This window comes from Bacillus cereus group sp. MYBK245-2, assembly GCF_051916145.1.
GTDB classification, from domain to species: Bacteria; Bacillota; Bacilli; order Bacillales; family Bacillaceae_G; genus Bacillus_A; species Bacillus_A pacificus.
The window spans coordinates 1-57,671 of record NZ_JBQAGB010000004.1 but is presented as its reverse complement, the minus strand read 5'-3'; the positions used below and the strand labels follow the sequence as shown (position 1 = coordinate 57,671).

Here is a 57,671-nt window from a genome sequence, read left to right as displayed (position 1 = left end):
TATCATAAAGAAACTGGTGAAGTATACGTAGGTACAGAAGCACCAGCAGATATTGAAAATTGGAATCAAGATAACGACGTACTTGATACATGGTTCAGTTCAGCGTTATGGCCATTCTCAACACTTGGTTGGCCAAATGAAGATGCAGCGGACTTCAAACGTTACTATTCAACTGATGCACTAGTAACGGGTTATGACATCATCTTCTTCTGGGTATCTCGTATGATTTTCCAAGGTTTAGAGTTTACAGGCGAGCGTCCATTTAAAGATGTATTAATTCACGGTTTAGTTCGTGATGAGCAAGGACGTAAAATGAGTAAATCTCTTGGTAACGGTATTGACCCAATGGAAGTTATCGAGAAGTACGGTGCAGATGCAATGCGTTTCTTCTTATCAACAGGAAGTGCACCAGGTCAAGATTTACGCTTCAGCATGGAGAAAGTAGAATCTACTTGGAACTTCATTAATAAAATTTGGAATGCATCACGTTTCGTATTAATGAACATGGATGACATGAAATATGAAGAAATCGATTTAACTGGTGAAAAATCAGTTGCAGATAAGTGGATTTTAACTCGCTTAAATGAAACAATCGAAAGCGTAACACGTAACATGGATAAATATGAGTTCGGTGAAGCTGGTCGCTCATTATACAACTTCATCTGGGATGATTTCTGTGACTGGTACATTGAAATGGCGAAACTTCCTCTATACGGTGAAGATGAAGCAGCTAAGAAAACAACTCGTTCTATTTTAGCTTACGTATTAGATCAAACAATGCGTCTATTACACCCATTCATGCCATTCGTAACAGAGAAGATTTGGCAACATTTACCGCACGAAGGCGAATCTATTACAGTAGCAGCGTGGCCAACAGTACGCGAAGATTTACAAGATGCAGAAGCTGCAGCAGAAATGCACCTTCTAGTTGATATCATTCGTTCTGTTCGTAACATCCGTGCAGAAGTTAATACGCCAATGAGCAAAAAAGTTCAAATGCAAATTAAAGCAAAAGATGAGGCTGTACTTGCCCAGCTTACGAAAAATAGCTCTTACATTGAGCGTTTCTGTAACCCAAGCGAGTTAACAATTCAAACGGATTTACAAGCGCCAGAAAAAGCGATGACTGCAATCGTAACAGGTGCAGAGTTATTCTTACCGTTAGCTGATCTTATCAATCTTGATGAAGAGAGAGCGCGTCTTGAGAAAGAACTTGAGAAGTTCGATAAAGAAGTAGAACGTGTACAGAAGAAACTTTCAAACCAAGGTTTCGTAGCGAAAGCTCCTGCAGCAGTTATTGAAGGAGAGCGTGCGAAAGAGCAAGATTACCTAGAAAAACGCGAAGCAGTTCGCCAACGTCTAGCAGATCTTGAAAAGTAAAATATTTTTTAGAGGCTCACTATATTGGTGAGTCTCTTTTCTTTGCGTATAATAGGAATATGAAGGTTGTCTTTTGAAAGGGGAAAGCATACGTGATACATACATACGAAGAAGCGATAGGCTGGATTCATAGCCGGTTGAAATTTGGTATTAAACCGGGATTAGAAAGAATGAGATGGATGCTAGAAGAGCTCGGAAATCCAGAGCGTCACATAAAATGTGTTCACCTTGCTGGTACAAATGGAAAAGGTTCAACGTTAACATATATGCGCTACATGTTAGAAAATGCAAAATATAAGGTAGGAACATTTACCTCCCCTTATATTGAAACATTTAACGAGCGTATTAGTGTGAATGGAACACCAATTGCAGATGAAGAGATTACTGAACTTGTAAAGATGGTAAAGCCAGTCGTTGAAAAACTAGATGAGACGGATTTAGGGGAAGCGACTGAGTTTGAAATTATTACTGTTATGGCAATTTGTTACTTCGGTAAAGTTAATTTCTGTGATGTTGTTTTATTTGAAACAGGGCTTGGAGGGCGCTTTGATTCTACGAATGTGATTCATCCAGTTCTCACGATTATTACGAATATCGGTCACGATCATATGCATATTTTAGGTAATACATTAGGAGAAATTGCATATGAAAAGGCGGGAATTATTAAGTCTGGTGTTCCGGTTATTACTGGTGTGCAAGATGAGGAAGCGCTGCAAGTCATTCAAAAAGTTGCAAAGGAAAATCATGCAAATTTATACGAGATGGGCAACCATTTTACATCGTTACATAAACAGTCTAGCGAAGATGGAGAACATTTCGATTTCACTTGTCCTTTCGCCTCTTTTGAAGATGTGCGAATTTCAATGAAAGGCAGCCATCAAGTAGGAAACGCAGCACTTGCGCTTATGGCAGTCATGTATGTAAAAACATACTTATCATTTTTAATTGAGGAAGAAGAAATAAGAACGGGATTACAGGAAGCGTATTGGGTGGGGCGCTTTGAAAAACTGCAAAGTAATCCGGATATTATTATAGATGGTGCTCATAACCCAGAAGGTATTGAAAGTCTTGTGAAAACGGTAGAATCACATTACAAAGATAAAAATGTAATAGTTTTATTTACTGCCCTTGGTGATAAACAATTGCACAATATGGTAGGTCAATTAGAAAGCATCGCCGATGAAATTATTTTTACAACATTCGCCTTTGATCGTGCTATTTCTGCTGACAAACTTGCATCGTATGCAAAGGAAGAGTCAAAATTAGTTTTTGAAAATTGGAAAGAGGCAATTGATACGAAGGTTGAAATGCTTGGAGAAAATGATGTTTTTATCATAACAGGTTCTCTTTATTTCATTTCGGAAGTTCGAAAATATATTCGCGAAAAAAACTAGATAGTCTTTGCTATCTAGTTTTTTTGTTCTACAAATGAAGTCAAATGCATACATATAAGATAAATATATAGGGTTATTTGGCGAATTCCTCTGACAAATATCTCGTTTTTTTGTGAAATGAATATGATATGATGCGGACAACGATAAGAGGTGAGGTGTGAGTGTATGGACAAGCAATCACGAACGATCTCAGTGAAAGTGAATGGAACAGAAGCGAAGTATGAGGAGAAGAAGAAAGATGAATTTGACTGGATGGTAGTAGAAAGTGAAAGGCCAAAAAACGTTGTTCCGTTTCAAAAATCGAAAGTAGCGTCTACGGAAAAAAATCGAAAGAAGTGGAGCAATACGTTAATTGCAATCGTTGCAACTGCAATTATTATTGGTACGGCGTTTGGGATGGGGATGCTACAGTTACTGAAAGGACAAGGTGCGACAGGAGGAAGCGAAGTAACAGCTTCGAAGCAGATGCGAAAGGAAGAATCAAAGGTGGGCGGAACGGTAGAACAAACACCAGCACCAAAAGAGGAAAAGACAAAAGCACAGACAGGAACGTCATTAGATCCAATGAAATTATTTTTTGTTCAAGGAGGAATCTATTCTTCTGAAGAAAAGGGACAGGCCGCTCTTGAAGAGTGGAAAGGTAATGGAGGTGTAGCAGCCTTAAAACCGAGCGGTGATAAGTATGCATTAGTTGTTGGTATTGCTAGCGATGAACAAGGCATAAACCAATTAATGACGCAGTATAAAAATGATAATGTCTCCGTATTGAAAAAGGACTGGGATATAACAGATAAAGCGTTACTTAAAGATGATAAAGAAGTTGGGGCGTTTTTAACAAAAGTACAGCCATTATATACTCATTTAGCAAAATATGCTTCTAGCGTACAAGCTAGTGAAAAAAGTAATGCAAAAGATATAAGTGCAATCGAAAAAGAGTGGAAAGCGATTGAAAAAGAAGGGAAAAGTATGAAGCAGGAAGAAGCGAAGAAATTGTATATGTACACGTCAGTAGCTGTGCAAACAGTGAAGGACGGAAAAGGTGATAAGGAATCTTTAGCGAAATTAAATCAAGTTATCATTGATGGTATACTTTCATACGAAAAAATTGTTTCACAAAAGGTGAAATAATAGGATAATGAAATGACGAAGGAAGAAGTGTAGATGCTTCTTTCTTTTCTTTTGAATTTAGAGTAAAGTGCTTTCTCTATGACAGGAATATAATCGTGTTTTAGTAAGGAAGTATTATTTTGTTTAGAGAAAATAATATTTCTTTTATTTGTGGACAAACTATTCCTTTGATACGATTGATATAAATGATTCTGCTTCATGTGAGAAAGGAAGGAGAAAATATGAAAAAAATTATTTTAGCTTCAGGATCACCTCGCAGGAAGGAATTGCTTGAGTTAGCGGGTGTGCCATTTGAAATTGTTGTAAGTGAAGTAGAAGAAACGATTGGTGCGTATTCATCGCCTTCTGATATTGTTATGTCCCTTGCCCTGCAAAAAGCATCTGCGGTAGCAGAAAATAACAGTGATCATATTGTGTTAGGTGCAGACACAATTGTTACATATGAGTCGCGTATTCTTGGAAAGCCATCTAATGAGGCTGAGGCGAAAGAAATGTTGCAATTATTATCAGGGAAAACACATGAAGTGTATACTGGTGTTGCAATTATAGCAAAGGACAAAACAGTCACTTTTTACGAGCGTACAGAAGTTACGTTTTGGGAATTAACAGAAGAGGAAATTGATGCATACATTGCATCGAAAGAGCCTTTGGATAAAGCAGGAAGTTATGGGATTCAAGGTAAAGGATCTATTTTTGTTCAACATATTCAAGGAGACTACTATAGTGTAGTTGGGTTACCAATTTCACGTCTTGTTCGGGAATTAAAACAATTTAATATTGATGTAACACATGCGTAAAATTGCATGGGATTTTCTTTGAGAGAACAAATAAAGGGGTGGAGAAATGAACGGTATTCGTGATGTTGTCAAAGAAGAACAGCCACGGGAGCGTTTATTGTTAGAAGGGGCTGGAAGTTTATCCAATCGGGAGCTTCTTGCAGTGTTACTCAGAACAGGTTCTAAAGAAGAAACAGTTTTGAAGTTATCAGATAAAATTTTACATCATTTTGATGGTTTACGTATGTTGAAAGATGCAACGTTAGAAGAGCTTGTCAGTATACATGGTGTCGGGGTTGCGAAGGCAACTCAGCTTATAGCTGCTTTTGAACTCGGTAGAAGAATGGTGCGTTTAGAATATCAAAATAGATACAGCATTCGAAGCCCGGAAGATTGCGCCACATATATGATGGAAGAAATGCGCTTCCTGCAGCAGGAGCATTTTGTATGTCTATATTTGAACACAAAGAATCAAGTTATACATAGGCAGACGATTTTTATTGGAAGTTTAAACTCATCAATTGTACATCCAAGGGAAGTTTTTAAAGAAGCGTTTCGCCGTGCAGCAGCCTCTATCATATGTCTTCATAACCATCCCTCAGGAGATCCCGCGCCGAGCCGAGAAGATATTGAAGTAACAAAACGCTTAGTAGAATGCGGCCGAATTATCGGAATTGAAGTGCTCGATCATATTATAATAGGTGACCATAAATTCGTGAGTTTAAAGGAAAAAGGTCATATTTAAGACTATGCTTTTTACTTATTTTGTTTTATAATGTGATTTATGAGTTTTTTGTAGAAAATTATCTACAAAAAGGATAAAGATATAAAAAACGTACTGTTTTTATAATATAAAGTAAGAAAAAATGAGTCCGTGAAAACAAGAAAGGAAGATAAATAATATGTTTGGATTTGGTGGCTTTACTCGCGATCTTGGAATAGACTTAGGAACTGCGAACACGCTTGTATATGTAAAGGGAAAAGGTGTAGTTTTACGTGAACCTTCAGTAGTAGCGTTACAAACTGATACGAAACAAATCGTTGCTGTAGGTAGCGATGCAAAACAAATGATTGGTCGTACACCAGGAAACGTTGTGGCACTTCGCCCGATGAAAGACGGTGTAATTGCTGATTACGAAACAACAGCAACAATGATGAAATATTACATTCAACAAGCTCAAAAATCAAATGGATTCTTCTCACGTAAGCCTTATGTAATGGTATGTGTACCATCTGGTATTACAGCTGTAGAAAGACGTGCAGTAATTGATGCGACTCGTCAAGCTGGTGCTCGTGATGCTTATCCTATCGAAGAACCATTTGCAGCAGCAATTGGTGCAAACTTACCTGTTTGGGAACCAACTGGTAGCATGGTTGTTGATATCGGTGGCGGTACAACAGAAGTTGCAATCATTTCTTTAGGTGGTATTGTAACAAGTCAATCAGTTCGTGTTGCTGGTGATGATATGGATGATTCAATCATTCAGTACATTAAGAAAAGCTACAACTTAATGATCGGTGAAAGAACAGCTGAAGCATTAAAATTAGAAATCGGTTCTGCAGGCGAGCCAGAAGGTATCGAGCCTATGGAAATTCGCGGTCGTGATTTAGTAAGTGGTTTACCAAAAACAGTACTAATTCAACCAGAAGAAATTGCAGATGCATTAAAAGATACAGTAGATGCCATTGTAGAATCTGTTAAAAATACGTTAGAGAAAACTCCACCTGAATTAGCGGCAGATATTATGGACCGTGGTATCGTATTAACAGGTGGCGGAGCATTACTACGTAATTTAGATAAAGTAATTAGTGAAGAAACAAATATGCCAGTTCTTGTTGCAGAAGACCCATTAGATTGCGTAGCAATTGGAACGGGTAAAGCATTAGACAATATCGATCTTTTCAAAACTGCTGCTCGATAATATTGCAAAATAAAAATCAATGAAATTAAGAGGGTGTGAACGTGCCACAGTTTTTCTTAAACAAAAGATTAATTGTTTTGTTAGTTAGTATTATTCTTCTCGTGGCATTGATTGGAATCTCATTGAAAGAACGGAACAGTTTAACATGGCCAGAGCAGTTTGTTAAAGACACTGTCGGTGTTGTAGAACGTGTATTCCAAAAGCCAGCGAAATACGTAGCTGGATTCTTCGAAAATGTAGAGGATGTAAAGCGCACGTATGAAGAGAATAAAGAATTAAAAGCAAAATTAGACAATTATGCAGGTCTATCAGGGAAAGTAAAACAATTAGAAGATGATAAAAAGAAACTACAAGAGTTAACGGGTAAAGATAAGTTAAATAGCGGTTATACTGAAATTCCAGCGACTGTTGTTTCTCGTAATCCAGATAAATGGTACGATTTAGTTGGACTTGATAAAGGGGCACAGCAAGGAATTAAAAAAGATATGGCTGTATTAACTCCACAAGGTTTAGTTGGACGAGTGAAAAGTGTATCTCAGTTTACATCATCAGTAGAATTGTTAAGTTCTATGAGCCGAACAAATCGTGTTTCTGCTATCGTACAAGGTGATGAGAAAATCTTTGGATTGATTGAAGGGTACGACAAAGAAAAACACTTACTTCTGTTCACAAAGATTGGCTCTGATGCAAATGTAAAGACCGATCAACTAGTTGTAACATCTGGACTTGGTGATATTTTCCCGAAAGGTCTTGTAATTGGAACCATCGTTGATGTTCAGCCGGATCCATATGGTTTAACAAAAACAGCTTATGTAAAGCCAGCCGCTGATTTAAATGACGTAGAGCATGTTGTAGTTGCGAAACGTGAAACGCCTTCAGCGCCATTAGAATAGGAGGGGGAGAAGAGATGATGAAGATTTTAAAAAGAGCAGCTCTTCCTCTTTTGCTCCTTTTTGCTTTTTTATTTGAAAATATGTTTGCTACTATTGTTCCAACAGAGGTTTTTTGGAAAGACAGTATAGCATCACCTCATTTCTTTATCATTGTGTTATGTTTTATTACTGTGTACTATAGTCCGGTCCAAGGGATTTATTACGGACTATTATTTGGTTTCTTATTTGATACCGTATACACGGAACTTGTTGGTATATATATTTTTGCGTATCCGATTTTAGTTTATTTAGTTTATAGTGTGATGAAGGTACTACAATTGAATTTATTTATTGTTACTTCTATCGTACTAGCTAGCATAGTAGCATTAGAGTATTATGTGTATGGATTTTTAACTTTGTTAGGACGTACTCATATGTCGGCGTATGTCTTTTTCACAGATCGTCTCCTGTCTACTTTATTGCTAAATGCAATTTTCTTATTGATAGTTTGTTTCCCACTGAGACGATATTTAGTGCGTCTTTCAAAAGCGATGGAAGAAAAAGAAAAAAGGATTTTCTAATTTTATGTCGAATTGAATCGGTGGGGTGAACTTTAGTGGAAGAAAAAAAGCAACAAAATGTAACAATAAAAGGGACAAAAGACGGAATAACCCTTCATTTAGATGATTGTTGTTCATTCTCTGAATTATTGAAGGAATTGGATGAAAAGCTTTCTACACATTACTATGATGGTGATGGACGCTCTTTAATTGAAGTGCATGTGAAAGTAGGAAACCGTTATTTAACAGAAGTCCAACAAGAAGAGATTCGTACGTTAATTCGTAATAAAAAGAATCTCGTTGTGGATTCGATTGAAAGTGATGTTATAACGAAAGAGGAAGCAATAGCTTGGAAAGAAGAAACAGAAATCGTCCCTATTTCCAAAATTGTTCGCTCTGGACAAGTTTTACATGTAAAAGGAAATTTATTGTTAATTGGTGATGTTAATCCAGGCGGAACGGTTATCGCTGGGGGGAATATTTTTGTCGTAGGATCATTAAGAGGAATTGCACATGCGGGGTATTATGGGGATTCAGATGCTGTAATCGCTGCATCTGTTATGAACCCGATGCAACTTCGAATTAGTGATGTGGCAATGCGGGCTCCGGAAGAGAAAGAAGACGGAGCGGAGGCGGCAGAATGTGCGTATATTAATGAGAACAATCACATTGTTGTCGATCGACTGCAACTTCTCACTCATCTTAGACCTAATTTAACAAAGTTAGAAAGGGGAATTGTATAGCTGTGGGAGAGGCAATAGTAATTACATCTGGAAAAGGCGGTGTAGGTAAAACTACAACGTCTGCGAACATTGGGACAGCCCTAGCGTTATCTGGAAAGAAAGTGTGCTTAATTGACACAGATATCGGTCTTCGAAACTTAGACGTAGTAATGGGGCTGGAAAATCGTATTGTATTTGATCTTGTTGATGTCGTTGAAGGGCGTTGCCGTTTACCTCAGGCTCTTATTAAAGATAAACGTTTTGATGATCTTTATTTATTACCTGCAGCACAAACGAGTGATAAATCAGCGGTAACACCTGAACAAATGGATGAATTAATACAAGTATTACGTCAAGATTATGATTACATATTAATTGATTGTCCTGCGGGGATTGAGCAGGGATTTAAAAACGCGGTAGCTGGTGCGGATAAAGCAATTGTTGTTACGACGCCAGAAGTATCCTCAATGCGCGATGCGGATCGTATTATCGGGCTTTTAGAAAAAGAGGATATTGAACCACCGAAACTTGTTATTAATCGTGTGCGTAGTCATATGCTTCATGAACAGGATATGTTAGATGTTGATGAAATCGTACGTACATTGTCAATCGAGCTTCTTGGTGTTGTCGAAGATGATGATGAAGTTATTCGTGCTACAAATACAGGTGAGCCTGTAGCGTTGCAACCGAGCGGAAAAGCAGCGTTAGCTTATCGTAATATTGCAAGACGTTTGTTGGGTGAGAATGTCCCATTACAAGCATTTGAACAAGAAAAGGTATCGGTATTTACAAAGGTGAAAAACTTCTTTGGAATCCGTTAAAAGCACTTCGCATATTTGCGGAGTGCTTTCTTTTTTCTTCACACGAATATCTTCCATACCTAGCTCATACATATGTACAAACTGTATACAACTGTTTCTATGTACATTAGCTTAACGAAAGAAAGGAGACAGTATGAAGAATAGACGTGTAGAAGAAATTAAAAAACGGATTGCGAAGAGGAAGGCAGAGCAAGAAAGGATGGAGGAAGAGCAGTATTTTGCTGGAGGGAATTTTGATAGTGAAACAGTCTTTATTGAAGATGGAGAAAAGGAAATTCATCCTTTATTTCGAAAAGAAGTGTTTTTCTTCAAAGTATTGTTATCAGCAATATTAGTTCTTTCTGTCGCTATTTTATATAAGAATGCACCAGCTTCTTTCGACGGTGCTAAAGCTGTTACAGAAAAAGTGATGAAAGAAGAGTTTCAGTTTGCTACTGTAGCGAAATGGTACGAAAAACAGTTTGGAAAACCGCTCGTGTTCTATTCGCCTAATGAGAAAAAAGAAGAAACGATTCAGCAAAAAGATTATGCCATTCCTGCTTCCGGAAAGGTGATGCAAGGGTTTCAAAAAAATGGCCAAGGTGTATTTGTACAAACAGCTACAAATGCAACTGTTGAGTCAGTGAATGAAGGGCTAGTAGTTTTTGCGGGCAAGAAAGAGGAACTTGGTAATACAGTTCAAATTCAGCATGCAGATGGTACGGAGTCATGGTATGCAAATTTAAATGATATGTCAGTGAAATTATATGATTATGTTTCAAAGAAACAAAAAATTGGAACAGTGAATAATGATGCGAATAATAAAAATGGTAAGTTTTATTTCGCAATAAAAAAGGACGAAAAATTTATTGATCCGATTCAGGTGATTTCATTTGATTAAATATAGAGATGTTTTAACAAAGATTTCAGTACATCCGTTGTTTTGGGTTATTATTGTCATTGGTATTTTCACGGCACGTTTTAAAGAGTTACTACTGTTATTTTGTATCGTTCTCATCCATGAACTTGGGCATGCTTTTGCAGCGGCACACTATAATTGGCGTATTAAGAAGATTCAACTTTTGCCGTTTGGTGGTGTGGCTGAGCTTGAGGAACATGGGAATAAATCATTGAAAGAGGAACTAGTTGTTGTAATTGCAGGACCTATTCAACATCTTTGGATGATGGCGGTAGGCTATATGTTGTTTGAAGCTGGTTGGCTTCATGCGGAATTATATTATTTCTTTATGTGGAATAATATAATTATTTTAGCGTTTAATTTACTACCTATTTGGCCTCTTGATGGTGGAAAAGTATTGTTTAACGTACTATCATATCGTTTTCCTTATTTACAAGCACATGAAAAGATGATGAAATTATCATGTGTTTTTTTTAGTGTCATACTAGGAGGGCAGTTACTTTGGAATAGTAACAATATTATGATGTGGGTACTACTCATATTTTTAGCGGTGTCGTTATATCAAGAATGGAAGCAAAGACGGTATGCCTTTATGCGTTTTTTATTAGAACGTTATTATGGGAACAAAAGAGGAATTGAAAAGATTGCACCGATTGAGGTGCAATCAGAAGATCATTTATATAAGATATTCACAAAATTTCGTAGAGGCTATAAGCATTCTATTATCGTCCGCGGAAAATATAAAGAACATTACACATTGGATGAAAATGAATTGCTTTATGCGTATTTTACTGAAAAACGAACAACTTCATCTGTTGAAGAATTAATCGGTTAGTGTTGACGTTAGCACTAACCTTTTATTATTGTAAAAGCAAAGAAGATTATAAAGTGAGGAAAGTATTTTGAAAACGTTATATATGAACTACGCTGGATCGGAAAAACGCGTTGCAATTGAAGAGAAGAAGAAAATTGTTGAGTTTTTATGGAAACGAAATGAAGAACAAGAGATTGTTGGGCATATTTATGTTGGACGTATCGTAAGAACGATTGCTGGAATGAATGCAGCTTTTGTAAATATAGGTTTAGAAAAACATGCTTATCTTTCGTACGATGATGTACCATCTTCTTATCATATACATGAAGGACAAGCGGTGCTCGTACAAGTTGTAAAAGAGGCAATTGATACGAAAGGGCCAAAATTGACAGCAAATATAGAATTTACCGGGAAATATGTCGTTTATATGCCATATGATGAAATGCGTGCGGTTTCTCGGAAAATAAAAAACAATAAAAGAAGGCAACAATTACTCCAAATTGAAGTAGAAGGGAAAGGAGGTTATATTTTCCGCTCAGCTTCTGAAAAAGGAGAAATTGAAGAAATACAAGCTGAAATGCAAAGGTTACAGCAGTTATATGAAGAGTTAAAAAGAAAAGAGGGCCAAGGAAAGGCACCGTTACTAGTCCATCGACCAGCAACCTTTTTAGATCGTGTATTTCAAGAGAATCCAATTGAAACGATTGAAAAAGTAGTTGTAGATACAAGAAGTATAGTAAAAGAATTAGAAGAAAAAGTCGGTAAAGAAAAAATATCTTTTTATAATGAAAAGTCTTCAATGTTTAACCATTTTGGCATAGAGCGTGAGATTGAGAAAGCACTTCAAAAAATTGTTTGGCTCCCAAATGGTGCTTATTTAATTGTGGAACAAATGGAGACGATGACTGTAATTGATGTGAATACGGGTAAGTTTACTGGAAAACAGAATTTACAAGATACAGTCCTTCGTACAAATGAAGTAGCAGCTGAAGAGATAGCGCGTCAATTAAGACTCCGTGATATTGGTGGTATGATATTAATTGACTTTATTAATATGAAAAGAAGAGAAGATAAAGAAAAGATAAGAGAATGTCTCATCGCTGCTATGCAAAATGATCGAACATATACAAGAGTGCTCGGGTTCACAGAGTTAGGGATTTTAGAGATGACACGTAAACGTAAAAAACATTCTTTACGCGACGTATTACTTGAAGAGTGTGCACCGTGCAAAGCGACAGGCTATGTCATGTCGTATGAAACGATTGCGTATGAGCTAGAGAGAGAGCTAATTTCATATGGCAATATAGAAGATGAGGCAGTATTAATCTCTGCACCTAAAGAATTACAAAAACAATTTTTGCAAAAAGAATTACAAAAAAATATTCCATTTGAAATTTATTTCAAAGATGATATGATCGAAAAGTACGCTATTATCCGTTTTGGAAGTAAAAAAGAAATTATAGAACGGAAAAAATAGTTATTAGAACTTTCATTGACAATAGTCTATGATTCATGATAACATCTTTATGTTATAGTTTATAGCACCTAAACGGCTATATGCTACAACCGCACAAGACAGGTTCCTTAAAGGCATTTATGTCTACCTCGTTTTTGGCGAGTCTTAGTAATTAAGAGGAGGTGCAAGTATGTACGCAATTATCGAAACAGGTGGAAAACAAATCAAAGTTGAAGCTGGTCAAGAAATCTACATTGAAAAATTAGATGTTGAAGCTGGTGAAACTGTTACTTTTGACAAAGTTCTTTTCGTTGGTGGCGAAAACGTGAAAGTTGGTAGCCCAGTTGTAGAAGGTGCAACAGTTACTGCGAAAGTTGAAAAACACGGTCGCGCTAAGAAAATCATCGTTTTCAAATACAAAGCGAAAAAGAACAATCGTAAGAAACAAGGTCATCGTCAACCTTACACTAAGCTAGTTGTTGAAGCTATCAACGCTTAATTCTGGTTAACATGATTAAAATTACGATAAGTCGCACGAAATTAGGAAGTATCCAATCATTTAAAATGACTGGACATGCCGATTATGCGCCACATGGACAAGATCTTGTCTGTGCTGGAACTACAGCGGTTGTGTTTGGTTCCATAAATGCTGTGGAAGAACTTTGTAATGTGCAGGCAACTATTGAACTCGGAAGTGATGGTGGATTCTTAACGTATGAATTGCCTAATGATTTAGACGTTCATACAGCAGAAAAAGCACAGATACTTTTAGAAGGATTGGTTGTTTCGCTTAAGACGATCGAACTTGATTACGGAAAGTATATCCGTTTAATAGAAAAAGTGCAGGAGGTGTAACGTATGTTAAGATTAGATCTTCAGTTTTTCGCATCTAAGAAAGGTGTAGGTAGTACAAAGAACGGTCGTGACTCTCAGTCAAAACGTCTTGGTGCTAAACGCGCAGATGGTCAAACGGTTACAGGTGGTTCAATTCTTTACCGTCAACGCGGTACAAAAATTTATCCAGGTGTTAACGTTGGTCGTGGTGGCGATGACACTTTATACGCGAAAGTTGACGGCGTAGTACGCTTCGAGCGTCTTGGCCGTGACCGCAAACAAGTGAGCGTATATCCTGTTGCTCAAGAAGCATAAGAACTCACGGAAAACTCTAACCTGAGTGCAGGTTAGAGTTTTTCTATATTAAGGAGTATCTAAATGAATAAAAAATGGACAATTATAGATGCATTGCGCCATTCAAGACATGATTGGCTCAATCGTATGCAGATGGTGAAAGGAAACCTTTCCCTTGGAAAAGTGGAAGAAATTCATAGTCTCATCGATCGTTTTGTCCAAGAAGCGAGACAAGAATCCAATCTGATGGGGCTATCAATGCCTTTATTTTCAGAGTGGATTTTAACATATAATTGGAAACAGCAGCCGTGCTTATTGGAGTACGAAGTATTAGGGAATTTACATAACTTATCTCACTTAGATGAGACTGTATGTACATGGACGAATCAATTTTTCTCAATGCTTCAGCATAGTTTAGACGTATATGTTGAAAATTATGTTTGTATCACAATTGAATGTGACGCGGAGAATGCTCGTTTCTTTTTTGATTTTCGTGGTAAGCTAACGAGTGTAGAAGAACTACAGAATTGGCTTGCGAACCAAAACAATAAATGGTATTCCATTTCTTATACAGTAAGAGACGAAGAAGTCTCAGTTATATTACAACCAATTGAAAAAAGTGTGGTGAAATAATGTTTGTAGATCAGGTCAAGATATATGTAAAAGGCGGCGACGGTGGTAACGGAATGGTTGCGTATCGTCGTGAGAAGTATGTTCCAAAAGGTGGTCCAGCAGGTGGCGACGGTGGTAAAGGTGCAGATGTTGTTTTCGTTGTTGAAGAAGGCTTACGTACATTAATGGATTTCCGCTACCAACGTCATTTCAAAGCTGATCGCGGTCAGCACGGAATGAGTAAAGGGCAGCACGGTCGTAAAGCTGAAGATTTAATCGTTAAAGTTCCACCTGGAACGGTAGTAAAAGATGAAAAAACAGGCCAAATTCTTGCGGATTTAGTAACACATGGACAATCAGCTGTTATTGCAAGAGGTGGCCGTGGTGGTCGTGGTAACTCACGTTTTGCTACTCCAACGAACCCAGCGCCAGAAATCGCTGAGAACGGGGAACCAGGTCAAGAGCGTGATGTCATTCTAGAACTTAAAGTACTAGCAGACGTTGGACTTGTTGGATTCCCAAGTGTAGGTAAATCTACATTATTATCTGTCGTATCATCAGCACGTCCGAAAATTGCAGAGTATCACTTCACAACAATCGTTCCAAATCTTGGTGTTGTTGAAACTGGTGATAACCGCAGCTTCGTTATGGCTGACCTTCCTGGACTAATTGAAGGCGCACATGCTGGCGTCGGACTTGGTCATCAATTCCTGCGTCATATTGAGCGTACACGTGTAATCGTGCATGTAATTGATATGTCTGGTTTAGAAGGCCGTGATCCATATGAAGATTACGTAACGATTAATAATGAATTAAAAGAATACAATCTTCGCCTAACGGAGCGTCCGCAAGTTGTTGTTGCAAACAAAATGGATATGCCAGATGCAGAAGAAAACTTACAAGCATTTAAAGAGAAAGTGGGAGACGAAGTAAAAATCTTCCCAATCTCAGCTGTAACGAAACAAGGTGTTCGTGATTTACTATTTGAAGTAGCGAACTTATTAGAAACAACACCTGAATTCCCAATACATGAAGTAGCGGATGAGTCTGATACAAGTGTAATGTACAAACTTGAGACTGAAGGTGTTAAATTTGACATTACACGTGAAAGTGATGGCACGTTTGTTATCTCTGGTTATGATATCGAGAAAACATTCAAGATGACAGACTTCTCACGTGATGAATCTGTACGTCGTTTCGCTCGCCAAATGCGCGGAATGGGTATTGATGAAGCGCTTCGTGCACGTGGCGCAAAAGACGGAGATATTGTAAAAATTCTTGAATATGAATTTGAATTTATCGACTAAGACTGCCGAAATACGGCAGTCTTTTTTTATCTCACTTTAATGGGCAGTAAGACCCCTATCTCAAAATGTAGCGAAAGCAAAGAAGTTAGGTGGAGGGAAGAAAAACCCCCCACTGATTAAAGGTTCACTTTATATCGTAAAAGTCTGATTTATACAGGGAAAAATCCCCACTAATTAAATTTTCAATTTATAATAGAAAAAGAAGTGGTTTTATAAGAACTTTTTATGGGGAGAAAGTGAACATGTATAAAATATTAATCGTAGAAGATGATGAGAAAATCGCGGGGATATTAGAGGAACATTTAGAAAGGTATGGCTATCAGTCATTTAGAGCGAGTGATTTGCGGCATATAAAAGATGAGTTTGTAAAAGTAAATCCACATCTCGTGTTACTTGATATTAATTTACCGTATTTTGATGGTTTCTATTGGTGTCGTCAAATCCGCACTGTATCGAATGCACCAATTATTTTTGTTTCTGCAAGAACGGGGGAAATGGATCAAGTAATGGCAATTGAAAATGGCGGAGATGATTACATTACGAAGCCATTCCATTTAGACATTGTAATGGCTAAGGTGAAAAGTGCACTTCGTCGTGGGTATGGTGAGTATGCTTCTGCGGCAGAAAGCGATTGTTTAGGTGTAAATGGACTGTTGTTATTCCCATCTCAGCACGTTGTTGAGTGGCAAGGACAACAAACAGAACTGACAAAAAATGAATTTTACTTATTAGAGTGTTTAATGAAACAAGCAGATCAATATGTAACGCGCGAAGAATTGTTAGAAGCCCTCTGGGATGAGGTAGCTTTTGTTGATGATAATACATTAACCGTAAATGTAAAACGTGTAAGAAAGAAACTAGAGGAGCTAGGCATTAAAAATGCAATTGTAACGAAACGTGGATACGGTTATGCGCTTCTTACAGAGTGGGGAGAAGGACATGAAGGTTAAAGATTACCTCATGGACCGCTTTTCTTTAATTCTTTCTTACATTGTTAGCCTCTGTTTATTTGGGCTCGTTTTGCAGTTGCAAAGTCTTTTAGAAAAGCGATCTATTGATTGGAATACATGGTTATACGGACTTTTATTAGGGATAGTTGTGTTTACTGTATACCTTATTTACGATTACCGAAAACGGAGTGTATTTTTAAGGAGGATCGAAAAATATGTTACTAGCGGAAATACATTACATGATTCCTTACTTATTGATACTTCTTATACGGCAGAGCAAGAGATGGTCGTTGAATCGTTTACGCTATTAAGACAGCAATATATGAATGAAGTTCATAAACAACATGCAAAAGAACAACAGCAAATGATATTTATGAACCAATGGATTCATCAAATGAAAACACCGGTATCTGTTATTGAGTTACTATTACAGAAGTTTGGTAAAGAGCATCGTGAAGCAAGAGCGACAGTTGAAAGTATTCGTGAAGAAAATAATCGCATACTAAATGGTTTAGATTTAGCGTTACATATGGCAAGGTTAGAGCAGTTTGCGAAAGATTATAAAGTAGAAGTAGTAAATGTGATAGATATTATTAGAGGTATTATTAATGAAAATAGAAAGTCCTTCATTCAATCGTCTGTATTTCCGAAAGTGATGTTTGAGGAAGATACTTGTATGGTTGCCTCTGATAGAAAATGGCTTAGTATTGCTATAGGACAAATTGTTGTAAATGCAATTAAGTATACAAAAATTTCGGAAGCAGAGAAAAAGGAAATTCAATTTCAAATTGAAGAGAAAGATCAAAAGGTGTTATTACATATTAAGGACAATGGAATCGGTATTCCAGAGCAAGATGTAAAGCGTATATTTGATCCATTCTTTACAGGGGTAAATGGCCGGAAAACGAGAGAAGCGACTGGAATGGGTTTATATATTACGAAGGAAATTTGTGATAATTTACATCACGGTATGTATGTGCAATCGGCTGAAGGGGAAGGGACAACATTCACGTTCCAATTTGCAAAAGATGAAGAATATCATACATTAATGAGAAAAATGACAAAACTGTAAGATAACAAAACGTTTTGTAAGGGAAATCACTCGTTTCTTTTTCTTATTTTTCTTATAGTAAATGTAAGAAGAAAACACATAGGGGGATTAGAAATGAGTGTTCTTGAAGTAAAAGGATTAACGAAGGTGTACCAATCAAAAGGTTCAGTAGCGACGACTGCTTTAAACGATATAAATTTTAAAATAGAAGAAGGCGAATTTGTAGGGATTATGGGTCCTTCAGGGAGCGGGAAAACAACGCTTTTAAATTTATTAGCAACAATTGATAAGCAAACTTCAGGTCATGTGCTTGTAAATGGGGAAGAAATTAATCAAATGCGTGCTGCAAAATTAGCGGAGTTTCGCCGTACACATTTAGGATTCATTTTCCAAGATTTTAACTTACTTGATACGTTATCGATTAAAGAAAATATCATTTTACCACTTGTAATGGCGAAGAAATCTGTAAATGAAATCGATGCAAAAGTGCTTGAGATTGCAAAGTTTTTAAATATCGAGGGCATTTTAAATAAAAAGGTATATGAAGTATCAGGTGGCCAACAACAACGTGCAGCAGCTGCGAGAGCGATCATTCATGAACCGACGTTAATTTTAGCAGATGAGCCAACTGGAAACTTAGATTCTAAGTCAGCAAAATCATTAATGAGCGCGTTGCAAGACTTACATGAACAAAAGAAAGTGACAATTGCAATGGTAACGCATGATCCAGTAGCGGCGAGTTATTGCGAACGTATTCTTTTCATACGTGATGGAGAGATTTTCTCAGAAATACATAAGGGAAGAACGAAACAAGCCTTTTTCCAAGAAATTCTGGACGTACTTGCGATGCTAGGAGGGGAATATCATGAACTTTCGCCAGCTCGCGCTTAATAATGTAAAAGGAAATTGGCGTAATTATAAAGCGTTTCTTATAAGCAGTTGTTTATCGATAGTCGTATTTTTCATGTATGCTTCCTTCATTTATCATCCAGATGTTGTAGGCGGTAATATTAGTATGAGGGAGATGATTTCAAAAGGGTTAGAATCGATGAATTATATTGTAGTCGTCTTCTCAGCACTCTTTATTTTATATGCAAATTCAACGTTTTTACGAGCAAGGAAAAAAGAGTTTGGTCTATTAACATTAATAGGCGGAACGAAATCGCAGCTCGGCCGAATGATTATATTAGAGCAACTGATGTTAGGTAGTATTGCAATTGTAGTTGGTATTGGGGGCGGAATGCTTTGCTCAAAACTATTTTTCCAAGCACTGAGTGTATTACTAAAAATTGATAAAACACTACCGCTCGTATGGAATAGTAAAGCAGTTCTTATTACAGCTGGTGTGTACTTTATTCTCTTTTTAATCCTATCATTGTTTAGTGTTTGGACAGTAGGACGCTTGCAAATTATTGATTTATTAAGAGAAGCAAGAAAGCAAAAAGTAGAGCCTTTTGCATTTACATGGTTATGCATAGTTGGTATAGGATGTATTATTGTTGCATATGTACTTAGCTTCCAAGTAACATTTATGAATTTTATCATTCTGTTTTTACCGATTGTAGGGCTGACGATAGGCGGAACTTATTTGCTGTTTACACAAGGTAGTACAGTTGTATTAAAGGCGTTACAAAAACGAAAAAAATCTTTTTATACATATCCAAATATGTTCGTACTTAGCAATCTTATTTATAAAATGAAGGATAATGCTCGTTTTCTATTTGTAATTTCTATCATTACGGCGGTTGTATCTTCAGCAGTCGGTACACTGTATGTATTCTTTGAAGATATGAGCTATAAGGCAGTAACTAGTACCCCTCATGCTATTTCGTATGAGGAAAAGGGAATACATACGCATAATGTCATCAAAGAAGGAAAAGCAAAAGAATTAATAAAAAAACACGGATTTGAAGAAGCGCGAGAAGTAACGTACGTAAAACTTCTTGGAACTCAAAAAATTACAATGTTTAACAGTGAACATGAAATGCCAATGGCGATTGTTTCAGAAAAAGAATATAACGCTGAAGTACGTAAACAAAAAAGAGAGCAAGTTAGAGAAGTTCATAATGCACCTGGTAGTGCAACGATGGTCATAACGGATATGGCGAACGATATGATGAAGATAGATCGTACGAAACCGCATGAAATTAAAATTAACGGACAAACGCAATCTGTTCAATTAAATGCCCCAACTTCATTTTCTGTTTTTAATGATAGTGAATATCTCATTGTAAATGATCAAGATTTTGAGAAATACGCAAAGCTCGTACCAGATGAAGAAAAGACGAAATATTACGGTTATTATATAGAAGACTGGAAAAGTACGGAAGATCTTGTGTTAGATTTGAAAAAGGAAATTGCACCAGATAAACAAGGGGAACTAAACAACTCAGTGCTTGCTTATAAAAATATAAGAGAATCAGGGGCAATTACAATGTTTATCGGTTTCTTTGTAGCTGTACTCTTCTTCTTCTTCGCTTGTAGTATGACATACTTTAAATGGTTTAACGATAAAGAACAAGATCGTATTCAATTTAAATCGTTAAAGAGAATCGGTATGACAGATAAAGAAATTCGTAAAATTGCAATTCGACAAATGGGCGTTATCTTCTTTATCCCAATTGTAATTGGTGCCATTCATAGTGGATTTGCTCTTCATACGTTAGGAAAAATGCTTTATCTCGATTTATGGAAATCAGGTGCGCTTGTAATTGGAGCATACATTTTAGCTTCTGCGATTTACTTTATGATCGCGCAAAGAGGATATTTAAAACACGTGCAAAGCTAGAGAAACCTCTAGCTTTTTGCCTATGTAGTAAGTTACAGGAGGACGATAGATGAACATTCGGCAACTAGCGCTACAAAATATAAAAGGAAATTTGCGTAATTATAAAGTGTTTTTCTTAAGTAGTTGTTTTGCGATATTTGCGTCTTTTGCATACATGTCTGTCATTGTACATCCGTATATGCAGGAGACGATGTGGTATCAAAACGTACGCTGGGGACTTATCATATGTAATGTTATTATCATTTCTTTTTTCGTCATATTTATTTTGTACTCTACTTCTATTTTCATAGAGGCACGTAAGAAAGAATTAGGATTATATATGTTAATGGGAGCGACGAAATCTAACGTAATTGGCGTAATTATGACCGAGCAAATGTTGATCGGAGTATTTGCTAATATTTTTGGCATTGGGCTTGGCATGATCTTTTTAAAGCTCTTCTTTATGATGTTTAGTATGTTGCTGGGGCTTCCGAAAGAACTCCCTGTCATATTTGACGTAAGGGCGATTGGTGTAACATTTATTACATATATGGTCGTTTTTATTTCGTTATCTTTTATAAGTGCTTTACGTATATGGAATATAAAAATCATTCGGTTATTGAAAGGATTTCGAGCAGATAAAAAAGAGAAGAAAACATCAATGTGGCTTTGTATATTTGGCTTTATTTGTTTAGGTATAGGATATGCGTTAGCGTTACAAGCGACGATACTAACGATAGCGTTCTATTTTTTCCCTGTGTCTATACTTGTCTTTTTCGGAACGTATTTTTCTTTTACACACGGCACTGCTCAAATATTAGAAATGATAAAACGAAATAAAAAGATTATGTATACATATCCGTACTTATTTATAGTGAATCAATTGTCACATCGAATGAGGGAAAATGGTCGCTTTTTCTTTCTGATGTCTATGGCAACGACGTTTGTAGTTACAGCAACAGGTACGGTGTTCTTATATTTTTCTGGTATGCAAGATATGTGGCGTGGCGGGGGCGTGCACTCATTTTCTTACATAGAAAAAGGTGCTTCTACCCATGAAGTCTTTGCGGAGGGAACGGTTGAACAATTATTGCACCAATATGGATATGATGATTTTCAATTTATGAGTTTTGTTGGAGTGTATGCATCTTTTCAGACCAATAAGGGGGAAACAGAAGTAGCGCCACTCATTAAACAAAGTGAATACAATCGAGAGGCAAGAAAACAAAAACAGAAAACGTATCATCCTAAAAAAGGTACAGTGACACTCGTTTATTATAATAAATACAATAATTCGAATGTATATAATCAAAAAGAGATTCAATTGCAAGTAATGAATCAACCATATCAATTCGTATTTAACGGTCAGAAAGAAGGGGTTCAATTTAACCATCATCCTTCGCACATTAATGGTCTGTTCTTCGTTATGAATGATGAAGATTTTGACAGTATAGCAAATAAGGTTCCGGATTCTGAAAAAATGATATACCGAGGCTACACATTACCCAATATAGAAAATACGAAAAAATTAAATGAAGCTTTACGGAAACGTATAAAACAAGATGATAATAACGCATTTCGAAGTAATATGGAGTTATATGTGAATATGAAAGAGTTCGGCGATATTACTCTATTTGTAGGCTCATTCATTAGTATATTATTCTTTCTTACTTCATGTAGTATCGTATATTTTAAATGGTTCCATAATATTGCATCGGACCGAAAGCAGTATGGTGCACTTTCTAAACTTGGAATGACGAAGGAAGAAGTGTGGGAAATTTCTCGTTGGCAATTGTGTATGCTATTTTTTGCACCAATTATAGTAGGGAGTATGCATAGTGCAGTTGCGTTATATACGTTTCATAATACGGTCTTTATGGACGGATCATTAAGAAAAGTAGGCGTATTTATTTTGTTCTACATTGCTGCATGCATTATTTATTTCTTCTTCGCCCAAAGAGAATATAGGAAACATTTAGACTAGCAAATGCTAGTCCTTTTTTAATATTCGAAATTTACATAGAAGAATATAAAAAAGTATGGTATAACAGTAAGAAAATGAAAAAGAGGGGAAAAGACGATGATTCGAGTAGGATATTTAGGACCAGAAGCAACATTTACAAATATGGCGGTGAGTCGTTTTTTTCCGGAAGCAGAGCATGTACCGTATCGAACGATTCCAGATTGTATGGATGCAGCTGCAAATGGAAATGTAGATTATGCAGTGGTACCACTAGAAAATGCCATAGAAGGTTCAGTGAATATAACGGTTGATTATCTTGTACATGAGCAACCACTTTCTATTGTAGGAGAAATTACAGTGCCCATTCAGCAACATTTACTTGTACATCCGCAGTATGCAGAAGTGTGGGAAGAAGTATACGCAGTGCATTCTCATCCACACGCTATTGCACAATGTCATAAGTTTTTAAATGAAGAATTAAAAGGGATAACTGCTCGAGATATGACATCAACAAGTGCTGCAGCGCAATATGTGAAAGAACATCCTGAAGAAAAAATTGCGGCTATTGCAAATGAAGCGGCTGCAGAAAAATACGGATTAACGATCGTAAGACGAAGTATTCATACACATAAAAATAATCATACACGTTTCCTAGTGCTCCATAAGAAAAAGAAAGCAATACTCTCAAATAATGGAGAAAACCGAGGAGAGAAAACGACGATTATGATAACGTTACCTGCTGATTATGCAGGGGCACTATATCAAGTGTTATCAGCTTTCGCATGGAGAAAATTAAACTTATCTAAAATCGAATCGCGCCCGATGAAAACAGGACTTGGAAATTACTTTTTCTTAATCGATGTCGATAAAGCATACGATGACGTATTATTGCCAGGCGTAACGATGGAACTTGAAGCACTTGGTTTTTCTGTTACGGTGCTAGGGAGTTATTCTTCTTATTGGTTATAAGGGGGAGTTAGGTTATACCGTGTGATAGATCAATAAAATCCCACCTATAAATGGTGGGATTCTTTATTTTAACTTCGCAAGACGATCTTCTAATTGACCACGCCAAACGTCAGCTAGTGCTGGAACAGCAAGAATCTTTTCGATGCCATCTCTATCTTTTCTATTATGAAAATAAATTTCGTTAGAGAACAAGACAGAAACATTACTCGGTTGACGCTCTAGTAATGTGATTTTTGAATCTTTACGTACAGTACCTTCCTGAAGAACGCGGCATAGGTAGCCAGTAAATCCAGTTGCTACAATGCGCGGCAGTATGCCAGGAATGCCGAGGCGTTTTGAAATCGTACTACAAGGTACTCTTGCTTGTGTCACCTGAATGATTGCTTCACCTAATTTGTATGTATCTCCGATGCATACATCACGCTCTAACATATTTGTTACGGTAATGTTTTCGCCAAATGCAGAAGCTGGGAGTGTTGTTTGAAATTCCTCTTCCCATAGTGCGTAATGCTCGTGTGGATACACGCAAACGGCGCGATCAGGTCCACCATGGTGTTTTAAATCAGCTACATCATCACCAAGGAAGCCATCTTTTGATAGGAAAGCTTCTTCGGTAAGTTCTTTACATATACCGGTAATCATTTCTTTATCTTCGCTATATTTCATTTGTTTCGGTTTGCCAATGCTAAAGTGAACGAGTTCAATTCCCATCTTTGATCTCCTTTACAATTGATTACAATATTATATCATTAAAAAAGCACAGAGAATGATAAAAAAACTCTGTGCTTTACATTAATAAACGAGAAATCCTGCTTTATCTAGTGCCTCGCAAGCTGCATCTAACTTTTCTTTTGAATCTGCCTCAATAGTATGTAAGTGAATACCGTCTGTTAATTGCGAAAGATAGGACGCATTTGTGTTTTCGATTTTTTGTAAATATTGCTCTACATCAAAGCGATTGCTTACCATGATGGATGCTGTTAAGTCACCGTATACAGGGTGCTCAACTTTTACATCTTTAATTGTAACGCCGTGGTCAACAAGCATTGTAAGTTCTTGACGTACTTCTGCTGGCTTATGTTGGCATACGATTACGCGTTCGAAAGCTTGTTGTTTCTCTTGTGGTTTTAAATATAAATAGCCTTGAGCAGTTGCAATGATCGGTTCGTTTCGTGCTTTAAGCAAGGAAATATCTTGCACGATAACTTGTCTACTTACATTCGTTTTTTTCGATAGCTCATTCCCGGATAACGGTTCATTTGCAGCGAGAAGCCACTGAAGGATAAGCTGTCGTCTTTCTTCACCTAAAATCTTTTTTTGTTCATTTTGTTTCATTATGATTTAACACCTCTATAAAATTGATTTCCAATTGTGTGTAGTGCATGAATAGTAGTATCAATTTGATCTTTCGTTGTTTGTTGTCCGAAAGAGAAGCGGACATATTGTTTTGCCTCTTCATACGTTTTTCCAATTGCAAGCATTGTTTTCGAAGGTTCTTGTTTACCAACTTGGCAAGCACTTCCGGTAGAAATGGCAATACCGCGGCGATTACATTCTAGCATTGTATATTGACCTTCTATTCCTTTTATTGTAACCCCAATAATATGTGGTAAACAAGAAGTAGAATGACCTTCTACTTCAATTTCTAGAGGAAGTGCTTGTAATCGCTCTAAAAAGTAGGATCGTAACTCTTTAAAACGTAAACTTTCTTCCTGTTGATTTTTCAATATATTCTCAGCAGCTGTTAAAAAAGCTGCGATGCCAGGAACGTTCACTGTACCTGGACGAAATCCTTTTTCGTGAGAAGTCCCCGGAAATATTTGTGTCCAGCGAACTTGCGGATTGATATAGCAAGCGCCGACACCTTTTGGTCCGTATATTTTATGTGCTGAAACAGAAAGACTATCAATCCCCATCTCAAAAACATGAATAGGAAGTTTACCAAAGGTTTGTACACAATCTGAATGAAATAAAACGTTATATTTTTTTAAAAGTGCCCCAATCTCTGCGATATTTTGAACGGTTCCGATTTCAGAGTTTCCGTGCTGTATACTTGCTAGAACAGTATCTTCTGTAATAGCTGCTTCTAGATCTATTAAATGAATGAGTCCATTTTTATCAACAGGAATTTCAGTAATTGTATACCCTTTTGATTGTAAGGATTGAAAATAACTTCGAATGGATGCATGTTCCATAGGTGTAGTAATAATATGCTTCTTATTTTGGGCATTGAGAAGGGACTGAATCGCAAGGTAGTTCGATTCTGACCCACCGCTCGTGAAGAATACCCCTTGTTCCTTTCCGCCAATCATTTCGGCAAATGTTTTTCTACAAACTTGTAATAAAGAAGAGGCCGTTCCTCCAATATCGTGTAAACTTTGTTCATTTCCGAAGTATTGCGATGCTGCTTTCATATATGTTTGTAATGCTTCCACGCTCATAGGTGTAGTAGCTGCATAATCAAGATATATCATCATGTAAGTTCCTCTCTAGTAAGAGTTACATTTCTTTTATTTTTTAAATGGTAGTGAAAATAAGAATTATAAAAAAACTCTTGTCATTATTTTAAAACTATGTAAATATAGGTGTCAAGACAGTTGAAAAGTGTAAAGTAGGAGGCAACAATTATGCCAAGTGCAGATGTCTTAATTATTGGAAGTGGCGTTGCGGCACTTCGTGTTGCAAAAGAGATTTGTCACGAAAAGAATGTGATTATTATCACAAAGGAAACGAATCGTAATAATAATACATATTTAGCGCAAGGTGGAATTGCCGCAGCGATAGCTACATATGACAATCCAAATGATCATTTTGAAGATACGTTAGTAGCAGGATGTCATTATAACAATGAAGATGCGGTTCGTTATTTAGTTGAAGAAGGGCCGAAAGAAATGAATCATCTCATTGAAAATGGAATGAAATTTGATGGAGATGAAACGGGCCCTCACCTTGGAAAAGAAGGTGCACATCGGAAGCGTCGTATTTTACATGCAGGTGGCGATGCAACAGGAAAGAATTTATTAGAGCATTTCATTCAAGAAGTAGTTCCGTACGTTAAGGTAGTGGAACAGGAAATGGTGCTTGATTTTATTATAGAAAACGAAAAATGTGCTGGAGTTTTAACGCGAGATAGTGAAGGGAAGTTGAAGCGTTACGATGCAGATTATACGGTGTTAGCCTCAGGCGGGATTGGTGGTTTATATGCCTTTACTTCTAATGACAAAACAATTACGGGTGATGGACTTGCAATGGTGTACCGCGCGGGTGGGGAGCTTGTAGATTTAGAATTTGTACAATTCCATCCAACAATGTTATATGCGGGCGGGCGATGCTGTGGCCTCGTCTCTGAAGCGGTCCGCGGTGAAGGGGCTGTCCTTATAAATGGAAAAGGGCAGCGTTTTATGATGGATATACACCCAGACCACGATCTCGCTCCGCGTGATGTAGTGGCAAGAGCGATTCATGAACAGCTTTTGTCGGGTGAAAAAGTGTATTTGAACATTGAGTCTATCCAAAATTTTGAAGAACGTTTTCCAACTGTATCATCATTGTGTAAAAAGAATGGTGTTCATATAAATGAAAAACGCATTCCGGTCGTACCTGGTGCTCATTTCCATATGGGCGGCGTGAAAACAAACTGTGATGGAGAGACGTCCATTCCACATTTATATGCGGTTGGTGAAGTAGCTTGTAACGGTGTTCATGGAGCCAATAGATTAGCGAGTAATTCATTATTAGAAGGTCTTGTGTTTGGAAAAAGAATAGGACAACATATTTTAACGAAAGCGACAAAAGACAGATTGAATAACTTCGCTGAGAAGGAAAAGAAATTTATCGTTCTGAATCATTTGCCGACGAAAGAAGAAATACAAGAATGTATGATGAAATACGTTGGGATTGTGCGAACAGAACAAAGTTTATCTTATGCAAAGAGATGGCTTAGTAAATACGGTGTTCGCAATATGATATTGCAACATGATGCCCTTACAAATGAAGAGATAACGATTATGAATATGTTAACAGTTTGTGAGCTTATCGTCGTATCAGCTTTGCAAAGAGAAGAAAGCATTGGTGGCCATTATCGAAGTGATTATCCACATAGAAATAGCGTGAAAAAAGAAATCGTTCGAGTGAAAAGAAAACTACAACTTGTGTAATGAGGGGAAGAGGGGCTTTATGAATACGATAAAGGTTAAAGAAGCATTAAATCGATTTTTTCTAGAAGATATAGGAGAAAGAGATGTAACATCTCAGCTTATTTTTCCAGATAATTTACTTTCAAAAGGAACGTTTCTTGCAAAGGATACAGGGGTCTTTGCGGGACGTTTAGTCATTGAAGAAGGGTTTAAATTAATTGATGAGAGAATTGAAGTGGAGCTTCATAAAAAAGATGGAGATCTTGTAGAAAAAGGCGAAATAATTGCAACTGTCCAAGGACCAATCGCATCGTTATTAACGGCAGAGCGCGTTATATTAAACGTTATCCAGCGTATGAGCGGGATAGCGACAATGACATACGAGGCTGTTCGTGCCTTAGATAGCAGCCATACACGCATTTGTGATACGCGAAAAACGATGCCAGGGCTACGCATGTTTGATAAGTATGCAGTCGTGTGCGGAGGCGGATTTAATCACCGCTTCGGCCTATATGACGGTGTCATGATCAAAGATAATCATATTGCTTTTGCTGGTTCTATTACGAAAGCTGTTACATCGGTGAAAGAAAAAGTAGGGCATATGGTGAAAGTAGAAGTGGAAACAGAAACAGAGGAGCAAGTGAGAGAAGCTGTAGCTGCTGGTGCAGATATTATTATGTTTGATAACCGTACGCCAGATGAGATTCGGGAGTTTTCAAAGATTGTACCAAGTGCCATCGTTACGGAAGCATCAGGAGGCATTACAATTGAAGATTTATCGAAATACGGAAAAACAGGGGTAGATTATATTTCACTTGGATCGTTAACACATTCAGTGAAAGCACTTGATATTAGTTTCAATATTGAGGCGTAAGGAAAGTGGCTTAGAGGGGGAGAAAGGAATATGAGTATTTTAGAAAAAGTACAACCGATTGAAACGATGTTACCAGAGCGTTATTACACGATGTCAACAGAAGATATGGAAAAGCGGGTTCGTGAAATTAAAGAAAAAATGGGGGAAACACTATTTATTCCAGGCCATCATTACCAAAAAGATGAAGTGGTACAATTTTCTGATGCAGCAGGAGATTCACTTCAGCTTGCGCAAGTTGCAGCGAGCAATAAAAAGGCGAAATATATTGTATTTTGCGGTGTACACTTTATGGCAGAAACAGCAGATATGTTAACGACAGACGATCAAATCGTTATCTTACCAGATATGCGTGCAGGTTGTTCGATGGCAGATATGGCAGATATTGAACAAACAGAAAGAGCGTGGAAAGAGCTCACAAAATTATTTGGAGATACGATGATTCCGTTAACGTATGTAAACTCTACAGCTGCAATTAAAGCGTTTTGCGGTCGTAATGGCGGAGCGACAGTAACTTCTTCTAATGCAAAACAAATGGTATCTTGGGCGTTTACACAAAAAGAGCGTCTCGTCTTTTTACCGGACCAACATTTAGGAAGAAATACAGCGTACAACTTAGGTATCCCGTTAGATAAAATGGCAGTATGGGATCCGTATACAGATTCATTAGAGTACGAGGGAGATATAGAAGAAATTCAAGTGATTTTATGGAAAGGACATTGTTCTGTTCATCAAAATTTTACAGTGAAAAACATTGAGAACGTACGGAAAAATCAGCCGGACATGAACATTATTGTACATCCAGAATGTTGCTACGAAGTTGTAGCTGCTTCGGATTATGCAGGTTCAACGAAATACATTATTGATATGATTGAAGCGGCTCCATCCGGAAGTAAATGGGCGATTGGTACAGAAATGAATTTAGTGAACCGAATTATTCAACAACATCCAGATAAAGAAATTGTTTCACTTAATCCGTTTATGTGTCCGTGTTTAACGATGAACCGAATTGACCTACCGCACTTATTATGGGCACTTGAAACGATAGAAAAAGGAGAAGAAATTAACGTTATTAGCGTAGATAAACAAGTGACTGAAGAGGCAGTTCTTGCATTAAATCGTATGTTAGAGCGTGTGTAAAGCAGCGGATTCCCGTTGCTTTTTTTCGTACATATAATCATAACGAGAACAAAATGGGCATACATTGTTTTGAAGAAATCATTGCGATTATCTTATACTTATTCCGCTTCTAATGATATTGAAAATCGAAGAAGTGATACAAGTGAAAAGAGGTTAACGTTATTTAGAAAGGGTTACTTCATGAGATTTGTTACTTATAGATAAGTTATACAGGAGGGGGAAAATTTGAAAATTCATATCGTGCAAAAAGGGGATACCCTTTGGAAAATTGCGAAAAAGTACGGAGTGGATTTTGATACGTTGAAAAAAACAAATACACAACTTAGCAATCCAGATTTAATTATGCCAGGTATGAAAATTAAAGTACCATCAAACAGTGTACACGTAAAACAGCATGCTGGAGCAGGTTCAGCACCTCCAAAACAATACGTAAAAGAAGTGCAACAAAAAGAATTTGCAGCAACGCCAACGCCGCTTGGAATAGAAGACGAGGAAGAAGTTACGTATCAATCAGCACCAATTACACAAGAGCCTGCCATGCAACAAACACAAAAAGAAGTGCAAGTAAAACCACAGAAGGAAATGCAAGTGAAACCACAAAAAGAAGTACAGGTAAAACCACAGAAGGAAATACAAGTGAAGCCGCAAAAAGAAATACAGGTGAAACCGCAGAAGGAAATGCAAGTGAAGCCACAAAAGGAAGTACAGGTGAAACCGCAAAAAGAGGTGCAAAAAGAACAGCCAATTCAAAAAGAAAAACCAGTTGAAAAACCGTCTGTTATTCAAAAACCACCTGTTATAGAAAAACAAAAACCAGCGGAAAAAGAAAATACGAAGTTTTCGGTAAATGTGTTACCGCAACCGCCGCAACCACCAATAAAAACGAAAAAAGAATATAAAATTTCAGATGTAATTAAAAAGGGAAGCGAGTTAATTGCTCCTCAAATTAATAAAATGAAACCTAATAACATCATTTCTCCGCAAACGAAAAAAGATAATATAGTGTCACCGCAAGTAAAGAAAGAAAATGTAGGAAACATAGTGTCACCGCAAGTAAAGAAAGAAAATGTAGGAAACATAGTGTCACCGCAAGTAAAGAAAGAAAATGTAGGGAATATAGTATCACCGCAAGTGAAGAAAGAAAATGTAGGAAATATAGTATCACCACAAGTAAAGAAAGAAAATGTAGGAAACATAGTATCACCGCAAGTAAAGAAAGAAAATATAGGAAACATAGTGTCACCGCAAGTGAAGAAAGAAAATGTAGGAAATATAGTATCACCGCAAGTGAAGAAAGAAAATGTAGGAAATATAGTGTCACCAAATGTATCGAAAGAAAATGTAGTTATTCCGCAAGTAATACCGCCAAATATTCAAGTGCCAAACATAATGCCAATGTTGGATAATAATCAACCACCAAATATAATGCCAATCATGGATAACAATCAACCACCAAACATAATGCCAATCATGGATAACAATCAACCACCAAATATAATGCCAATCATGGATAATAACCCAATACCAAACATAATGCCAATCATGGATAATAACCCAATACCAAACATAATGCCGATCATGGATAACAACCAAATGCCGAACATGATGCCGATCATGGATAACAACCAAATGCCAAATATGATGCCAATCATGGATAACAATCAAATGCCGAATATGATGCCAATCATGGATAACAATCAAATGCCAAATATGATGCCGATCATGGATAATAATCAACCACCGAATGTGATGCCGCCGAATCCGTATTATCAACAACAAAATCCATACTATGGTATGCCGTATCAGCAAGGAGCGCCGTTTGGACCACAGTATACGTCTATGCCAAATCCAAATATGATGCCGATGGATAATAATATGCCGCCGCTTGTGCAAGGAGAGGAAGATTGTGGATGCGGTGGAGAGAGTAGGCTATATAGTCCACAACCTGGAGGGCCGCAATACGCGAATCCTTTATATTATCAACCAACTCAATCAGCATATGCACCACAGCCAGGAACGATGTATTATCAACCAGATCCACCAAATGTATTTGGGGAGCCAGTTTCAGAAGAAGAGGATGAAGAAGAAGTTTAAAAAAAGGTGGGATGATTATTCCCACCTTTTTTGTATGTAAAGTCGTTCTGAAAACGGAAGAGCTATATCAAATGTTAGAAAATTCCCAGTGAAATATTAACAGTGTAAAAACCTGCTCTGTTACTCATCATAAGAGGGAGCTTTTCAGAAGAGAAGTTCATTCTAACAGAGGGGGTTTTTCTATTGAATACGAAAGTAAAAGTGATTGCTGCTTCTTTGTTAGTTACTAGTGCATTAGCTGCATGTGGTACACCAAAAAACAATGCAATGGATGGACGTAACTACAATTACGAGCGTACATCTTATAATGATACTCACCAGTATCGTGATAATGTGACGCGTAACGATCGTTATACAGACTATGTAACATATAGAAATGGTCGTAACGATACAGGATACAACTATTACCGTGATGTAAATTACAACGGTCAAATTGCTAATCCGCATCCAACACGTAATATTACAATGAACAATTCATACATTAACAATGATGGTAAAACTGCAGAAAGAATTACGAATCGTGTGAAACGTATGAATAACGTGGACCGCGTGTCTACAGTTGTATATGGAAACGATGTAGCGATTGCAGTAAAACCACGTAATACGGTGACAAATGAAACGGCGATGGCGAACGAAATTCGTCAAGCTGTTGCAAATGAAGTTGGAAACAGAAACGTATATGTTTCTGTAAGAAATGACATGTTTACTCGTGTCGATGCAATGAGTACACGCTTGCGTAACGGTACAGTTACAAACGATTTTAATCGTGACATAGTGAATATGTTCCGAGATATTCGTTACGGTTTAACTGGTACAGTGCGATAGCAAAATAAAGAGGAAGGATAGCCCTTCCTCTTTATTCATCGTTGTCTTGTAAACGACGCTTTTTTATAAAATAACTAACGGAGTAAGAGACTAAAAAGCATATGAAGAGAATGCTACCTGTTAAAATAGCTTCAAAGAGAGGTCTTTCTGGACTGAAAATAATATAAATAATAGCCATAATAATTCCAACGATAAGGGAGCGAAAGACAAGTTTATAGTAAGGAGTTAATTGGATATCCTTTTCGCTTTCTTCTACATCAATTGAAACGCTTAACTGTAAATAACTAAGCACAATACTCGTAAGAATAAATAATAGCCATAATGGAGATTTCGTAATTTGATCTAGTCCTTTAGTGAATCCGATATAGCCTAAAATTCCAATTATACCAAGTGATTGAAAAAGAAAGGCAATACGTATATTTTTTAATGTTTGCAGAATGAGACGTTCATCTTTTATTTTTTTCACAATATCCATCTCCTGTTTATGATGATTTCGCTGTTACGTTAATTGTAACATATATATTGCATTTATCAATTTATAATTTACATATAATTTGTTTGGATGAAAGAGGAAATAAATTTTTTTTATAAACATGTTGCACTTATACTTTATTAATGTTATATTAGCAAAGCGATGAGCTAATTTACGTAAGACGAGAGATATGCTTAAGTGCTAAACACGCGAATGTGGTCGCCTGGTCTCTCGCCGTAAACGCATCAAGACGCCTGCTTTGCAGGCGTCTTTCATTTTATATGAATGTAATGGGAAGAGTGGAGGAATCCAATCTTCCTTTTTTTATCGAAAAAGAGTCTGAAAATAAAGTTATTTACAACTGCGAATGAAAGAGTTACTATTTAATGGTAATATATTACATGTTTTTTATATATATAAGGTTGGGATGAATAGGATATGGAGAATTTTGAATGTAGAAATACAGAAGTTGTATTAGAGAAATTTCAGGTTGTAACACCTATATTTCAGGCATTAGGAGATGAGAATCGTCAACAAATTATTATGCTGTTATTAGAAAACAAACAGATGAATGTAACGCAAATAACAGATAAAATGGGGATTTCTAGACCAGCTGTTTCGCATCATTTGAAAATTTTAAGGCAAGCAGAACTAATTGTAGCGGATCGACATGGAAAAGAAATTTTTTATTCTATAATAGCCGGAGAATTTTTAAAACAGGTGAAGGATTTACTTCAAGCAATAGAATCGAATTATTAATTTTTTTTAACTAACAAGTAAACAAGTTTAAACTTTTAAACTTGTTTACTTGAAAGGGGTAATAAAAATGAAAAAAATAAATCGTATGTATGTCATTATGTTACTTGTTCCTTTATTTTGGGGTGGCTCTTTTGCAACAGCAGAGCATGTTATTACTGAAATTCCACCGATTACAGCGGCAACAATTCGTTTTGGTTTAGCGGGTTGTATTTTAATGGGCATAGTTTTTATGAAATCTGAGTGGAATACAAGTTTGTTATTAAAGAATTGGAAAGGGCTGTTATTTGTATCATTAACAGGTATTTTTGGCTACAATGTTTTTTTCTTTATGGGACTTAACTATACTTCCACTTTGAATGGCTCGCTTATTATTGCTACAATGCCCGTTTTTGTAACCTTAGGAGCAATATTATTTTTTAAAGAGTCTTGGAGTATAAAAGTCGGAATGAGTTTAATGTTGTCTCTTATCGGTGTAATAGTTGTTATTACGAGCGGTTCAATGAATACACTTATGTCTTTGTCATTTAATAAGGGCGATCTTTTATTTATAGCTGCTTTAATCTGTGGGGTGTTATATAGCTTAACAGGAAAAAAAGTTATGAGTGGTGTCTCCCCTTTATTAACTACAATGAGTATGACGGTATTGGGTACTGTGTTTTTAGCAGGCCTTTCTCTATATGAAGATGGATGGGGAAAGGTTGGGACGTTTTCTTTACAGGGATGGATAGAAATGTTGTATATGGTCATATGCGGGACGTTAATTGGATATATCGTGTTTAATAAAGGAGTAGAAGAGTTAGGTGCAAGCAAAGCGAGTATGTATTTAAATCTAACTCCTATTGTAGCTACTTGTATATCAGTTGTCCTATATGGAGCAGCTGTTACGTGGCAACAAATAGTTGGAATGGCAATCGTATTAATTGGAGTCTATATAGCGACGGTACAATCCAATAAAGATATAAAAAAGCTTTCAAGTAATCAATATGTTTCGAAATAGGTAGAAATCATTGGACTCTATAAGTCTTAATGAGAGTAATCTATGAATTAGGGATAAAACCCCCATTTCCGGAAAAACTACTAATGAAAGTATGATCTTGCCTAAAAGAGGTGAACGGAAATGAAATGGATACTGATTACGATGCAAGCTTTCGTTATGATGTTTTGTTTCGTTTATGGAACGAATGCGAAGGCGGAAGGGCCAGTACCAGAAGTAACAGAGAAAGACCCTCAAGTTACAATTTTATTAGAGCGAATGTATGTTGATGGAGAAGTAAGTGAGGAAATCTTTACAGAAAAAGTAGCAGACTTAGAAAAGTTTTTACAGCAGTATAAAGAATGGCAGCTCGTTGATCGTGATGATGTACAAATCGTATTACAAAAGAAAGTTGACGATATTTCTCCGTTATTAAAAACGAGCGGTTATTTTGGAGTGTCAGAGGAAGGGATATTACAAATTTTCAAAGGTGTACCGAAAAGCGATAATGCGATTCATTCCTTTTTTCAAATTGATATGAAAAAGCTAGAGAGTTATGAACGGGCGAAGTTGAAGCGTGGTATTCGTATTAAGTCAAAAGAAGGATTCGTGAAGACAATCGAAAAAATGAAGCAATACGCAGTACAGAATAGGAAAGAAAGCAGCTCATGGTGAGCTGCTTTTTTCTTATTTATTTTTATCTAAAATTTGTTTTGCGATCTCATCAATTAGCATATCTTTTCCGATTGGATTGAAAGCTTTCGTAGGAAAATAACAGAAGTTTCAAATAGAGAACATTTGTTGGGGCAGTCTCGCTTTTCTATCATTAAATATGTTAAAATGGAATACATGATTTAAGAGGGAGAGATTGTATTTTGTTTGAATATGTTACAGGTTACGTGGAGTATGTAGGACCGGAATATGTCGTAATTGATCATAATGGAATTGGTTATCAAATTTTCACACCGAATCCGTATGTATTTCAAAGAAGTAAGCAAGAAATCCGTGTCTATACATATCATTATGTGAGAGAAGATATTATGGCACTTTACGGGTTTAAAACACGTGAAGAGCGTTTATTATTTACAAAGTTGTTAGGTGTGTCTGGTATTGGACCAAAAGGCGCTCTTGCAATATTAGCTTCTGGTCAAACAGGACAGGTCGTTCAAGCGATTGAACATGAGGACGAGAAGTTTTTAGTGAAGTTCCCGGGCGTAGGAAAGAAAACAGCGCGCCAAATGATTTTAGATTTAAAAGGAAAACTAGCAGACGTTGTACCAGATGCATTTGTTGATTTATTCTCAGATACAGAACGTTTTGATGAGAAGAAAGGTTCTTCAGCTGAGCTTGATGAGGCGCTGGAAGCTCTGCGCGCACTTGGATACGCGGAACGAGAAGTTTCTCGCGTTGTACCAGAGTTATTAAAAGAATCATTAACGACGGATCAGTATATTAAAAAGGCACTTAGTCTTTTACTAAATGGTAAGAGGTGAGTATAATGGACGAACGTCTCCTTTCAGGGGAATCTGCATATGAAGATGCGGATTTAGAATATTCATTACGGCCACAGACGCTCCGTCAGTATATTGGCCAAGATAAAGCGAAACATAATTTAGAAGTGTTTATTGAAGCGGCGAAAATGCGTGAAGAAACGTTAGATCACGTGCTTTTATATGGACCACCAGGACTTGGTAAAACGACGCTTGCAAATATTATTGCCAACGAAATGGGCGTAAATGTTAGAACAACTTCAGGTCCAGCAATCGAAAGGCCAGGAGATTTAGCAGCTGTATTAACATCGCTTCAACCAGGGGATGTATTATTTATTGATGAAATTCATCGTTTGCATAGATCGATTGAAGAAGTACTATATCCTGCGATGGAAGATTTTTGCCTTGATATTGTAATTGGAAAAGGACCGTCAGCAAGGTCTGTACGTTTAGATTTACCGCCATTTACATTAGTTGGAGCAACGACGCGTGCAGGTGCGTTATCAGCGCCGCTTCGTGACCGTTTCGGTGTGCTTTCAAGATTAGAGTATTATACAGTAGATCAGCTTTCTGAGATTGTTGAACGTACAGCAGAAGTATTCGAAGTTGAAATTGACTCGTTAGCCGCACTAGAAATTGCAAGACGTGCTCGTGGTACACCTCGTATTGCGAATCGTTTATTACGACGTGTACGAGATTTTGCACAAGTTCGTGGTAACGGAACGGTTACGATGGAAATTACACAAATGGCATTAGAGCTACTGCAAGTAGATAAATTAGGTCTAGATCATATTGACCATAAATTATTGCTTGGTATTATTGAGAAGTTCCGTGGTGGTCCAGTTGGATTAGAAACGGTTTCGGCAACGATTGGAGAAGAATCTCATACGATTGAAGATGTGTATGAGCCGTATTTATTACAAATTGGCTTTTTACAACGAACGCCAAGGGGTCGAATTGTAACGCCACTTGCATATGAGCATTTCGGAATGGAGATGCCAAAAGTATGACGGAGATGCCAAAATTGCTTATTACAGCAGGGATCTTACTTATCGTTGTTGGCTTAGCTTGGAAGTTCATTGGAAGACTTCCAGGCGATATTTTTATGAAAAAAGGAAACGTTACCTTTTATTTTCCTATCATTACATGTATTGTGTTAAGTATTGTATTATCTTTTATTATGTATATAATAAATCGATTCAAATAAGAAATAGGTGGATATAGTTATGGATATTAATCTGTTTGATTTTCATTTACCAGAAGAACTTATTGCACAAGTCCCATTAGAAGAGCGTGAAACATCAAGATTAATGGTGTTAGACCGTGAAACAGGCGATATTGAGCATAAACATTTTACGGACATTCTTTCTTACTTACATGAGGGGGATTGCTTAGTTTTAAATGAAACGAAAGTAATGCCTGCTCGTCTGCACGGTGTGAAAGAAGATACAGGCGCACACATTGAAGTACTTCTTTTAAAACAAGAAGAAGGCGATAAGTGGGAGACGCTTGTTAAGCCAGCGAAACGTGTAAAAGAAGGAACTGTTATCTCTTTTGGCGAAGGAAAATTAAAAGCAACTTGCACAGGAACTGCAGATCAAGGTGGACGTCAGCTTGAATTTTCATATGACGGCATCTTCTATGAAATTTTAGATGAACTTGGAGAAATGCCACTTCCTCCATATATTAAGGAAACGCTGGAAGATCGCGATCGCTATCAAACAGTATATGCGAAAGAAATCGGTTCAGCAGCAGCGCCGACAGCAGGACTTCACTTTACAGAAGAGTTACTGGAGAAGTTAAAACAAAAAGGCGTTGAGTTAGCTTTCATTACACTTCACGTAGGGCTTGGAACATTTAGACCAGTTTCTGCTGATACGATTGAAGAACACCATATGCACGCAGAATATTACCATATGTCTGAAGAGACGGCGGCATTATTAAACCGTGTAAAAGAGAATGGTGGACGTATTATTACGGTAGGTACGACTTCAACTCGTACGTTAGAAACAATTGCGACAGATCATGACGGCAAGCTTTGTGCTGCTTCTGGTTGGACAGACATTTTCATGTACCCAGGTTATGAATTTAAAGCAATTGATGGTTTAATTACAAACTTCCATTTACCAAAATCAACATTAATTATGCTTGTAAGTGCATTTGCAAACAGAGATAATGTACTTCATGCTTATAATGAAGCAGTAAAAGAAAAATATCGTTTCTTTAGCTTTGGTGATGCAATGTTCGTTGCCTCTCACGCTAAAATGGGAAACAAATAAAAGGAGTAAATTATGACAGCAATTCGTTATGAATTTATTAAAACTTGTAAACAAACAGGTGCCCGTTTAGGACGTGTACATACGCCGCACGGTTCATTTGATACACCAACATTTATGCCAGTTGGTACACTTGCAACAGTTAAGACAATGTCACCAGAAGAATTAAAAGCAATGGATTCTGGCATTATTTTAAGTAATACGTATCATTTATGGTTACGTCCAGGTCACGAAATCATTCGTGAAGCAGGCGGTTTGCATAAATTTATGAACTGGGATCGTGCAATCTTAACGGACTCTGGTGGTTTCCAAGTATTCAGTTTAAGTGACTTCCGTCGTATTGAAGAGGAAGGCGTTCACTTCCGTAATCACTTAAATGGAGATAAATTATTCTTATCACCAGAAAAAGCAATGGAAATTCAAAATGCATTAGGATCAGATATTATGATGGCATTTGATGAATGTCCTCCATTCCCAGCTACTTTTGAATATATGAAGAAGTCTGTAGAGCGTACAAGCCGCTGGGCAGAGCGTTGTTTAAAAGCGCATGAACGTCCACAAGATCAAGGTTTATTCGGTATTGTACAGGGTGGGGAGTTCGAAGAGCTTCGCCGTCAAAGTGCAAAAGACCTTGTTTCAATGGACTTCCCTGGTTACGCGGTAGGTGGTTTATCTGTAGGTGAGCCGAAAGATATTATGAACCGTGTACTTGAGTTTACAACACCACTTCTTCCAGACAATAAGCCACGTTACTTAATGGGAGTAGGTTCTCCTGACTCATTAATCGATGGTGCAATTCGTGGTATCGATATGTTTGACTGCGTACTTCCAACTCGTATCGCTCGAAATGGTACATGTATGACAAGTGAAGGCCGTCTAGTTGTCAAAAATGCGAAATTCGCAAGAGACTTCGGTCCGCTTGATCCAAACTGTGATTGCTATACATGTAAAAATTACTCTCGTGCGTACATTCGTCACTTAATGAAATGTGATGAAACGTTCGGAATTCGTTTAACGTCTTATCACAACCTTCATTTTCTGTTAAACTTAATGGAGCAGGTGAGACAAGCTATTCGTGAAGACCGTCTTGGCGATTTCCGCGAAGAATTCTTTGAACAGTATGGCTTTAATAAACCGAATGCTAAAAACTTCTAATACATAATTTAAAAGGAGGAACAAAAGATGAATCCAGGTATGATGAATATCGTTATGATCGTTGCGATGTTTGCGATTTTCTATTTCTTATTAATTCGCCCGCAACAAAAACGTCAAAAAGCAGTTGCTCAAATGCAAAGTGAGTTAAAAAAAGGTGATGCTATCGTAACAATCGGTGGCTTACACGGTACAATTGAATCAGTAGATGAGACGAAAATCGTTATTAAATCTGGTGGTTCACACTTAACTTTCGATCGTAATGCGATTCGTGAAGTTGTGAAAAACTAATGAGGAAGGCCCTGCATGAAATGTGCAGGGCTTTTTTTAGTTATTTTGTTTGGACATATTTACACCGAAAATGCCACCAAGTGTACTCGCACCCATTAATGCTAATTGGTAAAGTAACTGTGAGTTCGATAAAGTTTGAGAGAAACCTAAATAGTTAACTAGAAAAACAAGTATAGTGAATGTAAGTCCTGTTGTGAAGCCTACTAGCCAACCTTTCCCTTGTGCTTTTTTGCCGGCAGTAAACCCGGATATAAGCATAGATAAAAGTGCTAGTATAAAAATAGTAACAGCTAATGTTCCTTCATTCATATCTGTAAATTTTAATAAAAGAGCCATAATCATGCTAGTAACTGTTGCGAGAATTAATAGGATAACGATACCGAAGCCGATTGCAGTTGATAATTTTTTCGTTCCATCCATTTATACATTCCCCCTTTTTAATACAAGCATATTTTCCTTTTGCCTAAGTTAGACTATTTTCTTTTTTATAGGGGAGTCTATACGTAAAAAGGAGATGTAAAAATGGAATGGGTATCAATCATTGGCCGGACGATGCTTTTGTATATCATCATCTTAATTATTTTTCGTCTTATGGGTAAACGTGAAATTGGAGAGCTAAGTGTATTAGATTTAGTCGTATTCATTATGCTTGGTGAAATGGCAGTAGTCGCAATTGAAAATACGGATAAATCACTTTGGCACCAATTAGTTCCGATGACTTTTCTTATGTGTATACAAATTATTTTGTCAGTTATTTCGTTAAAGTATCAACGCTTTCGGCATTTAATAGAAGGTGAGCCAGCCATTCTTGTAAATGCAGGAAAGATTGATGAAAAGAAGATGAGAAAGCAACGTTATAATATAGATGATTTAATGATGCAATTAAGGGAACAAGGAGTTGGAGACATCCGGGATGTAGAATACGCTATTTTAGAACCATCTGGGAAGTTATCTGTCTTTCAAAAACAAAAAGGCGGGCAGGATGTATTACAGTTTACTCTTCCTCTTATTATCGATGGCGAAATTCAATCGAATCATTTACAAATGATTGAACATACAGACGAGTGGCTTGTTGAAAAATTAAAAAACTTAGGCTATAACGATGTAACACAAATTTTATACTGTAGTTTTCAAAATGGAAAATTTTTTGTTGATTTGAAAGAAAACTAGAGGCTTACTATATGGAATAGTAAGCCTATTTACTTCAAAAATGAAAGTTTTCGAATGATAGGGAGACGACTTAACTCTTCTTTTCGAATGAGCTTGAAAATGAAGAGGAGCACAATATAAACGAGTGTTGTTAAAGTGATTTCCCATAATGTTTGTATGCCAAGTGAATGAGAGAAAACTATATACTTATGAAGGTAAAAACCGAAGGAGCCTGCGATACCGATGGCAAGTCCGCCAAAAATATAGTCTTTTGCGTAAATGGTAAATGTAATTTTCTTTAAAACAGTAGCATAATGAAGAAATGTTACCGTTACGATATTTGCTGCAATTGCAAGGGCAACCCCCATCATTTGAAACTCTGGCCTTGAGGCTAGTACGAAAATAACAATTAATTTCACGATTGCACCAATAAACGTATTCATCATGGCCGCACGTGCTAAGTTTAAAGCTTGTAAGACAGAGGTAAGTGGACTTTGAAAATAATGAAATAAAAAGCAAGGTGCAAGAAGCTGGATGAACGCTGTTGCACTATCCGATCCATACATAAGAGTTAAAACAGGAGAAGCAAATACGTATAATATAACAACTGACCACCCGCCAGTAATGAGTGAGATTCGAAGAGCTTGTTGTAAGCGGTGTTCTACTAATTTATGTTGTCTTTTTGCCATTGCCTCGCTAATAGATGGAACGAGTGCTGTCGAAAGAGCGTATGTAATAAAGGCTGGCAGTGAAAGAAGCGGGAATGCATACCCGTTTAATATACCGTATTGCTGAGTTGCGACGGAGGCAGCAACGCCGGCAATCGCTAAGCTTTGCATAACGACGATAGGTTCAAAAAAATAGGAAACGGAACCGATTAAACGACTTCCTGTAGTTGGAAGTGCAATATCCATAAGAGAATAAAATGTCCCCTTGCTTTCCTTTACAGTAGTGAAAAATCCAGAGCGTATAGATAAATGTTTTTCGCGCTGGAATAAAGTGAGTAAAAATAATAACGATGCCACTTCACCGAGAACGGCTGATAACATAGCACCAGCTGCAGCATATTCTACGCCGTAAGGTAAAAATAATTGAATACATATAGCGATAATTGTAATGCGGACAATTTGTTCTATCACTTGGGCGTAAGCGCTAGGTTTCATATTTTGTTTCCCTTGGAAATAGCCACGTAAAACAGAAGAAACAGCAATAACAGGAACGACAGGCAAAATGGCCATTAATGGATAGTACGTTCGTTCATCAGTTAATAATGTTTTTGCTAAAATAGGTGTGAGGAGCATAATTCCAATTGTTAAAATGATACTAATAACAGATGTAACAGCTAATGATACTGTTAATATTTTTTTAACTTTTTGTTTATCATTCACAGCTTCTGCTTCTGCTACAAATTTTGCGATTGCGACAGGAAGACCGATTTGTGTTAATGTAATTGCTAGAATAAATGTAGGGACGGCCATCATATAAAGGCCAACGCCTTCTTCTCCTAAAATACGTGCCATTACAATACGATTAATAAATCCTAGAATTTTGGTAATAAAGCCGGCTATCATTAAAATAAATGCGCCTTTTAAAAAGCTTTGTCTCGTCATGGTCTTCTCCTACCTTCTCAAAATCAGTGGAATGATTTACAATAATTTATATGCACGTACGAGACAAGAATGACAAGCATTTAAGAGAGTACTCTTGAAAGTAGTTATTGCTGTCCATTAGAGCGGGATTAAAAGCGACTTTTCGTGCTGAAATAAGAAGGAGATGTTATATATGTTAGATAGAGAGGCTTTGGTAGAATCATACCGCGGACAGTTACAAGTCGTTTTAGAAAGTAAAGTAGAAGAGTTCCAAATGTTCGGCTACGACCGAGTAACAGATGATGACATTTGGAAGTTTCTTAAAGTGAAAAAGTGGAAGAAGATAGACAGTGACGTTAGATTGTATGAATTAGTTAATGACGTATTAACAGTAACAGCTAATGAATATATGACGTATTTAACTGTTGAAGCATATCAAGCCCCGCTTTGGTCATTTGATGAATATGAAAATAAATAACCGACTGCAATTGGTTTGTTCTTCCTTTTGCAGTATAATGATAGGTATTGATAATGAGGAAATAATTATGTCTAAGATCATATATAAAGGAGGTAGTGAAGAGAGAAAACAAATAATGAAAGTGTAGGTAATGTGAAAAACTTACCGACACAGCTGGTGAGGCACTAGCAAAATTATAGAAAGGAAGTCTACTAACTAGGCGTATGCACACGTGTGAAAGTGAATCGTAAAAGATTTATTTGAAGTGTTAGTAGCGGAAAGAGGGTACATATGGCAAAGCGTGGTACGAGAATTGCCGCCTTTTTCCTCATCGTTTTATTAATCGGTGGAGTAATTGGTGCGGCAGGAAAAGACATAGCAAAAGGAATTAGTCTAGGACTAGACCTTCGTGGTGGTTTTGAAATTCTGTATGAAGTAAAACCAGCCAAAAAAGGTGATAAAATTGACCGAGAGGCACTTGTAAGTACAGTAGGTGCTCTTGAAAATCGTGTCAATGTACTTGGTGTAAGTGAACCGAACATTCAAATTGAAGGGCAGGACCGAATTCGTGTACAGCTTGCTGGTGTACAAGATCAGCAAAAAGCACGTGAAATGTTATCAACACAAGCGAAATTAACATTCCGTGATGTAGATGACAACCTTCTTATGGATGGAACGGATTTAAAAGGTGGCGGAGCGAAACAAACATTTGATGAGCAAGGCCGTGCGAGTGTAGGTCTTACACTAAAAAGCGCTGAAAAATTCCGTGAAGTAACTGAAAAAATTTCAAAAATGCCACCACCAACGAATTTAATGGTAATTTGGCTTGATTTTGAAGAAGGAAAAGATTCGTACAAAGCAGAATCTGCAAAACCGAATCCGAAGTTCTTATCAGCAGCAACAGTAAACCAAGTGTTTAACCAAGCTGAAGTATCTATCGTGGGTGGAAACTTTACAGTTGAAAGCGCGAAACAACTTTCATCTTTATTAAATGCAGGTGCACTTCCTGTTGATTTAAAAGAAATGTATTCAACATCTGTTGGAGCGAAGTTTGGTCAACAAGCGTTAGAGCAAACAATTTTCGCTAGTGCGATTGGTATCGCTCTTATTTTCTTATTTATGCTTGTATTCTACCGTTTACCAGGACTTGTAGCGGTTATTATGTTAGGTTTATACATTTTCGTTACATTACTTGTCTTTAACTGGATGCATGCAGTTCTTACGTTGCCAGGTATTGCGGCGTTAGTGCTCGGGGTAGGTATCGCGGTTGATGCGAATATTATTACGTACGAGAGACTGAAAGAAGAGCTGAAAATTGGTAAGTCAATGATGTCGGCATTCCGTGCTGGTAACCATCGTTCATTAGCAACCATTTTAGATGCGAACATTACAACACTTGCAGCAGCTGGTGTATTATTCGTTTATGGTAATAGCTCTGTAAAAGGGTTCGCAACAAGTTTAATCGTAAGTATTTTAGTCGGTTTTATTACGAACGTATTCGGTACTCGTTTCTTACTAAGTTTACTTGTAAAGAGCCGTTACTTCGATAAAAAACCAGGATACTTTGGTGTGAAACAAAAGGATATTATTCCATTAACAAAAGGTGTAGTACATCCACCGACAAGATTTGATCGTATTAACTTCGTAAATGTCGGTCATAAATTCCTTATCTTCTCGCTGGTAGTTGTAATTGCAGGTGCAATTATTTTACCAATTTTCAAATTGAATCTTGGTATTGACTTTGCGAGTGGTACACGTATCGACTTGCAATCAAAACAAGCAGTTACTGTGTCTGATGTTCATAAAGATTTTAAAGAATTGAACATTGACGTGAAGGAAGAAAATATTGTACCGACTGGAGATGACAATAAAGGATTCGCAGTTCGTACATTAGGTGTTCTATCAAAAGATGAAATTGCGAAAACAAAAACATTCTTCCACGATAAATATGGTACAGATCCAAACGTAAGTACAGTTTCACCAACAATCGGGAAAGAGATTGCACGAAATGCATTTATCGCAGTATTAATTGCTTCTGCGGTTATCATTTTATACGTAAGTATTCGTTTCCGATTTACGTATGCATTATCTGCAGTACTTGCATTATTACATGATGCATTCGTTATGATTGTTATATTTAGTATTTTCCAGTTAGAGGTAGACTTAACGTTTATCGCTGCGGTATTAACAATCATTGGTTATTCTATTAATGACTCGATCGTTACATTTGATAGAAACCGTGAATTATACAAACAGAAAAAACGAGTACGTGATATAAAAGACTTAGAAGAGATCGTAAATGCAAGTATTCGTCAAACGCTTGGTCGTTCGATTAATACTGTACTAACAGTGCTATTCCCAGTAATTGCATTGCTTATCTTCGGTAGTGAGTCACTACGTAATTTCTCGTTTGCGTTACTTGTTGGATTAGTTGTAGGTACGTATTCTTCTGTTTTCGTTGCTTCTCAAATTTGGTTAATGCTTGAAAACCGTCGTTTGAAAAAGGGCAAAAACAAGAAAAAGGTTGAGAAAGTAGAATCTGAACCGCAAGTATAAAAAAGATGATGTCTCTTTATGAGGCATCTCTTTTTTCGTTTGTGGATACAATAAGATAGCGACTTTGAAATGGAAAATGGAAGAAAGTGGTGATGTTATCGCTGTTTTTGTTACAATAAAGTGAAACTTTAATCAGTGGGGGGGTTCTTCATCCCCCCACTGATTATTAGCCTTCACCAATCGGACTTTTATGGGCAGCCCGACCCCCACCTAAATTTTTTGCTTTCACTGAATTTTGAGGTAGGGGTCTTACTGCCCATTAAAGTGGGATAAAAAGATAGGTTAAGAAAAGAAGGGATTTTAATGATGGAAAAAGATGAACGTTTTAAACAGGCCGAGTTTGGTGCTATTGTCGGGATCGTTGGTAATATTATATTAGCAATCATAAAAGCGGTAATTGGTTATATTGGGAACAGTAAAGCGCTATTAGCGGATGCTGTGCATTCTGCATCAGATGTAATTGGTTCGCTAGCTGTACTGTTTGGATTACGAGCAGCAAAGCAGCCGCCCGATGAAGATCATCCGTATGGTCACGGTAAAGCGGAATCGATTTCAGCGATTATTGTTGCAGTATTATTATTTATTGTGGGAATCGAGATAGCGATTTCGTCCATAAAAGCTTTTTCGCAGGAACTAGAACCGCCGAAGGGAATTACGATTTTTGCTGTTGTTCTTTCGATTATTGTGAAAGAAGGAATGTTTCAATATAAATTTCGATTAGGGAAAAGGGTAAATAGCGATGCAATTATTGCAAATGCATATGAGCACCGTTCGGATGTGTTTTCTTCAATTGCAGCTTTAATCGGTATTTGTGCAGCGATTATTGGTGGTAAGTTCGGGTTAGATTGGCTTGTATATGCCGATCCAATTGCAGGATTATTTGTTTCACTTCTTGTTGCAAAAATGGCATGGAGTATTGGGGCAGAAGCAATTCATGCAACGCTGGATCATGTTCTTCATGAGGAAGATGTTGTTCCGCTTAGAGAAGCAGTACTTCAAATAGATGGTGTGAAAAAAATCGGTTCGTTATATGCAAGGGAGCATGGTCATTACGTTATTGTAGATATTAAAGTTTCTGTAGATCCATATATTACTGTAGAAGAAGGGCATCGCATTGGAAAGCGTGTGAAAGAAACGCTTATGCTGCAAGATAACGTACAAAATGTATTTGTACATATAAATCCGTATTCTCCAAATTAAACATTAGTAGCATTTTAGTATACAGATATTACATCGTAGTTTGCATGATATTGTCACCCCTTAATCTGTCTTGTATAATGAACAGGTTAAGGGGTGATTTCGTGTTACAACCGAAGACGCGTTGGAAAGAAAAAGAATATAATAGCGAGCGAGTGAGTGAATTAGCAAGTAAATTACAATTATCACCACTTGTCGTTTCGTTATTCCTCGGTAGAGGACTAGATACAGAAGATAAGATTTTAGATTTTTTAAATACAGAAAATCAAGAATTTCATGATCCGTTTTTATTAGAAGGAATGGATAGAACGGTAGAACGTGTAAATAAGGCGATTCAAAATGGAGAGCAAATATTAATATTTGGTGACTACGATGCGGACGGAGTAAGTAGTACAACTGTTTTATATATTGCCTTACAAGAATTAGGTGCAGACGTAGAATTTTATATCCCAAACCGTTTTACAGAAGGTTATGGACCGAATGAAGAAGCATTTCGTTGGGCGCATAGCGCAGGATTTTCACTCATTATTACTGTCGATACTGGTATCGCAGCTGTACATGAAGCGAAGGTAGCGAAGGAACTGGGGATAGATCTAATTATTACAGATCACCATGAGCCACCACCAGAATTGCCAGAAGCACTTGCGATTATTCATCCGAAATTAGATGGCGGTGTGTATCCGTTTCACTATTTAGCTGGTGTAGGTGTTGCGTTTAAAGTTGCACATGCACTACTGGGCCGTGTGCCAGAACATTTATTAGAAATTGCAGTAATTGGTACGGTAGCCGATTTAGTATCACTTCACGGTGAGAATAGATTGCTAGTGAAGCGCGGTTTAAAACATATGCGTATGACGAAAAATATCGGACTAAAGGCGCTATTTAAAGTTGCTAACGTTTCGCAAAGTGAAATTACAGAAGAGAGTATTGCCTTCTCAATCGCACCTCGTATTAATGCAGTTGGACGTTTAGAAGATGCAACGCCGGCTGTACATCTTTTATTATCAGAGGATCCCGAAGAAGCGAAAGAGCTGGCTGAAGAAATTGATGAGCTGAACAAACTGCGAAAAGATATTGTAAAGCAAATTACAGAAGAAGCTATCGCTGAAGTGGAAACGAATTTCCCTCCTGAAGACAATAAAGTATTAGTGCTTGCAAAAGAAGGATGGAATCCAGGTGTAATTGGAATTGTCGCTTCTAAATTAGTTGAACGTTTTTATCGTCCAACGATTGTATTATGCATTGATCCTGTAAAAGAAACTGCAAAAGGTTCAGCGCGTAGTATTGCAGGATTTGATTTGTTTGCAAACTTGTCAGATTGTAGAGAGTTATTGCCACACTTCGGAGGACATCCGATGGCAGCGGGAATGACGCTACATATGAATGATGTAGATGAATTACGCCGCCGTTTAAATGAACAGGCAGATACAATTTTAACAGAAGAAGATTTTATTCCAATTACAGCTGTCGATGCTTTTTGCAAAGTGGAGGACGTAACACTTGCAGCAATTGAAGATATGCAAAAGTTAGCGCCATTTGGTGTTGGAAATCCAAAGCCACGTATTGCAGTGAAAGATGCGGAGTTAGAAAGTATTCGTGCAATCGGATCAGATGGTTCTCATTTAAAGATGTCTCTTCGTGATGGACAAGCAACATTGGATACAATTGGATTCGGTTTTGGTGCGTACGCGAAAGAAATTTCTCCAGTTGCAAAAGTATCTGTAATAGGAGAAGCGTCTATCAATGAATGGAATAATTTTAAGAAGCCGCAATTAATGGTACAAGATATTGCTGTAGAGGCATGGCAATTATTCGATTGGCGTAGTATGCGTAACGTAGAAGCAAATTTAGCAGAACTTCCGAAAGGGAAAATCACGATGGTGTATTTTTCTGAAGAGGTATTGAATAAATTTTCTTTAGAAGACTATAAAGAGCATATGATGCATGCATCAGAAGTGACCGAGTTAGATGATCAATACATCGTATTACTTGATTTACCAAAAGGGACAGATGAATTAAGAGAGCTATTTAAAGTAGGATTCCCGTCGCGAATTTATACACTATTTTATCAAGAGAATAATCATTTATTTAGTACTGTTCCAACGAGAGAACATTTTAAATGGTACTATTCGTTCTTGAGCCAAAAATCACCATTTTCTTTAAGACAATATGGAGAACAACTATGTCAACATAAAGGTTGGTCAAAAGATACAGTAAATTTCATGACACAGGTGTTTTTTGAGTTAGAATTTGTTACAATAAAAGATGGCGTCATTTTTATGGCAGATAAAAAACAAAAGCGTGATTTAATTGAATCGAGCACATATCGTGAGAAAATGAACCACTTACAATTAGAAAAAGAATTGGTTTATAGCACATATCAGCAACTATATACATGGTTTGAAACGATTCGTAATCATAAAGAAGTAGAACAGTTAGGGTAAAGGATTTGTATTTACAAACCTTTTAGATCTGAGGAGGATTCAGAAATATGGATTTCAAGCAACATATCGCAATTGTACCGGATTATCCGAAAGAAGGTATTGTGTTTAAAGACATTACACCGTTAATGAACGACGGTAAAGCATACAAAGCAGCAACAGATGCAATCGTTGAGTATGCAAAAGAGAGAGACATCGATCTTGTAGTAGGACCAGAAGCTCGTGGTTTCATTATCGGTTGCCCAGTTTCTTATGCATTAGAAGTAGGATTTGCGCCAGTTCGTAAATTAGGAAAATTACCACGTGAAGTAATTACAGTTGACTACGGTAAAGAATATGGTAAAGACGTTTTAACGATCCATAAAGATGCAATTAAACCAGGTCAACGCGTATTAATTACAGATGACTTATTAGCTACAGGTGGAACAATTGAAGCGACAATTAAGTTAGTTGAAGAGCTAGGCGGAGTTGTAGCAGGAATTGCATTCTTAGTAGAACTTACTTACTTAGATGGTCGTAAAATGTTAGATGGTTACGATGTATTAGTATTAGAAAAATACTAATCACTATATAGGTAAAACTACGGTGATAAAAAGTACCCGTGAATCTCTTGGAGAGGAGCGGGTACTTTTGTATAATTGAACAAAAAATTATAGTGAAATGTCAGTAAAATCTTTTCCTTTTCACAATTCACAATCATTGGGTTATAATGATAGAATATAATTTATTCTATTCAATAAAGATAAAGTCAATTTTCAATAAAAGGTGATTCGATGGCAAATGAGCAGGTACTAACAGCTGAACAGGTACTCGAGAAAGCAAGTCAATATTTAGTGGATGAAGATATTGAGCTAGTAGCACGTGCCTATGAATATGCACGCGATGCGCATAGCGAACAATACAGAAAATCGGGTGAACCATACATTATTCATCCAATTCAAGTTGCAGGTATTTTAGTTGATTTACACATGGATCCAGCTACAGTATCAGCAGGTTTCTTACATGATGTAGTAGAAGATACAGAGATTACATTAGAAGATATTGAACGGGAATTTAATAAAGAAATTGCTATGCTTGTCGATGGTGTGACAAAGCTCGGAAAGATTAAATATAAATCTCATGAGCAACAACAAGCAGAAAACCATCGCAAAATGTTTATTGCAATGGCTCAAGATATTCGAGTTATTTTAATTAAACTAGCCGATCGTCTTCATAACATGCGTACATTGAAACATTTGCCTCAAGAGAAGCAGCGTCGCATTGCGAATGAAACGTTAGAAATCTTTGCACCTTTAGCACATAGACTCGGAATTAGTACTATTAAATGGGAGCTAGAGGATACGTCACTTCGCTACTTAAATCCACAGCAATATTATCGTATTGTAAATTTAATGAAGCGTAAACGTGCAGAACGTGAAGAGTATTTAGAGGAAGTAATGACTGGTATTCGTGAGAAATTAGATGAAGTTGCAATTCAACCTGAAATTTCTGGAAGACCAAAACATATTTACAGCATTTATCGTAAAATGGCACTGCAAAATAAACAGTTCAATGAAATTTATGATTTATTAGCTGTACGTGTCGTTGTAAATAGTATTAAAGATTGTTATGCAGTACTTGGAATTATTCATACGTGCTGGAAGCCGATGCCAGGTCGTTTTAAAGATTATATTGCAATGCCGAAAGCAAATCTATATCAATCTCTTCATACGACTGTAATTGGGCCGAAAGGTGATCCGCTTGAAGTGCAAATTCGTACGAAAGAAATGCATGAGATCGCAGAATTCGGGATCGCGGCACACTGGGCGTATAAAGAAGGAAAAACAGCAGAAACAGCAGGTACATTAGAGAAGAAACTTACATGGTTCCGTCAAATATTAGAATGGCAAAATGAAGCTTCTAATGCAGAAGAGTTTATGGAGTCATTAAAAATTGATTTATTCTCTGACATGGTATTCGTCTTTACACCGAAAGGCGATGTAATGGAATTACCACTTGGATCTGTTCCAATTGACTTTGCATATCGTGTGCATTCAGAAATTGGAAATAAAACAATTGGTGCAAAAGTAAACGGGAAAATGGTGACACTTGATTATAAATTAAAAACAGGTGACATCATTGAGATTTTAACATCGAAACATTCGTATGGACCAAGTCAAGATTGGGTGAAACTTGCTCAAACATCTCATGCAAAAAACAAAATACGTCAGTTCTTTAAGAAACAACGTAGAGATGAAAATATTGAAAAAGGCCGTGAACTTGTTGAGAAAGAAGTGCGTAGCCTAGAGTATGAGATGAAAGAAGTGTTAGCTCCTGATAATTTAAAACGAGTTGCTGAAAAATTCAACTTTGCAAATGAAGAAGATATGTTTGCGGCAGTTGGATATAATGGCATCACTGCATCGCAAATTGTTACGCGACTAACGGACAAGTTCCGTAAGCAACGTGAAGAAGAAGAGATTGTTGAAGTTAAAGAAGTTCGTAAACCGATGAAAATTCGAAAATGGGATTCTGGCGTTAAAGTAAGTGGTGCAGATAATTTATTAATTCGTTTATCAAAATGCTGTAACCCAGTACCTGGTGATGATATCGTTGGGTATATTACGAAAGGCCGAGGCGTATCGATTCACCGCCGTGACTGTGTAAATGTTCATACAGAAGAAGCTATAGAACGTTTATTAGAAGTAGAGTGGGAAGGTAGCCCTGAAAAAGAAATTGAGTATAACGTTGATATTGAAATTTCAGGTTACGATCGCCGTGGTTTATTAAATGAAGTATTACAAGCTGTTACAGAGACGAAAACGTACATTTCGGCAGTTTCTGGTAGAAGTGACCGTAATAAGATGGCGACAATTAATATGTCAATCTCTATTCGTAACTTACAACACTTGAAAAAAGTAGTAGAACGCATTAAACGTGTTCCAGAAATTTATGCAGTACGACGCATGATGCATTAATAGGGAGTGTAGAAAAGATGAGAGTTGTTTTACAACGATCAAAGGAAGCGTCTGTCACAGTAGACGGTGAGATCGTAGGACAAATTCCGTTCGGTTTAACATTACTAGTTGGCATTACGCATGAAGATACAGAAAAAGATGCAACTTACATTGCAGAAAAAATTGCGAACTTACGTATTTTTGAAGATGAGAGTGGAAAGATGAATCATTCTGTACTTGATGTAGAAGGACAAGTTCTATCCATTTCGCAATTCACATTATACGGAGATTGCCGCAAGGGAAGACGTCCAAACTTTATGGATGCTGCCAAACCTGACTATGCAGAGCGTTTATATGATTTCTTTAATGAAGAAGTACGTAAGCAAGGATTGCATGTAGAAACAGGGAAGTTCGGAGCAATGATGGATGTTTCTTTAATCAATGATGGTCCGGTGACCTTAATTGTGGAAAGTAAATAGTGTTGCTGAAGAAGAGAGGGGATGAGCCCCTCTCTTCTTTTGTGGTTTTTAATGGTATATTTTGCTAGTTATTGTTATGATAGTTAAGAAAATAAACGATATAATCGGGGGATTATGGGAGGTAAATTTTATGGAAACATTTGTACTCGTTCATGGAGCATGGGATGGCGGTTATGTTTGGAAAAAACTAGCTAAACTTTTAAGGGAAAGGGGTCATAGTGTATATACTCCTACATTAACTGGACTTGGGGAACGAACACATCTTATGCAACCTAATATAGGGCTGAAAACATTTATTCAAGACATTGTTAATACTATTAAATATGAGGGTCTAAGAGATGTAATTTTAGTAGGGCATAGTTATTCTGGTATGGTAATTACAGGTGTAGCAGAAGAGATTCCCGAGTTTATTAAAGAGCTAGTATACGTGGATGCAATGCTTCCGGAAAATGGTGATTCTGTTATGGATATTTCTGGGCCGGAAATGGCCGCACATTTTATAGAAGAAGTAAAAGTATACGGGGAAGGATGGCGTGTTCTTCCTAGAAATACAATAGATGAAAAAAAATCAGCGATGTCATTGTTGGCTTTTACACAATCGGTTGAAATAAAAAACTCTAAAGCGCAACTTATACCCCATATATACGTAGAAGTAAAGGATAATCCAGAACATTGGCCAATGACGCCTATCTTTTTAGAATCAGCAAAAAAAGCAAGGGATAGAAAATGGAAAGTTTTTTCTATTGAAGTTGGTGGGCATTGGGTAATGGAAACTAATCCAGAGGCGTTGGTTCGTATATTGAATCAGTGTGTAGAAGTAGTTTAATGTATGCTTTATTTCCTGTGGAAGAAAGGGAAGTGCAAGGTATATTACATGTAATGTTAGAAATGATCGTATTTGGGCTAGGTATTGCAGTGTTGTTATATTCATTTGAAGCATCATATGCTAGCGAGTGGACTGGCCAATTATTATAAATACAATAATACTAATGTTTATTTTGAGTCAATAGCTTTTTCGTTTATGTATAACTCTCTAATCAATATGGAACAATAAAAAGTAAAACATCCATATTGAATGTGAGGGATATACGTATGCGTATGAATGAAAAAGGGCATTCTGTTACAAATGGTGCAAATCAACTGTTTAACGTAAATTTTCATGATTTTATTTCAAAAGAGCAAAACAATACTTCGATGGAGCTTGCTTCTGAGTTTGGCATTTCTCTTCAAGATGTAAAGCGTCTAAAGAAGCAGATTGAACGCTCTTAGAGCACTTGACAATCCTACTGAACAAACGTATAGTAATTTTATATTTACATATGAATATAACCGTTGATAGAGAAGAGTAAATGAGACACACATGGAAAGAGAAGAAATGTCTTAGGCTGAAAACATTTCTACATGATGACTGATTGAATGACACTCTAGAGGTTTCAACTTGAACGGCATATACGCTTAGTAGGGATGAACGCACATTTAAGCGTTATTAAAAAAGTGGAAGCATACGTGCTTCAATTAGGGTGGCACCACGGGTATAATACTCTCGTCCCTACTGTTCAAACAGTAGAGGCGGGAGTTTTTTTATTTTTATTAAGATTAAAACAATTTGAGGAGGAACTGAATATGTCTATTCAAATCCCACGCGGAACGCAAGATATTCTTCCAGGCACTGTTGAGTTATGGCAGTATATCGAAGGGCAAGCACGCGAAATTTGCCGTCGTTACAATTATAAAGAAATTCGTACACCAATTTTTGAACACACGGAGCTATTTTTACGTGGTGTTGGTGATACGACAGATATCGTACAAAAAGAAATGTACTCATTCCAAGATCGTGGAGAGCGTAGTTTAACATTACGTCCAGAAGGTACTGCACCTGTTGTACGTTCTTACGTTGAAAATAAAATGTTCGGTGACGCAACACAACCAACGAAATTATATTATATCGGTCAAATGTTCCGTTACGAAAGACCGCAAGCAGGTCGCTATCGTCAATTCGTACAATTTGGTATTGAAGCAATCGGTAGTAACGACCCTGCAATTGATGCAGAAGTAATTGCACTTGCTGTAGAGTTTTATCGCGGCATGGGCTTAAAAAATATTAAAGTTGTATTAAACAGCTTAGGTGATGCGGCGAGCCGTCAAGCGCACCGTGATGCGTTAATCGCACACTTTGAGCCACGTATCGGTGAGTTCTGTTCTGACTGTCAATCTCGTTTAGAAAAGAACCCTCTTCGAATTTTAGATTGTAAGAAGGACCGTAACCATGAATTAATGGGAACAGCACCATCTATTACAGAATACTTAAATGAAGATTCAGCAGTATACTACGAAAAAGTTCAAGAACTATTAACGATGATGGATGTTCCATTTGAAAAAGATCCGAACTTAGTACGTGGTTTAGACTACTACCAGCACACTGTTTTTGAAATTATGAGTGAAGCAGAAGGTTTCGGTGCTATTACTACATTAAGCGGTGGTGGACGTTACAACGGACTTGTACAAGAAATCGGTGGACCAGAAATGCCAGGTATCGGTTTTGCGATGAGTATTGAACGTTTAATTATGGCGCTAAAAGCTGAAAACATTGAATTACCAATTGAACATAGCATTGATTGTTACGTTGTAGCGCTTGGTGAAAAAGCGAAAGACCATGCTGCAAAAGTTGCGTTTGATCTTCGTAAAGCTGGATTATCAGTTGAAAAAGATTATTTAGACCGCAAAATGAAAGCACAATTTAAATCAGCAGATCGTCTAAAAGCGAAATTTGTAGCTGTATTAGGGGAAGATGAGCTAGATAAAGGCATCATTAACTTAAAAGATATGGCAACAGGCGAACAAGAAGAAGTGGCGTTAGATGTATTTGCTTCATACGTAGCAGAGAAATTAATATAGGGGGAACTTACAGTGGCTGAAAGAACACATGCATGTGGAAAAGTAACAGTAGAAGCAGTTGGACAAACAGTTCAATTAAAAGGTTGGGTACAAAAACGCCGTGATTTAGGTGGGTTAATCTTTATCGACTTACGTGACCGTACAGGTATCGTACAAGTTGTATTTAACCCAGAAACATCAAAAGAAGCGCTAGAAGTAGCAGAAACAATTCGTAGCGAATACGTATTACACGTAGAAGGTACAGTTGTTGAGCGTGGTGAAGGCGCAATTAATGACAATATGGCAACTGGTCGTATTGAAGTACAAGCAACAAAGGTAAACGTATTAAACGCAGCGAAAACAACGCCAATCATTATTGCTGATGATACAGATGCATCAGAAGATGTGCGTTTAAAATATCGTTATTTAGACTTACGTCGTCCTGTAATGTTCAATACATTCAAAATGCGTCATGACGTAACAAAAACAATTCGTAATTTCTTAGATACAGAAGAGTTCTTAGAAGTAGAAACACCAATTTTAACGAAGAGCACGCCAGAAGGGGCTCGTGACTATTTAGTACCAAGCCGTGTACATGACGGTGAATTCTATGCGTTACCACAGTCTCCACAGCTATTTAAACAGCTTCTTATGGTCGGCGGATTTGAGCGTTACTATCAAGTAGCACGCTGTTTCCGTGACGAAGATTTACGTGCGGACCGTCAGCCAGAATTTACGCAAATCGATATTGAAGCTTCATTCTTAACACAAGAAGAAATTTTAGATATGATGGAGCGCATGATGACGAAAGTTATGAAGGATGCGAAAGGTGTAGAGATTAGTGCACCATTCCCTCGTATGACTTACGCTGATGCAATGGCTCGTTACGGTTCTGATAAGCCAGATACACGCTTTGAAATGGAACTAACAGACTTATCTGAGTTTGCAGCAGGTTGTGGATTTAAAGTGTTTACAAGTGCTGTAGAAAGCGGCGGACAAGTAAAAGCAATTAATGCAAAAGGTGCTGCGAGCAAGTACTCTCGTAAAGACATCGATGCATTAACTGAATTTGTAAAAGTATACGGTGCAAAAGGTTTAGCTTGGCTTAAAGTGGAAGAAGACGGCTTAAAAGGACCGATCGCGAAATTCTTCGGTGAAGAAGATGCAAACGTGTTAATGACTACATTAGAAGCTACTGCTGGTGATTTATTACTATTCGTAGCAGATAAGAAGAGCGTTGTTGCAGATAGCTTAGGTGCACTTCGTTTACGTCTAGGTAAAGAGCTTGAGTTAATTGACGAAAGTAAATATAACTTCCTATGGGTAACGGATTGGCCGCTTCTTGAGTATGATGAAGATGCAGATCGTTACTTCGCAGCTCACCACCCATTCACAATGCCATTCCGTGAAGATGTTGAGCTATTAGAAACAGCACCAGAAAAAGCACGTGCACAAGCATATGACCTTGTATTAAACGGTTACGAGCTTGGTGGTGGATCACTTCGTATTTACGAGCGTGACGTACAAGAAAAAATGTTCAAAGCACTTGGATTCTCACAAGAAGAAGCGCAAGAGCAATTCGGATTCTTATTAGAAGCATTCGAATACGGTACTCCACCACACGGTGGTATTGCATTAGGTTTAGACCGTCTTGTTATGTTACTTGCAGGTCGTACAAACCTTCGTGATACAATTGCATTCCCAAAAACAGCAAGCGCAAGCTGCTTATTAACAGAAGCTCCAAGCCCAGTTGCAGAAGCACAGCTTGAAGAGTTAAACTTAAAATTAAGCTTAAAAGAAGAGAAGTAAGAATAGGGTCTAGATGGTTATACTAATACCATCTAGACTTTTTTTGAGAGGTTGTTTAAAAAGTCCGGTTCAGATGGCTGTCGCATCTCGTCGTTACGTATGCTAGTCCGGTGCTCGAGTAGTAACGCTACACTGCGCTCCTCCTAGCATACGTGTCTCGATCTGCTCGGCCCTCTGAATCCTCCTTTTTAAACGTGTATTGGAAGGAAGTTTAA

At 37.2% G+C, this 57,671-nt stretch carries 55 protein-coding genes, 2 pseudogenes and 2 other annotated features (1 of these 59 running past the window's edge); of the genes and pseudogenes, 51 read left to right on the top strand and 6 right to left on the bottom strand.

Annotated elements, in window-relative coordinates; genetic code table 11:
• The 24 genes from ACTFRN_RS09120 to pheA form a co-directional block, all read left to right on the top strand.
• On the top strand, positions 1-1,380 hold the 3' portion of the coding sequence (locus tag ACTFRN_RS09120) for a valine--tRNA ligase (RefSeq protein WP_000072228.1). 1,266 nt of this gene lie to the left of the window's left edge; 1,380 of the gene's 2,646 nt are visible here — the last part of the coding sequence; the start codon falls outside the window, past its left edge; its stop codon occupies positions 1,378-1,380.
• A 92-nt stretch (positions 1,381-1,472) separates the two neighbouring features.
• Positions 1,473-2,774, top strand: coding sequence for a bifunctional folylpolyglutamate synthase/dihydrofolate synthase (locus tag ACTFRN_RS09115; RefSeq protein ID WP_049113903.1), 1,302 nt, complete (start codon positions 1,473-1,475; stop codon positions 2,772-2,774).
• Between the two features lie 165 nt (positions 2,775-2,939).
• Positions 2,940-3,902, top strand: a complete 963-nt coding sequence (locus ACTFRN_RS09110; RefSeq protein ID WP_016718601.1) for a hypothetical protein — start codon at positions 2,940-2,942, stop codon at positions 3,900-3,902.
• A 221-nt stretch (positions 3,903-4,123) separates the two neighbouring features.
• A complete protein-coding gene (locus ACTFRN_RS09105; RefSeq protein WP_000720486.1) occupies positions 4,124-4,699 on the top strand; it encodes a Maf family protein in 576 nt (191 codons plus the stop codon).
• A gap of 46 nt (positions 4,700-4,745) precedes the next feature.
• Entirely contained in the window at positions 4,746-5,423 is a 678-nt protein-coding gene (gene radC, locus ACTFRN_RS09100; RefSeq protein ID WP_001013385.1) for a DNA repair protein RadC, read from the top strand.
• Positions 5,424-5,580: 157 nt separating this feature from the next.
• Positions 5,581-6,600, top strand: a complete 1,020-nt coding sequence (mreB, locus tag ACTFRN_RS09095; protein ID WP_000466737.1) for a cell shape-determining protein MreB — start codon at positions 5,581-5,583, stop codon at positions 6,598-6,600.
• Positions 6,601-6,641: 41 nt separating this feature from the next.
• Positions 6,642-7,493, top strand: coding sequence for a rod shape-determining protein MreC (mreC, locus tag ACTFRN_RS09090; RefSeq protein WP_001135480.1), 852 nt, complete (start codon positions 6,642-6,644; stop codon positions 7,491-7,493).
• Positions 7,494-7,507: 14 nt separating this feature from the next.
• Complete coding sequence (gene mreD / locus ACTFRN_RS09085) at positions 7,508-8,053, top strand: rod shape-determining protein MreD (RefSeq protein WP_000975746.1); 546 nt, start codon at positions 7,508-7,510, stop codon at positions 8,051-8,053.
• Between the two features lie 35 nt (positions 8,054-8,088).
• Positions 8,089-8,775, top strand: coding sequence for a septum site-determining protein MinC (minC, locus tag ACTFRN_RS09080; RefSeq protein ID WP_000391517.1), 687 nt, complete (start codon positions 8,089-8,091; stop codon positions 8,773-8,775).
• A 2-nt stretch (positions 8,776-8,777) separates the two neighbouring features.
• The gene (gene minD, locus ACTFRN_RS09075; RefSeq protein WP_000503311.1) at positions 8,778-9,575 is read left to right on the top strand and encodes a septum site-determining protein MinD; all 798 of its coding nucleotides are present in this window, start codon (positions 8,778-8,780) and stop codon (positions 9,573-9,575) included.
• Between the two features lie 133 nt (positions 9,576-9,708).
• Entirely contained in the window at positions 9,709-10,455 is a 747-nt protein-coding gene (gene spoIVFA, locus ACTFRN_RS09070) for a stage IV sporulation protein SpoIVFA (protein ID WP_000797468.1), read from the top strand.
• A complete protein-coding gene (gene spoIVFB, locus ACTFRN_RS09065; RefSeq protein ID WP_074567455.1) occupies positions 10,448-11,308 on the top strand; it encodes a stage IV sporulation intramembrane metalloprotease SpoIVFB in 861 nt (286 codons plus the stop codon). The genes spoIVFA and spoIVFB overlap by 8 nt, the downstream gene beginning before the upstream one ends.
• Positions 11,309-11,375: 67 nt before the next feature.
• Positions 11,376-12,764 (top strand): Rne/Rng family ribonuclease, encoded by a 1,389-nt coding sequence (locus tag ACTFRN_RS09060; protein WP_000855435.1) that lies wholly within the window; start codon positions 11,376-11,378, stop codon positions 12,762-12,764.
• A gap of 77 nt (positions 12,765-12,841) precedes the next feature.
• Positions 12,842-12,919, top strand: a sequence feature (ribosomal protein L21 leader region).
• Positions 12,920-12,933: 14 nt separating this feature from the next.
• On the top strand, positions 12,934-13,242 hold the full coding sequence (gene rplU / locus ACTFRN_RS09055) for a 50S ribosomal protein L21 (protein WP_000270908.1): 309 nt from the start codon (positions 12,934-12,936) through the stop codon (positions 13,240-13,242).
• 11 nt (positions 13,243-13,253) lie between these two features.
• The gene (locus ACTFRN_RS09050; protein WP_001993153.1) at positions 13,254-13,598 is read left to right on the top strand and encodes a ribosomal-processing cysteine protease Prp; all 345 of its coding nucleotides are present in this window, start codon (positions 13,254-13,256) and stop codon (positions 13,596-13,598) included.
• 3 nt (positions 13,599-13,601) lie between these two features.
• Positions 13,602-13,892, top strand: coding sequence for a 50S ribosomal protein L27 (gene rpmA / locus ACTFRN_RS09045; RefSeq protein WP_000944958.1), 291 nt, complete (start codon positions 13,602-13,604; stop codon positions 13,890-13,892).
• Positions 13,893-13,955: 63 nt separating this feature from the next.
• Positions 13,956-14,504 (top strand): sporulation initiation phosphotransferase B, encoded by a 549-nt coding sequence (locus ACTFRN_RS09040; RefSeq protein WP_001037006.1) that lies wholly within the window; start codon positions 13,956-13,958, stop codon positions 14,502-14,504.
• Positions 14,504-15,790 carry a GTPase ObgE gene (gene obgE, locus ACTFRN_RS09035; protein ID WP_000497114.1) on the top strand — a complete coding sequence of 429 codons (1,287 nt, stop codon included), beginning with the start codon at positions 14,504-14,506 and terminating at the stop codon, positions 15,788-15,790. Before ACTFRN_RS09040 ends, obgE begins: the two co-directional genes overlap by 1 nt.
• 242 nt (positions 15,791-16,032) lie before the next feature.
• The gene (locus tag ACTFRN_RS09030) at positions 16,033-16,740 is read left to right on the top strand and encodes a response regulator transcription factor (RefSeq protein WP_000276715.1); all 708 of its coding nucleotides are present in this window, start codon (positions 16,033-16,035) and stop codon (positions 16,738-16,740) included.
• On the top strand, positions 16,730-17,812 hold the full coding sequence (locus ACTFRN_RS09025; RefSeq protein ID WP_000864965.1) for a HAMP domain-containing histidine kinase: 1,083 nt from the start codon (positions 16,730-16,732) through the stop codon (positions 17,810-17,812). The genes ACTFRN_RS09030 and ACTFRN_RS09025 overlap by 11 nt, the downstream gene beginning before the upstream one ends.
• A 93-nt stretch (positions 17,813-17,905) precedes the next feature.
• Positions 17,906-18,682, top strand: coding sequence for an ABC transporter ATP-binding protein (locus ACTFRN_RS09020; protein WP_000114533.1), 777 nt, complete (start codon positions 17,906-17,908; stop codon positions 18,680-18,682).
• Positions 18,657-20,579: an ABC transporter permease gene (locus ACTFRN_RS09015; RefSeq protein WP_001011385.1), complete on the top strand. Its 1,923-nt coding sequence runs from the start codon at positions 18,657-18,659 to the stop codon at positions 20,577-20,579. The genes ACTFRN_RS09020 and ACTFRN_RS09015 overlap by 26 nt, the downstream gene beginning before the upstream one ends.
• 49 nt (positions 20,580-20,628) lie before the next feature.
• A complete protein-coding gene (locus tag ACTFRN_RS09010) occupies positions 20,629-22,542 on the top strand; it encodes an ABC transporter permease (protein WP_001026316.1) in 1,914 nt (637 codons plus the stop codon).
• Positions 22,543-22,638: 96 nt separating this feature from the next.
• Entirely contained in the window at positions 22,639-23,490 is an 852-nt protein-coding gene (gene pheA / locus ACTFRN_RS09005) for a prephenate dehydratase (protein ID WP_000621724.1), read from the top strand.
• Positions 23,491-23,553: 63 nt separating this feature from the next.
• Here the strand turns inward: pheA and ACTFRN_RS09000 are convergent, their stop codons facing one another.
• The 3 genes from ACTFRN_RS09000 to ACTFRN_RS08990 form a co-directional block, all read right to left on the bottom strand.
• Entirely contained in the window at positions 23,554-24,201 is a 648-nt protein-coding gene (locus tag ACTFRN_RS09000) for an MOSC domain-containing protein (protein WP_000510687.1), read from the bottom strand.
• An 81-nt stretch (positions 24,202-24,282) separates the two neighbouring features.
• Complete coding sequence (locus ACTFRN_RS08995; protein WP_000812272.1) at positions 24,283-24,825, bottom strand: transcription repressor NadR; 543 nt, start codon at positions 24,823-24,825, stop codon at positions 24,283-24,285.
• Positions 24,825-25,967, bottom strand: a complete 1,143-nt coding sequence (locus tag ACTFRN_RS08990) for an IscS subfamily cysteine desulfurase (protein WP_000973788.1) — start codon at positions 25,965-25,967, stop codon at positions 24,825-24,827. Before ACTFRN_RS08990 ends, ACTFRN_RS08995 begins: the two co-directional genes overlap by 1 nt.
• Positions 25,968-26,117: 150 nt before the next feature.
• On the opposite strand from ACTFRN_RS08990, the gene nadB reads away from it, so the two are divergent.
• The 5 genes and pseudogenes from nadB (at position 26,118) to ACTFRN_RS08965 (ending at position 32,556) form a co-directional block, all read left to right on the top strand.
• The gene (nadB, locus tag ACTFRN_RS08985) at positions 26,118-27,647 is read left to right on the top strand and encodes an L-aspartate oxidase (RefSeq protein WP_049112962.1); all 1,530 of its coding nucleotides are present in this window, start codon (positions 26,118-26,120) and stop codon (positions 27,645-27,647) included.
• Positions 27,648-27,666: 19 nt separating this feature from the next.
• Positions 27,667-28,500, top strand: coding sequence for a carboxylating nicotinate-nucleotide diphosphorylase (nadC, locus tag ACTFRN_RS08980; protein WP_001092216.1), 834 nt, complete (start codon positions 27,667-27,669; stop codon positions 28,498-28,500).
• A 30-nt stretch (positions 28,501-28,530) separates the two neighbouring features.
• A complete protein-coding gene (gene nadA, locus ACTFRN_RS08975; RefSeq protein ID WP_049112961.1) occupies positions 28,531-29,637 on the top strand; it encodes a quinolinate synthase NadA in 1,107 nt (368 codons plus the stop codon).
• Between the two features lie 225 nt (positions 29,638-29,862).
• Positions 29,863-30,019 (top strand): annotated as a pseudogene (gene safA / locus ACTFRN_RS08970) (SafA/ExsA family spore coat assembly protein); the annotation flags it as partial.
• A 1,895-nt stretch (positions 30,020-31,914) separates the two neighbouring features.
• Complete coding sequence (locus ACTFRN_RS08965; RefSeq protein WP_001093542.1) at positions 31,915-32,556, top strand: YhcN/YlaJ family sporulation lipoprotein; 642 nt, start codon at positions 31,915-31,917, stop codon at positions 32,554-32,556.
• Between the two features lie 31 nt (positions 32,557-32,587).
• Here ACTFRN_RS08965 and ACTFRN_RS08960 read toward each other — a convergent pair whose 3' ends face one another.
• A complete protein-coding gene (locus ACTFRN_RS08960; protein WP_014893501.1) occupies positions 32,588-33,022 on the bottom strand; it encodes a hypothetical protein in 435 nt (144 codons plus the stop codon).
• A 444-nt stretch (positions 33,023-33,466) separates the two neighbouring features.
• On the opposite strand from ACTFRN_RS08960, the gene ACTFRN_RS08955 reads away from it, so the two are divergent.
• The 9 genes from ACTFRN_RS08955 to yajC all read left to right on the top strand — a co-directional run bounded on the left by ACTFRN_RS08955 (position 33,467) and on the right by yajC (position 39,969).
• Positions 33,467-33,787: an ArsR/SmtB family transcription factor gene (locus tag ACTFRN_RS08955; RefSeq protein ID WP_000426920.1), complete on the top strand. Its 321-nt coding sequence runs from the start codon at positions 33,467-33,469 to the stop codon at positions 33,785-33,787.
• 67 nt (positions 33,788-33,854) lie between these two features.
• On the top strand, positions 33,855-34,784 hold the full coding sequence (locus ACTFRN_RS08950) for a DMT family transporter (protein ID WP_000723578.1): 930 nt from the start codon (positions 33,855-33,857) through the stop codon (positions 34,782-34,784).
• A 120-nt stretch (positions 34,785-34,904) separates the two neighbouring features.
• Positions 34,905-35,435: a BofC C-terminal domain-containing protein gene (locus tag ACTFRN_RS08945; protein WP_000871209.1), complete on the top strand. Its 531-nt coding sequence runs from the start codon at positions 34,905-34,907 to the stop codon at positions 35,433-35,435.
• A 200-nt stretch (positions 35,436-35,635) separates the two neighbouring features.
• Complete coding sequence (ruvA, locus tag ACTFRN_RS08940) at positions 35,636-36,253, top strand: Holliday junction DNA helicase RuvA (protein ID WP_000464511.1); 618 nt, start codon at positions 35,636-35,638, stop codon at positions 36,251-36,253.
• Positions 36,254-36,258: 5 nt separating this feature from the next.
• Positions 36,259-37,260 carry a Holliday junction branch migration DNA helicase RuvB gene (gene ruvB / locus ACTFRN_RS08935; RefSeq protein WP_000344461.1) on the top strand — a complete coding sequence of 334 codons (1,002 nt, stop codon included), beginning with the start codon at positions 36,259-36,261 and terminating at the stop codon, positions 37,258-37,260.
• Positions 37,257-37,457: a DUF2905 domain-containing protein gene (locus ACTFRN_RS08930; RefSeq protein WP_000138160.1), complete on the top strand. Its 201-nt coding sequence runs from the start codon at positions 37,257-37,259 to the stop codon at positions 37,455-37,457. Before ruvB ends, ACTFRN_RS08930 begins: the two co-directional genes overlap by 4 nt.
• A gap of 19 nt (positions 37,458-37,476) precedes the next feature.
• Complete coding sequence (gene queA, locus ACTFRN_RS08925; RefSeq protein ID WP_000354028.1) at positions 37,477-38,529, top strand: tRNA preQ1(34) S-adenosylmethionine ribosyltransferase-isomerase QueA; 1,053 nt, start codon at positions 37,477-37,479, stop codon at positions 38,527-38,529.
• A 12-nt stretch (positions 38,530-38,541) separates the two neighbouring features.
• Positions 38,542-39,681 (top strand): tRNA guanosine(34) transglycosylase Tgt, encoded by a 1,140-nt coding sequence (tgt, locus tag ACTFRN_RS08920; protein WP_000125362.1) that lies wholly within the window; start codon positions 38,542-38,544, stop codon positions 39,679-39,681.
• A gap of 27 nt (positions 39,682-39,708) precedes the next feature.
• Entirely contained in the window at positions 39,709-39,969 is a 261-nt protein-coding gene (gene yajC, locus ACTFRN_RS08915) for a preprotein translocase subunit YajC (RefSeq protein WP_001068066.1), read from the top strand.
• Positions 39,970-40,005: 36 nt separating this feature from the next.
• On the opposite strand, the gene ACTFRN_RS08910 is transcribed toward yajC, so the two are convergent.
• On the bottom strand, positions 40,006-40,389 hold the full coding sequence (locus ACTFRN_RS08910; RefSeq protein WP_014893502.1) for a TIGR04086 family membrane protein: 384 nt from the start codon (positions 40,387-40,389) through the stop codon (positions 40,006-40,008).
• Between the two features lie 102 nt (positions 40,390-40,491).
• Between ACTFRN_RS08910 and ACTFRN_RS08905 the strand changes: the two genes are divergently transcribed.
• Positions 40,492-41,139 (top strand): DUF421 domain-containing protein, encoded by a 648-nt coding sequence (locus ACTFRN_RS08905; RefSeq protein ID WP_000455383.1) that lies wholly within the window; start codon positions 40,492-40,494, stop codon positions 41,137-41,139.
• A gap of 29 nt (positions 41,140-41,168) precedes the next feature.
• Here ACTFRN_RS08905 and spoVB read toward each other — a convergent pair whose 3' ends face one another.
• Complete coding sequence (gene spoVB, locus ACTFRN_RS08900; protein WP_000198281.1) at positions 41,169-42,728, bottom strand: stage V sporulation protein B; 1,560 nt, start codon at positions 42,726-42,728, stop codon at positions 41,169-41,171.
• A 172-nt stretch (positions 42,729-42,900) separates the two neighbouring features.
• Between spoVB and ACTFRN_RS08895 the strand changes: the two genes are divergently transcribed.
• The 12 genes and pseudogenes from ACTFRN_RS08895 (at position 42,901) to aspS (ending at position 57,456) form a co-directional block, all read left to right on the top strand.
• Positions 42,901-43,185 carry a post-transcriptional regulator gene (locus tag ACTFRN_RS08895; RefSeq protein ID WP_000886980.1) on the top strand — a complete coding sequence of 95 codons (285 nt, stop codon included), beginning with the start codon at positions 42,901-42,903 and terminating at the stop codon, positions 43,183-43,185.
• A 270-nt stretch (positions 43,186-43,455) separates the two neighbouring features.
• The gene (secDF, locus tag ACTFRN_RS08890) at positions 43,456-45,720 is read left to right on the top strand and encodes a protein translocase subunit SecDF (protein WP_016718528.1); all 2,265 of its coding nucleotides are present in this window, start codon (positions 43,456-43,458) and stop codon (positions 45,718-45,720) included.
• Between the two features lie 306 nt (positions 45,721-46,026).
• Positions 46,027-46,920, top strand: coding sequence for a cation diffusion facilitator family transporter (locus ACTFRN_RS08885; protein WP_074567762.1), 894 nt, complete (start codon positions 46,027-46,029; stop codon positions 46,918-46,920).
• Between the two features lie 101 nt (positions 46,921-47,021).
• Positions 47,022-49,361 (top strand): single-stranded-DNA-specific exonuclease RecJ, encoded by a 2,340-nt coding sequence (gene recJ / locus ACTFRN_RS08880; protein ID WP_074567759.1) that lies wholly within the window; start codon positions 47,022-47,024, stop codon positions 49,359-49,361.
• A gap of 47 nt (positions 49,362-49,408) precedes the next feature.
• On the top strand, positions 49,409-49,921 hold the full coding sequence (locus ACTFRN_RS08875; protein WP_000346214.1) for an adenine phosphoribosyltransferase: 513 nt from the start codon (positions 49,409-49,411) through the stop codon (positions 49,919-49,921).
• Between the two features lie 210 nt (positions 49,922-50,131).
• Positions 50,132-52,315 (top strand): GTP diphosphokinase, encoded by a 2,184-nt coding sequence (gene relA / locus ACTFRN_RS08870; protein ID WP_001262814.1) that lies wholly within the window; start codon positions 50,132-50,134, stop codon positions 52,313-52,315.
• A gap of 17 nt (positions 52,316-52,332) precedes the next feature.
• Complete coding sequence (locus tag ACTFRN_RS08865; protein ID WP_001266956.1) at positions 52,333-52,773, top strand: D-tyrosyl-tRNA(Tyr) deacylase; 441 nt, start codon at positions 52,333-52,335, stop codon at positions 52,771-52,773.
• 130 nt (positions 52,774-52,903) lie between these two features.
• Positions 52,904-53,599 carry an alpha/beta fold hydrolase gene (locus tag ACTFRN_RS08860; RefSeq protein ID WP_000447394.1) on the top strand — a complete coding sequence of 232 codons (696 nt, stop codon included), beginning with the start codon at positions 52,904-52,906 and terminating at the stop codon, positions 53,597-53,599.
• 14 nt (positions 53,600-53,613) lie between these two features.
• A pseudogene (locus ACTFRN_RS08855) lies at positions 53,614-53,783 on the top strand (YrdB family protein); the annotation flags it as partial.
• 82 nt (positions 53,784-53,865) lie between these two features.
• Entirely contained in the window at positions 53,866-54,042 is a 177-nt protein-coding gene (locus tag ACTFRN_RS08850; RefSeq protein WP_001242605.1) for a hypothetical protein, read from the top strand.
• Positions 54,043-54,096: 54 nt separating this feature from the next.
• Positions 54,097-54,327, top strand: a binding site (T-box leader).
• A gap of 69 nt (positions 54,328-54,396) precedes the next feature.
• Positions 54,397-55,668 (top strand): histidine--tRNA ligase, encoded by a 1,272-nt coding sequence (gene hisS / locus ACTFRN_RS08845; protein WP_000027087.1) that lies wholly within the window; start codon positions 54,397-54,399, stop codon positions 55,666-55,668.
• 12 nt (positions 55,669-55,680) lie between these two features.
• Positions 55,681-57,456 (top strand): aspartate--tRNA ligase, encoded by a 1,776-nt coding sequence (aspS, locus tag ACTFRN_RS08840; protein WP_000840911.1) that lies wholly within the window; start codon positions 55,681-55,683, stop codon positions 57,454-57,456.
• The last annotated feature ends 215 nt before the right edge of the window (positions 57,457-57,671 follow it).

What these genes read in the sequence shown, in the direction of transcription:
- ACTFRN_RS09110 (WP_016718601.1), top strand. Translation starts at nt 2,940, where the DNA reads ATGGACAAGCAATCACGAACGATCTCAGTGAAAGTGAATGGAACAGAA.
- ACTFRN_RS09105 (WP_000720486.1), top strand. Translation starts at nt 4,124, where the DNA reads ATGAAAAAAATTATTTTAGCTTCAGGATCACCTCGCAGGAAGGAATTG.
- radC (WP_001013385.1), top strand. Translation starts at nt 4,746, where the DNA reads ATGAACGGTATTCGTGATGTTGTCAAAGAAGAACAGCCACGGGAGCGT.
- mreB (WP_000466737.1), top strand. Translation starts at nt 5,581, where the DNA reads ATGTTTGGATTTGGTGGCTTTACTCGCGATCTTGGAATAGACTTAGGA.
- mreD (WP_000975746.1), top strand. Translation starts at nt 7,508, where the DNA reads ATGATGAAGATTTTAAAAAGAGCAGCTCTTCCTCTTTTGCTCCTTTTT.
- spoIVFA (WP_000797468.1), top strand. Translation starts at nt 9,709, where the DNA reads ATGAAGAATAGACGTGTAGAAGAAATTAAAAAACGGATTGCGAAGAGG.
- rplU (WP_000270908.1), top strand. Translation starts at nt 12,934, where the DNA reads ATGTACGCAATTATCGAAACAGGTGGAAAACAAATCAAAGTTGAAGCT.
- ACTFRN_RS09050 (WP_001993153.1), top strand. Translation starts at nt 13,254, where the DNA reads ATGATTAAAATTACGATAAGTCGCACGAAATTAGGAAGTATCCAATCA.
- rpmA (WP_000944958.1), top strand. Translation starts at nt 13,602, where the DNA reads ATGTTAAGATTAGATCTTCAGTTTTTCGCATCTAAGAAAGGTGTAGGT.
- ACTFRN_RS09040 (WP_001037006.1), top strand. Translation starts at nt 13,956, where the DNA reads ATGAATAAAAAATGGACAATTATAGATGCATTGCGCCATTCAAGACAT.
- obgE (WP_000497114.1), top strand. Translation starts at nt 14,504, where the DNA reads ATGTTTGTAGATCAGGTCAAGATATATGTAAAAGGCGGCGACGGTGGT.
- ACTFRN_RS09030 (WP_000276715.1), top strand. Translation starts at nt 16,033, where the DNA reads ATGTATAAAATATTAATCGTAGAAGATGATGAGAAAATCGCGGGGATA.
- ACTFRN_RS09025 (WP_000864965.1), top strand. Translation starts at nt 16,730, where the DNA reads ATGAAGGTTAAAGATTACCTCATGGACCGCTTTTCTTTAATTCTTTCT.
- ACTFRN_RS09020 (WP_000114533.1), top strand. Translation starts at nt 17,906, where the DNA reads ATGAGTGTTCTTGAAGTAAAAGGATTAACGAAGGTGTACCAATCAAAA.
- ACTFRN_RS09015 (WP_001011385.1), top strand. Translation starts at nt 18,657, where the DNA reads ATGAACTTTCGCCAGCTCGCGCTTAATAATGTAAAAGGAAATTGGCGT.
- ACTFRN_RS09010 (WP_001026316.1), top strand. Translation starts at nt 20,629, where the DNA reads ATGAACATTCGGCAACTAGCGCTACAAAATATAAAAGGAAATTTGCGT.
- pheA (WP_000621724.1), top strand. Translation starts at nt 22,639, where the DNA reads ATGATTCGAGTAGGATATTTAGGACCAGAAGCAACATTTACAAATATG.
- ACTFRN_RS09000 (WP_000510687.1), bottom strand. Translation starts at nt 24,201, where the DNA reads ATGGGAATTGAACTCGTTCACTTTAGCATTGGCAAACCGAAACAAATG.
- ACTFRN_RS08995 (WP_000812272.1), bottom strand. Translation starts at nt 24,825, where the DNA reads ATGAAACAAAATGAACAAAAAAAGATTTTAGGTGAAGAAAGACGACAG.
- ACTFRN_RS08990 (WP_000973788.1), bottom strand. Translation starts at nt 25,967, where the DNA reads ATGATGATATATCTTGATTATGCAGCTACTACACCTATGAGCGTGGAA.
- nadB (WP_049112962.1), top strand. Translation starts at nt 26,118, where the DNA reads ATGCCAAGTGCAGATGTCTTAATTATTGGAAGTGGCGTTGCGGCACTT.
- nadC (WP_001092216.1), top strand. Translation starts at nt 27,667, where the DNA reads ATGAATACGATAAAGGTTAAAGAAGCATTAAATCGATTTTTTCTAGAA.
- nadA (WP_049112961.1), top strand. Translation starts at nt 28,531, where the DNA reads ATGAGTATTTTAGAAAAAGTACAACCGATTGAAACGATGTTACCAGAG.
- ACTFRN_RS08955 (WP_000426920.1), top strand. Translation starts at nt 33,467, where the DNA reads ATGGAGAATTTTGAATGTAGAAATACAGAAGTTGTATTAGAGAAATTT.
- ACTFRN_RS08950 (WP_000723578.1), top strand. Translation starts at nt 33,855, where the DNA reads ATGAAAAAAATAAATCGTATGTATGTCATTATGTTACTTGTTCCTTTA.
- ACTFRN_RS08945 (WP_000871209.1), top strand. Translation starts at nt 34,905, where the DNA reads ATGAAATGGATACTGATTACGATGCAAGCTTTCGTTATGATGTTTTGT.
- ruvB (WP_000344461.1), top strand. Translation starts at nt 36,259, where the DNA reads ATGGACGAACGTCTCCTTTCAGGGGAATCTGCATATGAAGATGCGGAT.
- ACTFRN_RS08930 (WP_000138160.1), top strand. Translation starts at nt 37,257, where the DNA reads ATGACGGAGATGCCAAAATTGCTTATTACAGCAGGGATCTTACTTATC.
- queA (WP_000354028.1), top strand. Translation starts at nt 37,477, where the DNA reads ATGGATATTAATCTGTTTGATTTTCATTTACCAGAAGAACTTATTGCA.
- tgt (WP_000125362.1), top strand. Translation starts at nt 38,542, where the DNA reads ATGACAGCAATTCGTTATGAATTTATTAAAACTTGTAAACAAACAGGT.
- yajC (WP_001068066.1), top strand. Translation starts at nt 39,709, where the DNA reads ATGAATCCAGGTATGATGAATATCGTTATGATCGTTGCGATGTTTGCG.
- ACTFRN_RS08910 (WP_014893502.1), bottom strand. Translation starts at nt 40,389, where the DNA reads ATGGATGGAACGAAAAAATTATCAACTGCAATCGGCTTCGGTATCGTT.
- ACTFRN_RS08905 (WP_000455383.1), top strand. Translation starts at nt 40,492, where the DNA reads ATGGAATGGGTATCAATCATTGGCCGGACGATGCTTTTGTATATCATC.
- spoVB (WP_000198281.1), bottom strand. Translation starts at nt 42,728, where the DNA reads ATGACGAGACAAAGCTTTTTAAAAGGCGCATTTATTTTAATGATAGCC.
- ACTFRN_RS08895 (WP_000886980.1), top strand. Translation starts at nt 42,901, where the DNA reads ATGTTAGATAGAGAGGCTTTGGTAGAATCATACCGCGGACAGTTACAA.
- secDF (WP_016718528.1), top strand. Translation starts at nt 43,456, where the DNA reads ATGGCAAAGCGTGGTACGAGAATTGCCGCCTTTTTCCTCATCGTTTTA.
- ACTFRN_RS08885 (WP_074567762.1), top strand. Translation starts at nt 46,027, where the DNA reads ATGGAAAAAGATGAACGTTTTAAACAGGCCGAGTTTGGTGCTATTGTC.
- ACTFRN_RS08875 (WP_000346214.1), top strand. Translation starts at nt 49,409, where the DNA reads ATGGATTTCAAGCAACATATCGCAATTGTACCGGATTATCCGAAAGAA.
- relA (WP_001262814.1), top strand. Translation starts at nt 50,132, where the DNA reads ATGGCAAATGAGCAGGTACTAACAGCTGAACAGGTACTCGAGAAAGCA.
- ACTFRN_RS08865 (WP_001266956.1), top strand. Translation starts at nt 52,333, where the DNA reads ATGAGAGTTGTTTTACAACGATCAAAGGAAGCGTCTGTCACAGTAGAC.
- ACTFRN_RS08860 (WP_000447394.1), top strand. Translation starts at nt 52,904, where the DNA reads ATGGAAACATTTGTACTCGTTCATGGAGCATGGGATGGCGGTTATGTT.
- ACTFRN_RS08850 (WP_001242605.1), top strand. Translation starts at nt 53,866, where the DNA reads ATGCGTATGAATGAAAAAGGGCATTCTGTTACAAATGGTGCAAATCAA.
- hisS (WP_000027087.1), top strand. Translation starts at nt 54,397, where the DNA reads ATGTCTATTCAAATCCCACGCGGAACGCAAGATATTCTTCCAGGCACT.